General features: G+C 68.7%; 44 protein-coding genes and 1 pseudogene. 11 read left to right on the forward strand and 34 right to left on the reverse strand.

Annotation, left to right across the window (positions count from 1 at the left end):
* The 3 genes from QH276_RS16875 to menE all read left to right on the forward strand — a co-directional run.
* Positions 1-275: DUF2064 domain-containing protein (locus QH276_RS16875; RefSeq protein WP_280406805.1), on the forward strand; the 275-nt coding region annotated here is incomplete at its 5' end.
* Between the two features lie 119 nt (positions 276-394).
* Positions 395-778, forward strand: a complete 384-nt coding sequence (locus tag QH276_RS16880; RefSeq protein WP_280396912.1) for a VOC family protein — start codon at positions 395-397, stop codon at positions 776-778.
* A 321-nt stretch (positions 779-1,099) separates the two neighbouring features.
* Positions 1,100-2,236, forward strand: a complete 1,137-nt coding sequence (gene menE / locus QH276_RS16885) for an o-succinylbenzoate--CoA ligase (protein WP_280396947.1) — start codon at positions 1,100-1,102, stop codon at positions 2,234-2,236.
* A 120-nt stretch (positions 2,237-2,356) separates the two neighbouring features.
* Here menE and QH276_RS16890 read toward each other — a convergent pair whose 3' ends face one another.
* Complete coding sequence (locus tag QH276_RS16890; protein WP_280396913.1) at positions 2,357-2,644, reverse strand: hypothetical protein; 288 nt, start codon at positions 2,642-2,644, stop codon at positions 2,357-2,359.
* 178 nt (positions 2,645-2,822) lie between these two features.
* On the opposite strand from QH276_RS16890, the gene QH276_RS16895 reads away from it, so the two are divergent.
* The gene (locus QH276_RS16895; RefSeq protein WP_280396914.1) at positions 2,823-3,695 is read left to right on the forward strand and encodes a 1,4-dihydroxy-2-naphthoate polyprenyltransferase; all 873 of its coding nucleotides are present in this window, start codon (positions 2,823-2,825) and stop codon (positions 3,693-3,695) included.
* Positions 3,696-3,739: 44 nt separating this feature from the next.
* Here the strand turns inward: QH276_RS16895 and QH276_RS16900 are convergent, their stop codons facing one another.
* Genes QH276_RS16900 through QH276_RS16910 form a run of 3 tightly spaced genes read right to left on the reverse strand, consistent with a single transcriptional unit; the run spans position 3,740 to position 4,971 of the window.
* Positions 3,740-4,120, reverse strand: a complete 381-nt coding sequence (locus QH276_RS16900) for a phage holin family protein (RefSeq protein ID WP_280396915.1) — start codon at positions 4,118-4,120, stop codon at positions 3,740-3,742.
* Between the two features lie 59 nt (positions 4,121-4,179).
* Positions 4,180-4,749 (reverse strand): Clp protease N-terminal domain-containing protein, encoded by a 570-nt coding sequence (locus QH276_RS16905; protein ID WP_280396916.1) that lies wholly within the window; start codon positions 4,747-4,749, stop codon positions 4,180-4,182.
* On the reverse strand, positions 4,750-4,971 hold the full coding sequence (locus QH276_RS16910; RefSeq protein WP_280396917.1) for a helix-turn-helix domain-containing protein: 222 nt from the start codon (positions 4,969-4,971) through the stop codon (positions 4,750-4,752).
* A gap of 106 nt (positions 4,972-5,077) precedes the next feature.
* On the opposite strand from QH276_RS16910, the pseudogene QH276_RS16915 reads away from it, so the two are divergent.
* A pseudogene (locus tag QH276_RS16915) lies at positions 5,078-5,303 on the forward strand (ATP-binding cassette domain-containing protein); the annotation flags it as partial.
* 147 nt (positions 5,304-5,450) lie between these two features.
* Here QH276_RS16915 and QH276_RS16920 read toward each other — a convergent pair.
* Both QH276_RS16920 and QH276_RS16925 read right to left on the reverse strand, forming a co-directional pair.
* Positions 5,451-6,536: a PLP-dependent cysteine synthase family protein gene (locus QH276_RS16920; protein WP_280396918.1), complete on the reverse strand. Its 1,086-nt coding sequence runs from the start codon at positions 6,534-6,536 to the stop codon at positions 5,451-5,453.
* The gene (locus tag QH276_RS16925; protein WP_280396919.1) at positions 6,533-7,129 is read right to left on the reverse strand and encodes a DUF4229 domain-containing protein; all 597 of its coding nucleotides are present in this window, start codon (positions 7,127-7,129) and stop codon (positions 6,533-6,535) included. Before QH276_RS16925 ends, QH276_RS16920 begins: the two co-directional genes overlap by 4 nt.
* Positions 7,130-7,289: 160 nt before the next feature.
* Here QH276_RS16925 and QH276_RS16930 point away from each other — a divergent pair, with 160 nt between their 5' ends.
* Positions 7,290-7,505: a BldC family transcriptional regulator gene (locus QH276_RS16930; RefSeq protein ID WP_280396920.1), complete on the forward strand. Its 216-nt coding sequence runs from the start codon at positions 7,290-7,292 to the stop codon at positions 7,503-7,505.
* A gap of 141 nt (positions 7,506-7,646) precedes the next feature.
* On the forward strand, positions 7,647-7,847 hold the full coding sequence (locus tag QH276_RS16935) for a hypothetical protein (RefSeq protein ID WP_280396921.1): 201 nt from the start codon (positions 7,647-7,649) through the stop codon (positions 7,845-7,847).
* Between the two features lie 53 nt (positions 7,848-7,900).
* Here the strand turns inward: QH276_RS16935 and QH276_RS16940 are convergent, their stop codons facing one another.
* The 7 genes from QH276_RS16940 to hemL all read right to left on the reverse strand — a co-directional run bounded on the left by QH276_RS16940 (position 7,901) and on the right by hemL (position 14,889).
* A complete protein-coding gene (locus QH276_RS16940) occupies positions 7,901-8,125 on the reverse strand; it encodes a hypothetical protein (RefSeq protein ID WP_280396922.1) in 225 nt (74 codons plus the stop codon).
* 209 nt (positions 8,126-8,334) lie between these two features.
* The gene (gene ccsB, locus QH276_RS16945) at positions 8,335-9,303 is read right to left on the reverse strand and encodes a c-type cytochrome biogenesis protein CcsB (RefSeq protein WP_280396948.1); all 969 of its coding nucleotides are present in this window, start codon (positions 9,301-9,303) and stop codon (positions 8,335-8,337) included.
* Positions 9,303-10,934, reverse strand: coding sequence for a cytochrome c biogenesis protein ResB (gene resB, locus QH276_RS16950; RefSeq protein ID WP_280396923.1), 1,632 nt, complete (start codon positions 10,932-10,934; stop codon positions 9,303-9,305). The genes ccsB and resB overlap by 1 nt, the downstream gene beginning before the upstream one ends.
* Positions 10,931-11,803, reverse strand: a complete 873-nt coding sequence (locus QH276_RS16955) for a cytochrome c biogenesis CcdA family protein (RefSeq protein WP_280396924.1) — start codon at positions 11,801-11,803, stop codon at positions 10,931-10,933. The genes resB and QH276_RS16955 overlap by 4 nt, the downstream gene beginning before the upstream one ends.
* Before the next feature lie 244 nt (positions 11,804-12,047).
* The gene (locus QH276_RS16960; RefSeq protein WP_280396925.1) at positions 12,048-12,671 is read right to left on the reverse strand and encodes a TlpA family protein disulfide reductase; all 624 of its coding nucleotides are present in this window, start codon (positions 12,669-12,671) and stop codon (positions 12,048-12,050) included.
* A 71-nt stretch (positions 12,672-12,742) separates the two neighbouring features.
* Positions 12,743-13,414, reverse strand: coding sequence for a histidine phosphatase family protein (locus QH276_RS16965; RefSeq protein ID WP_432278551.1), 672 nt, complete (start codon positions 13,412-13,414; stop codon positions 12,743-12,745).
* 140 nt (positions 13,415-13,554) lie between these two features.
* On the reverse strand, positions 13,555-14,889 hold the full coding sequence (hemL, locus tag QH276_RS16970) for a glutamate-1-semialdehyde 2,1-aminomutase (RefSeq protein ID WP_432278795.1): 1,335 nt from the start codon (positions 14,887-14,889) through the stop codon (positions 13,555-13,557).
* Positions 14,890-15,073: 184 nt separating this feature from the next.
* Here hemL and QH276_RS16975 point away from each other — a divergent pair, with 184 nt between their 5' ends.
* Positions 15,074-15,469, forward strand: coding sequence for a hypothetical protein (locus QH276_RS16975; RefSeq protein ID WP_280396926.1), 396 nt, complete (start codon positions 15,074-15,076; stop codon positions 15,467-15,469).
* A gap of 64 nt (positions 15,470-15,533) precedes the next feature.
* On the opposite strand, the gene QH276_RS16980 is transcribed toward QH276_RS16975, so the two are convergent.
* The 9 genes from QH276_RS16980 to QH276_RS17020 all read right to left on the reverse strand — a co-directional run bounded on the left by QH276_RS16980 (position 15,534) and on the right by QH276_RS17020 (position 24,186).
* The gene (locus tag QH276_RS16980) at positions 15,534-15,776 is read right to left on the reverse strand and encodes a hypothetical protein (RefSeq protein ID WP_280396927.1); all 243 of its coding nucleotides are present in this window, start codon (positions 15,774-15,776) and stop codon (positions 15,534-15,536) included.
* A 170-nt stretch (positions 15,777-15,946) separates the two neighbouring features.
* Positions 15,947-16,444, reverse strand: a complete 498-nt coding sequence (locus QH276_RS16985; RefSeq protein WP_280396928.1) for a hypothetical protein — start codon at positions 16,442-16,444, stop codon at positions 15,947-15,949.
* A gap of 406 nt (positions 16,445-16,850) precedes the next feature.
* The gene (locus QH276_RS16990; protein WP_280396929.1) at positions 16,851-17,342 is read right to left on the reverse strand and encodes a hypothetical protein; all 492 of its coding nucleotides are present in this window, start codon (positions 17,340-17,342) and stop codon (positions 16,851-16,853) included.
* Positions 17,339-18,316 (reverse strand): porphobilinogen synthase, encoded by a 978-nt coding sequence (gene hemB / locus QH276_RS16995; RefSeq protein WP_280396930.1) that lies wholly within the window; start codon positions 18,314-18,316, stop codon positions 17,339-17,341. Before hemB ends, QH276_RS16990 begins: the two co-directional genes overlap by 4 nt.
* Positions 18,317-18,381: 65 nt before the next feature.
* The gene (locus QH276_RS17000; protein ID WP_280396931.1) at positions 18,382-19,944 is read right to left on the reverse strand and encodes a bifunctional uroporphyrinogen-III C-methyltransferase/uroporphyrinogen-III synthase; all 1,563 of its coding nucleotides are present in this window, start codon (positions 19,942-19,944) and stop codon (positions 18,382-18,384) included.
* Complete coding sequence (gene hemC / locus QH276_RS17005) at positions 19,941-21,098, reverse strand: hydroxymethylbilane synthase (RefSeq protein ID WP_280396932.1); 1,158 nt, start codon at positions 21,096-21,098, stop codon at positions 19,941-19,943. The genes QH276_RS17000 and hemC overlap by 4 nt, the downstream gene beginning before the upstream one ends.
* On the reverse strand, positions 21,095-22,516 hold the full coding sequence (locus QH276_RS17010; protein ID WP_280406806.1) for a glutamyl-tRNA reductase: 1,422 nt from the start codon (positions 22,514-22,516) through the stop codon (positions 21,095-21,097). Before QH276_RS17010 ends, hemC begins: the two co-directional genes overlap by 4 nt.
* A complete protein-coding gene (locus tag QH276_RS17015) occupies positions 22,513-23,622 on the reverse strand; it encodes a redox-sensing transcriptional repressor Rex (protein ID WP_432278796.1) in 1,110 nt (369 codons plus the stop codon). The genes QH276_RS17010 and QH276_RS17015 overlap by 4 nt, the downstream gene beginning before the upstream one ends.
* 300 nt (positions 23,623-23,922) lie before the next feature.
* Positions 23,923-24,186 (reverse strand): glutaredoxin family protein, encoded by a 264-nt coding sequence (locus QH276_RS17020; RefSeq protein ID WP_280396935.1) that lies wholly within the window; start codon positions 24,184-24,186, stop codon positions 23,923-23,925.
* A 106-nt stretch (positions 24,187-24,292) separates the two neighbouring features.
* Here QH276_RS17020 and QH276_RS17025 point away from each other — a divergent pair, with 106 nt between their 5' ends.
* Positions 24,293-25,315: an HAD family hydrolase gene (locus QH276_RS17025; protein WP_432278550.1), complete on the forward strand. Its 1,023-nt coding sequence runs from the start codon at positions 24,293-24,295 to the stop codon at positions 25,313-25,315.
* Between the two features lie 30 nt (positions 25,316-25,345).
* On the opposite strand, the gene QH276_RS17030 is transcribed toward QH276_RS17025, so the two are convergent.
* From QH276_RS17030 to QH276_RS17070, 9 genes are all read right to left on the reverse strand, one after another.
* A complete protein-coding gene (locus tag QH276_RS17030; protein WP_280396936.1) occupies positions 25,346-26,359 on the reverse strand; it encodes a lysophospholipid acyltransferase family protein in 1,014 nt (337 codons plus the stop codon).
* Positions 26,356-27,435, reverse strand: coding sequence for an NAD-dependent epimerase/dehydratase family protein (locus QH276_RS17035; protein WP_280396937.1), 1,080 nt, complete (start codon positions 27,433-27,435; stop codon positions 26,356-26,358). The genes QH276_RS17030 and QH276_RS17035 overlap by 4 nt, the downstream gene beginning before the upstream one ends.
* A gap of 183 nt (positions 27,436-27,618) precedes the next feature.
* Positions 27,619-27,720, reverse strand: a complete 102-nt coding sequence (locus QH276_RS17040; protein ID WP_003402602.1) for a 30S ribosomal protein bS22 — start codon at positions 27,718-27,720, stop codon at positions 27,619-27,621.
* Positions 27,721-27,923: 203 nt separating this feature from the next.
* Positions 27,924-28,154: a helix-turn-helix domain-containing protein gene (locus QH276_RS17045; RefSeq protein ID WP_086007797.1), complete on the reverse strand. Its 231-nt coding sequence runs from the start codon at positions 28,152-28,154 to the stop codon at positions 27,924-27,926.
* Positions 28,155-28,458: 304 nt separating this feature from the next.
* Complete coding sequence (proC, locus tag QH276_RS17050) at positions 28,459-29,286, reverse strand: pyrroline-5-carboxylate reductase (protein WP_280396938.1); 828 nt, start codon at positions 29,284-29,286, stop codon at positions 28,459-28,461.
* 82 nt (positions 29,287-29,368) lie between these two features.
* Positions 29,369-30,271: a thioesterase family protein gene (locus QH276_RS17055; protein ID WP_280396939.1), complete on the reverse strand. Its 903-nt coding sequence runs from the start codon at positions 30,269-30,271 to the stop codon at positions 29,369-29,371.
* Positions 30,272-30,433: 162 nt separating this feature from the next.
* Positions 30,434-31,321 (reverse strand): sugar phosphate isomerase/epimerase family protein, encoded by an 888-nt coding sequence (locus QH276_RS17060; RefSeq protein WP_280396940.1) that lies wholly within the window; start codon positions 31,319-31,321, stop codon positions 30,434-30,436.
* 11 nt (positions 31,322-31,332) lie between these two features.
* Positions 31,333-32,997, reverse strand: coding sequence for a hypothetical protein (locus QH276_RS17065; protein WP_280396941.1), 1,665 nt, complete (start codon positions 32,995-32,997; stop codon positions 31,333-31,335).
* Positions 32,994-34,022, reverse strand: coding sequence for a Ppx/GppA phosphatase family protein (locus QH276_RS17070; protein ID WP_280396942.1), 1,029 nt, complete (start codon positions 34,020-34,022; stop codon positions 32,994-32,996). Before QH276_RS17070 ends, QH276_RS17065 begins: the two co-directional genes overlap by 4 nt.
* Positions 34,023-34,150: 128 nt before the next feature.
* Between QH276_RS17070 and QH276_RS17075 the strand changes: the two genes are divergently transcribed.
* Positions 34,151-35,008, forward strand: a complete 858-nt coding sequence (locus QH276_RS17075; protein WP_280396952.1) for a hypothetical protein — start codon at positions 34,151-34,153, stop codon at positions 35,006-35,008.
* Between the two features lie 25 nt (positions 35,009-35,033).
* Positions 35,034-35,456, forward strand: a complete 423-nt coding sequence (locus QH276_RS17080) for a hypothetical protein (protein ID WP_280396943.1) — start codon at positions 35,034-35,036, stop codon at positions 35,454-35,456.
* A 259-nt stretch (positions 35,457-35,715) separates the two neighbouring features.
* On the opposite strand, the gene QH276_RS17085 is transcribed toward QH276_RS17080, so the two are convergent.
* The 3 genes from QH276_RS17085 to QH276_RS17095 form a co-directional block, all read right to left on the reverse strand.
* Positions 35,716-36,405: a response regulator transcription factor gene (locus QH276_RS17085; RefSeq protein WP_280396944.1), complete on the reverse strand. Its 690-nt coding sequence runs from the start codon at positions 36,403-36,405 to the stop codon at positions 35,716-35,718.
* Positions 36,402-37,637, reverse strand: coding sequence for a sensor histidine kinase (locus tag QH276_RS17090; RefSeq protein ID WP_280396945.1), 1,236 nt, complete (start codon positions 37,635-37,637; stop codon positions 36,402-36,404). The genes QH276_RS17085 and QH276_RS17090 overlap by 4 nt, the downstream gene beginning before the upstream one ends.
* Before the next feature lie 224 nt (positions 37,638-37,861).
* Positions 37,862-39,913 (reverse strand): CocE/NonD family hydrolase, encoded by a 2,052-nt coding sequence (locus QH276_RS17095; protein ID WP_280396946.1) that lies wholly within the window; start codon positions 39,911-39,913, stop codon positions 37,862-37,864.
* Positions 39,914-40,774: the final 861 nt, after the last annotated feature.

Raw genomic sequence — 40,774 nt, forward strand, 5'->3', positions numbered from 1 at the left:
GTCCCGGCGTGCTCACCGAGGCCGCCCGCTCGCTCGCCGCAGGTGCCGAGGCACTGCTCGGCCCGGCCGGTGACGGCGGCTGGTGGGCGCTGGGACTTTCCGATCCCCGGGCCGCCCGGCTGCTCACCGGCCGTGCCGACGATGCGTGGCTGGCGAACTGGTCACGCGCCGAGGCCGTGGCGTCCCATCCGATCGACCCGCTACGGCTCACCGAGATCGTGGTCGATCTGCTGAGCCGCCGTACCGCCGCCGCCCCCCCAGGCCACCGGTTCTGACCTGCTGCTGGGCCGCCTGGTAGCGCGCCCCGATCCGATTGCCCCCCAACCGCGGCGGCGGGGCGTCCGCGGACGCCGGTCCCACGCCTGCGGTCGCGGCGCCCCTACACTTGTTCAGGGTGGATATCCTCAGCAGCCGGATCATTCTGCGCCCGCGCGACTATGCGACCACGCTGGCGTTCTACCGCGATTCCCTGGGCTTGGCCGTAGCCCGGGAATACCCGGGCGGCACGGTGTTCTTCGCCGGGCAGGCACTGCTCGAGATCGCCGGGCACGGCGGGTCGGCGGACGATCCGGCCGGGTTCGCGGGAGCGATCTGGTTGCAGGTGCGCGATGTCGGAGCGGTCGCGGTCGAACTGGCCCTGCGCGGGGTGACGATCGACCGCGCGCCGGTGACCGAACCGTGGGGTCTGGTCGAAATGTGGCTGACCGATCCCGACGGTGTGCCGATCGTGCTGGTGGAAGTGCCGCAGGAGCATCCGCTCCGGCGGGACAACCGCTGATCGGGACCGGTCCGGTTTTCCGACGGGTTGCCAAGGACCGGCCCGCCGGGCGACGATACGATCGGATGGCCGCCCGATCACCGACGCCCGGTGCGACCGATTTCGTACCGTCCGACGAGTGAATCGCAGTCCCATGCCTGGCGAAGCCCCCTCCGACCATCCGGCTCCGGCGCCCTGTCCCAGCAGCGCCGACCCCTGCTGTCCGCGGTCCGGCGGACATGACACCATCGCAGCCGTGAGCGAGTACAGCGTGCGCACCATGGCTTTCCGGAACCCCGGGGACAAGGCGCGGCCGTGACGAAAACCCTGCGTACCCTGCCCATGCCCACCGGCAGCGGAGTCAGCGATGTCCTACCGCATCTGCGGCAGGTGCTCGACGGCAGCGGTTCGGCGGCCTGGCTGCCGGTGCCCACCAGCGATCGGCGCGAAGCCCGCCGGCTCGGTGACGCACTCGCGCCCGGTGAGCCGATCGACGACGATATCGCGCTGGTCGTCACCACCTCGGGTACCACCGGCGTGCCGAAGGGGGCCATGCTCACCGCGGCCGCGTTACGGGCCAGCGGCGACGCCACCCACGAACGGCTCGGCGGCCCGGGCAGCTGGCTGCTCGCACTGCCGACCCATCACATCGCCGGCCTGCAGGTCCTGATGCGCTCACTGCTGGCGGGCACGGAACCGACGGTGGTGGATGTCTCCGGCGGGTTCCTGCCCGAGGCGCTGGCCGGGGCGATCGCGGGTATGCGCGGGGAACGCCGCTACACCTCGCTGGTGCCGACCCAGTTGATCAAGGTGCTCGACTCCCCGGCCGCGACCGCGGCTCTCGCCGAACTGGACGCCGTACTCATCGGCGGCGCCGCGACCCCGCTACCGCTCTACGAGCGTGCCCGCGACGCCGGAATCAATGTCGTGCGCACCTACGGGATGAGCGAGACCTGCGGCGGTTGCGTGTACGACGGGGTGCCGCTGACCGGCGCCCTGGTGCGGATCGACAGCGGACGGATCCTGCTCGGCGGCGCCATGCTGGCCGCCGGGTACCGCAATATGCCCGACCATCCGGCTTTCGCCGAACCGGGCTGGTTCCGCACCGACGACGCGGGCGTCTTCGACAACGGCGTCCTCCGTGTTCAGGGCCGCCTCGACGAGGCGATCTCCACCGGCGGCCTGCTGGTGATCCCGCAGGTCGTGGAGGCGGTACTCGCAACACATCCCGCAGTCGCCGAATGTGTGGTGCTGGGCCTGCCCGACGACCGGCTCGGGCAGCGGGTCGCGGTCGCGGTGGTACCCGTCCCGGGCGCGACACCCACCCTCGACGAACTGCGCGCGCATGTCCTTGCCGAACTGGACGCCGTCGCGGCGCCGCGCGAACTCACCCTGGTCGACGAGATCCCGCTGCTGGGCCCGGGCAAACCGGACCGTGCCGAACTGCGCAAGCATCTGCTTGCCGGTTCGGCCTCGTGAACCACGCGCTCGCGGGTCGGGCGTAGGTGAGCCGCTGACCCGCGTTCACGCCCGGACCGGCGACGGCCGCGCCGGATACCGCACCACGGCCTCGGCTCGGAGGCGCCGCGCCGGTATGACTCAGGGCTCCTCGTCGGCGTAGGCACCGTCGTAGTCGTCGACCAGCGGTACCGGAATGGACTGTTCGGCCACATCGGCGGGGTCGGCGGCATGCCACCGGTCCGGGACGCCCGCGGCGGGCACGGTGTCCTCCGGAACCGGCATATCCTCCGGAACCGAACGCGGGTCGATATCGGTGTACGGGGCGTCGTCCGGGTAGGCCGGTGCGTCCTGTTCGGCACGGTCGGCCTCGGGCACCGCATCGAAGGCGCCGGGTTCGGCCGTCCGGGAAACCTTGTGCTGGGCCATGGTGGGCTCCTCTCCTCCGCATTGACCTCGCCGGGCGGATACCCGTCGAGAGGAAGATCAGTCCAACGAACTCGAGAATGCCCGCGCGAGCCCGATCGGGCAAGTACCGCCCGCCGTGCACCTGCCGGGTCCGGTCTGCGAATGGGCCCGCTCCGGCCGCGCGCACTAGGCTTCGGGAATGGCTACCGCAGCACAATGGCTCGAGGGCGCCCGGCCCCGCACCCTGCCGAACGCGATCGCCCCCGTTCTCGCCGGAACCGGCGCCGCGGCCGCCATCGACGGTGCCGTCTGGTGGAAAGCGCTGCTGGCGCTGGGGGTTTCGCTGGCTCTGATCATCGGCGTCAATTACGCCAACGACTACTCCGACGGTATCCGCGGTACCGACGACGAACGCGTCGGCCCGCTGCGCCTGGTCGGTTCCGGCCTCGCCACCCCTGCCGCGGTGCGCACCGCGGCCGTGGCGAGCCTCACCGTGGGAGCGGTGCTCGGCCTGGTGCTCGCCGCGCTCTCCGCCTGGTGGCTGGTGCTGATCGGCGCGGTATGCCTGGCCGGGGCGTGGTTCTACACCGGCGGGAGCAAACCCTACGGCTACCGCGGGTTCGGGGAGATCGCGGTTTTCGTGTTCTTCGGCCTGGTCGCGGTGCTCGGCACCCAGTTCGTGCAGGCCGGGCGGGTCGACTGGGCCGGGGTCGCGCTGGCCGTCGGGGTCGGCTCGTTCTCCAGTGCGGTGCTGGTGGCGAACAATCTGCGCGATATCCCCACCGATACCGAATCCGGGAAAACCACCTTGGCGGTGAAACTCGGTGACACCCGAACTCGCACGCTGCACATAGTGCTCCTGGCGGCCCCGTTCGTGATGAGCTCGATCCTCGTACTGCGCACCCCGTGGGTCCTCGTCGGCCTACTCGCCGCGCCGCTGGCCCTGCGCGCCAACGCGCCGGTCCGGGCCGGCAAGGGCGGGCTGGAACTGATCCCCGCGCTCCGCGATTCCGGCCTGGCCATGCTGGCCTGGTCCGCACTCACCGCCCTCGCCCTCGGCCTGGCCGCCTGAACCCCGCCGCCCTATCTCTGGGCGGCACGCTCCGCGCGCCGAACTCAGTCGTCGGGCAGGAGGATGCCGATCGCCCAGTTCACGACGGTGATGATGAGGGCGCCCAGTAACGCGGCCCAGAAGCCGTCGATCCGCAGGCCGTAATCGGTGGCCTCGGTGATCCACGCGGTCAGCCACAGCATCAACGCGTTGATCACCAGCAGGAACAAGCCGAGTGTCACGATCACCAAGGGCAGCGACAGCAACTTCACGATCGGCTTGACGAACGCGTTCACCAGGGTGAACACCACCGCCACCGCGAGCAGGACAACGATTTTCGCGCCGTTGCCCTGATCCGCCGGAGAAATGATCTCGATTTTGCCGACCCACAACGCGGCAAGCCAGATGGCGAACGCGGTGCCGATCAGCCGGAGCACAAGCTGCATACCCCATGCTAGGCACAGTGGTGTTTATTTGCGCGCCTTCGGCGCGCGGGTTTCGGCCCTCAGGCTGCTCGGTCCAGGTGGGTGTTGACCTGGTCTCGTAGTCCGGTGAGAACGTCGGGGCCGCCGAGGAGTTCGGTGGTGACCGGGTTGGGGGCGCGCAGGATGGCGAGCAGGATATGTCCCGACTCGATGGTTTTGTCTTTGCGCGCCAGCGCCTCTCGGAGCGCGAGTTCCACGATCTTCTTGGCGTCCCGGCTGAACGGGATATGCCCGAACCGCATACGGCCGCTCCGGGATTCTTCCGGCGGGACGGCACGATCCAGCGCGTCGGCACCGAAATTCGCTTCCAGGCTTTCACGGACCGCGTCGAGGTCGATTCCGATGGACCGCAGCGCCTCCGCGTCTTCCGCGCCCAGCGGTTCGTCACGCGCCGCGGCGCGGAGGCGGCGCAGCGCGGAGGCGAGGGTGATTCCGTTGCGTTCCAGCAGAGTGTGCAGTGCCGGTTCGGCCTCTTCCAGCAGACCGAGCAACAGATGCTCGACCCCGATCTCCGGTGACCGTAGTTCGCGCGCGGACTCCTGGGCCGCGACAACCGCCGACCGGGCGTTCCTGGTGAACCTCTCGAACATCTACCGACTCCTGACTTTCCGGTTGTATTTCTGATGAACCGCCTGCTTGCTGACCTCGAGCGCGTCCGCGATGGCCTGCCACGACCAGCCCTGGTCCCGGGCGTTGCCCACCTGGATGGCCTCCAGCCGGTCGAGTAGCCGGCGTAGCGCCAGCACCGCCCGCAGCCCCACGGCGGGGTCGGGACTGCCGGCCGCGGCAGCGAGTGTGGTTGCTTCTGTCATATGTCAATTTTGATTGACGACACCGTGGCTGTCAATAAAAATTGACGAAAGGTGCCGCAATCGCGGTGCAAGGGCCGTGCAAGACCGGCAGGGAACCGTGAGTGCCCTGACGAAACACGAATCAGCCGCATCGCTCGCCATCGAGGCGACCGGCCTGGTCAAGGTGTGTTCGGCACCTAGCGCGCCGTCGACGGAGTGAGCCCTGCGGTACCGCAGGGCTCCGTCTACGGCGTCCTCGGACCGAACGGCGCCGGGAAGACCACCACCATCCGCATGCTCGACACGCTGCTACGGCCCGACGGCGCAGCGCCCGCGTCTTCGGCCACGATGTACGGACCTGATCGGCACGCAGTGCGAGCCGATAGCCGCCCGGCCCGCTTCCAGCACGGGGAGACGGCCGCCCGAGCGGCCTGGATCGAGATCCATACCGGAGTCATCGAATGCGCCCGGTGGTATGGCGATCGTGTCGAATCCCGGTGTCAGCCGGACCAGCGGCCGGTCGCGAAGAACTCCTCGAGAACCGCCGTCGGCCCCGTGAGATCCCAGCCCTGTGCGGCGACCCAGTCGTCGTCGAAATAGGTGCCCGCATACCGTTCGCCACCGTCACACAGCAGCGTTACCACACTGCCACCCCGCCCGGCGGCCAGCAGCTCCGCGATCAGTGCGCAGGCACCCCAGAAATTCGTACCGGTCGACCCCCCGACCCGTCGGCCCAAACCGAGACCGGCGAACCGTGCCGCGGCGATCGAGGCGGCATCGGGTACATGGAGCATCCGGTCCACCACCTCCGGGACGAACGAGGGCTCCACCCGCGGCCGGCCGATGCCCTCGATCCGGGAGGGCATCCCGGTCGTGTAATCGCGGGCGCCGGTTTCGTAGGCGCCGTAGAAGGCGGAATTGTCGGGGTCCACCACCGCCAGCCGGGTCGCGTATCGGCGGTACCGCAGGTACCGGCCGATGGTGGCGCTGGTCCCGCCGGTTCCGGCGCCGACGACGATCCATTCCGGCACCGGGTTGGACTCCAGCCGCAACTGCTCGAAGATCGATTCGGCGATATTGTTGTTGCCCCGCCAGTCGGTGGCGCGTTCGGCGTTGGTGAACTGATCCAGATAGTGCCCGCCGCATTCGGCCGCCAGCCGCGCCGCCTCGGTGTACATATCCGGTGGCCGTTCCACATAGTGGCAGCGCCCGCCCTGCGCTTCGATCAGCGCGATCTTCTGCGGCGAGGTACGCGCCGGCACCACCGCGACGAACTCCAGCCCCAGCAATTTGGCGAAATACGCCTCACTGACCGCCGTCGACCCCGAGGACGCCTCCACAATCGTGGTGCCCTCGGTGATCCAGCCGTTGCACAGCCCGTACAGGAACAGCGATCGGGCCAGCCGATGCTTCAGGCTGCCGGTGATATGAGTCGATTCGTCCTTGAGATACAGCTGCACATTCCAGTCCGGCGGCAGCGGATAGCGCAGCAGATGGGTATCGGCGCTGCGTTGCGCGTCGGCGTCGATGAGCCGGACGGCGTTATCGGCCCAATCCCGCGGATTCCCGCGAGTACAGCTCCTCACGCGGTACCGCCGGAGCCGTCCGCCGGGCCCCGCCCCGGTTTCCCGGTACCGGAGTCGTTGCCGGCATCCGCCCCCTCTGCCTTGTCCCGGTCCGCACCGCCGGCCTCGGATCCGGCCGAACCGGTCCGCGAAGTCTCGGGCCGTTCCGCGCTCTCGGGCGCACTCCGGCGGCCGGGCTCGGATTCACCCGGCGAGCTCTCGGGCCGCCCCGACCGGCGTTTGCCCGATTCGTCCGCTCCCGTATCCGTGGGCTCGGCCGCCCCCGGCTCCCCGCGCAACCGGGCGCGCAACTCCGCCTTGTCCCGGCGGCGGCGTTCGTCGATCGCGGCGATATCGGAGTTCACCTGGGCCCGCAGCCCCTTGAACAGCGTGAGCGAGAGCGGCATGGCGATCACGATGGCGAACAGAATGGCCACGACCAGCGGTACCTGCACCGAGACCACCGCGGCACCGGCAACGATCACGACGGTGAGCAGCACGACGAGCACCAGCCGCGCCAGCGTGTAGAGCGCCAGGTTGCGGGCGAGCCGGCGGCCGGGCGAGGTAGCGGGCTGCGGGGCGGTCGATTCCTCGGAAGGGTTCGCGTCACTCACCTGACCAGCGTAAGCGAACCGTTAGCTGCCGCCACACGGGCACATCCGATTTGTCCATTACCTCCCCTTTACCAACAGTAGGTGGTTCGAGTACCCGGGGGTCGCGGTGCCACTATGTCGGAATCCGATGAGAAAACGTGACGAAACAGAAAGGTTTGCCATGACCGCGATTGCCGTCGGGGCCCAGGAGAACCTGCTGACCCCCGGCCAGGTTGCCGCCCTGTTCCACGTAGACCCCAAAACCGTCACCCGCTGGGCACATGCGGGGCGGCTCGGCTCCCTGCGCACCCCGGGCGGACATCGCCGGTTCCGCGAATCGGAGGTGCTGCGCCTGCTCGAATCGCTCACCACCGAAGCGACCGTGCGCGGCGCCTGATATTCGGCTCCGCACCAGGGCACCTCGGCCGCACAGCAGTTGCGGCCGAGCACGACCCGCGGCGGTGATCCACCCTCTCGGGGCCGGTGCTCTTACCGACCGGCACTCCGGGAGTTAACCTCGATAGAGGAGGTGAGCCACGTGATGTACGTGTTGGCACTCATCGTGATCGTGGTGCTCGCGGTGCTGTGCTGGAAAGCGTTCGGGCCCGGACGCCCCACATCCGCGCCGGGACCGGCCCGTAAGCGGGTGCTCGGACCGGATGATGATCCCGAATTCCTCTGGCGTATCTCGCACCCGCGCCACCGCACCGACGGTGATCCGGAATCCACCGAGCCCTGACCACCGAACCGGTACGGCGGGTGCATATCGCCGCGCCACCGGGCGCCGCGTATCTAGTCCGCGGTGCTGTCGAGTTGCGGCAGCCCTTCCACCGCACGCAATTTATCCGCGACGCCGGCCAGCCGGTCCAGCGCCTCGGCGGGTAATCCCACGGCGGTACGGACCAATCGCACGAGAGAATCGGGCTCGAGCCCACAGATGATCGCGGAGTTCGCGGTCTCGGGCGGACAACAATCCGAGCCGGCGCCGTTATCCGAACTGAAATTCTCCGAATCCACTGCCGCTCTCCTCACTGTTCGACGCGGCTTTATCCGCGTGGTGGAGGGGAAATGACCGGTCACGCCCGTTTACTCGAGAACCACCGGGCTGTATGCAGTTCAGCTGTTACCGACGGAACAATAGCAACTGCGCATTGCGGCGGAGTAACGATCATTACCGCGCCGGAAACACCGTGTCGAAATCGGAATGTGACAATTTTCGGCGCGAATCAGGTGAGCCCGGAGTAGCTGTGCAAACCCGAAACGACGAGATTGATGATGAAGAGGTTGAACAGCATGGCGACGAATCCGGCGATATTGATCCATGCCGCTTTCGTATCCCGCCAGCCCGAGGTCGCCCGGGCGTGCAGATACGCGGCGTAGAGCACCCACGCGATGAACGAGCACGTTTCCTTCGGATCCCAGCCCCAGAACCGGCCCCAGGCCGCTTCGGCCCAGATGGCGCCGAGGATGACGCCCGCGCCGAAGAGCGGGAAGCCGATGATCGTCGTGCGGTAGGCCAGCCGGTCCAGCGTGCGGGCATCGGGCAGACGGCGCGCGACGGCCCCGAGGATATTGCCCGATTCCGCGCCTTCGGGCTGGCGCAGCCGGTACAGGAACAGCAGGCTGGCGATACCGGAAACCAGGAAGACACCACTGCCGATACTCACGATCGTGACGTGCAGCGGCAGCCAGAACGACCGCAGCGCCGGCACCACGGGCGCGGCATCGGAGTAGAGCACGGTGCCCGCGAGGAACATCAGGATCAGCACCGGCACCAGCAGGAACGCCCACATTCCGCGGTAGCGGGGATCGCGCATGAAGACGAGTCCCACCACCGCCGCGGCCGCGGTCGCCATGGAAACGAACTCGTACATATTGCCCAGCGGGAAACGGCCGGTCGCGAAACCGCGCACAACGATCGAGGCGATATGCAGGCCGACCGCCACGAAGAGCACCGAGAAGGCGATATTGCCCAGCCGGTCGGACAGCGGCACCCGGGGGGCCTCGCTGATCTTGCCCGGCGTATCGCTCCCGGCGCTGACCCCACCGGCCGCGACCAATTCCCTTTCCCCGGCCTGCCGGGCGCGCGCGGAGGCGTACTGCACGATCAGCAGGACCAGCACCAGCGCGTACACGACGATCGACGTTTTGTAGGCGAGGTCGCTGTAGCCGGCGAGAGTCTCGTCGATCGGCATCATTGTTCTCCCGTGTCGGTCCCAGAAGCGTCCAGCAGACGGTGCCGTAGGCGCTCGAACTCCCCGCCCCAGCCGGCCTGATCGGTGCGGGCCAGCCCGCCCATTTCTACTACGACGCGTCGTTGGTCCACGGTACCCTCCGGGGTCACCCGCAACCACACCCGCCTCCGGGAAATGAGCAGCGAGACCAGCAACCCGCCCATCATCACCAGCGCGCTCACCAGCACCCACTGCTGTGCCGGATCGTGGGAGACCTGCAGGTTCACGAATTCCTCGGCACCGTCGAAGCGGATCTCGGTGCCGTTGGGCAGGGTGGTCGATTCACCCGGCCGCAGGTTCACCCGCGCTTCTTTGGCCAGCCGGCCCTGCCGCACCATTTCCTGATCCAGCGCGAAGATCGACTGCGGCCGGCCGGTGTCCAGGCCCGTATCCCCGCGATAGATATCCACCGCCACGGCGGGATCGGTCATCTCCGGGTACACCGAGGTGAGCAGCGAACCGTGGAAACTGGCGGTCGGCGCGAACAGGCCCTCGATCGCGATCTGGTTCTGCCGCCGCTCGGTATCGGTGGTGTACATACCGCCGGGCGGATCGATCCGCAGCACGCCGCTGGACAGGAAGGTCTGCATATCGTTGGGCTGCCACTGCACCGTCTCGGTACGGGTTTCGCCGTTGGGGAAGGTGACAGTGAACGTGGGCGCGTACCCGTGCCCCTGCAGATAGACGCGGTCCCCGCCGACCCGCAGCGGATGGTTCACCTTGATGGTCGTATCCCGCCAGGTGTTCGTCTCCAGGTCCGTACCCGACTGATACGCGATATCGGAGGTGAACATCTCGGCTTGACCGTTGTCGAGATAGTCGGCCCGGAAATTCTTCACCTGCACACACAACGGGGTCATCCCGGTGCCGTCGTTGACGTTCCCGGCGCGGAAGGAATCGAAAACCGCCGGTGAGGTGGTACAGAAGCCGGGCCCGCCGTTGGCGATCACGATCACATTGCCCTCGTAACTGAACAACCGTCCCACCGCGATGGCCACCAGCAGCCCGACCAGCGCGAGGTGGAAAACCAGATTGCCCAGTTCGCGTGTGTAGCCCTTCTCCGCCGACAGCGTCACCTCACCGTCGCGTTCGCCCGCCCGGACTTCGGTGCGCCAGCCGCGCAACCGCGTCCGCGCCTGTTCGGCGATCTCGGCCGCGGACCCGTCGACCACCGCACGGTGGTGGTGCGGTAGCCGGGCCAGATTGCGCGGCACCCGCACCGGCGGGGTGCGCAGCGCGCGGTAGTGGTCCACGGTGCGCGGCAGGATGCAGCCCACCAGCGAGATGAACAGCAGCACGTACACCGCGGTGAACCAGAAGCTGGAGAACACGTCGAACAGCTCGAACCGGTCCATCCACTCGCCGAGCATCGGACGGTCGGCGATGTACTCCGCGACCTTCTGCTCGTTCAGGTTCCGCTGCGGCAGCAGCGCACCCGGAATCGCGGCCAAGGCCAGCAGGAACAGCAGCACCAGCGCGGTACGCATACTGGTGAGCCCACGCCAGCCGTTGCGGATCAGCGCCCGGGCACGGCCCAGCGGGGACTGCCGGGGCGGACGTGCGGGCGCCTCGGGGTGGTCGGTCACGGTCATATCGGCAACGTCACCCCGGAGACGAAACCGTCGCGCACCCAGCCGATGAACACTTCCCATGCCCCGGTCACCAGCGCCACGCCGACAGCTATGAGCAGGATGCCGCCGAGCATTTGAATGCTTCGGGAGTTGCGTCGCAGCCAGCCCACCCCGCGCAGCGCGCTCGCCGACCCGAAGGCCAGCACCACGAAAGGCAACCCGAGGCCGAGACAGTACGCCACGATCAGCGCGACCCCGCGCGCGGCGGTGGTGCCCTCGGTCCCTGCGGCCACCGCCATCACACCCGACAGGGTGGGCCCGAGACACGGCGTCCAGCCGAGCGCGAACACCGCACCGAGCAGCGGCGCCCCGGCGACACCGGCCAGTCGGCGCGGCGCCATCCGGGTATCGCGCTGCAACGCCGGGATCAACCCGAGAAAAGCCAGGCCCATCACGATGGTGACGACGCCGCCCAGCCGCTGTAGCAACTCACGGTTCACGTTGAGGGTCTGAATGAGCCCGAAAACGGTCGCGGTGGCCAGCACGAAAACCACGGTGAAGCCCGCGACGAACAATCCGGCCGCACCGGCGACCCGCAACCGCCCGCTCTCCGCGGGCGGGGCCGTTTTCCGGTCGGGGCCGGTCAGTACCGCCGTCGCGCCCGGCCCGGCCGCCGTACGCCCGCGCCGGGCCTCCTCGACCGTCACCGGTGGTGTCTGCGCACCCACCAGACCGGCCAGATACGACAGATACCCCGGCACCAGCGGCACCACGCACGGCGAGGCGAACGACACCAGACCGGCCAGCAGGCAGGCGCCGAGGGCCAGCAGCAGCGGCCCCGTGGCCGCCGTCTGCTGGAATGACTCCCCCACTCCTGCCAGAACCGTCAACGCGAACTACGCTCCGCTTCCGGTTCGGAATTGCTCGTACGGCGGTCTTCACCCCGGCCGCCCGGCGCGGTCGAACCGCGCGCCCCGGACGGCCGCGAGTTCGACACCCTCCGGTCGCTACCGGCGGTGGCCGCCGGCTGTAGCTCCCAGGAACCGAGCGACGATTTCACCAGTACCTCGGCGCGTACCCCCCGCGGGGGGCGGGTGGCGCCGTACCGGCGGACACCTCGGGACCGAAGACTTCTCATGATGCTCCCTCCGCGGCGATGCGCTGCACCACCGGCATTAGATCCTCAGCGAGTAAGGCGCGCAGAAACACCGCCGCCACCCGGTGATCCCGATCCAGCACCACCGTGCTGGGAATGACACTGGTCGGAATGCCACCGAGCGCCAGCAATGTGCGCATGGGCGGGTCGAAAATCGACGGATAACCGACGTGGTTATCGATAACGAAATCGCGTGCTTTGTCCTGCTGATCCTTGACATTGATCCCGAGGAAAGCGACCCCGAGATCCTTTGTCTGTTCGTAGACCTGTTCGAGCGCGGGCGCTTCGCCGCGGCACGGACCGCACCACTGCGCCCACAGATTGATGACGACGACCTGGCCCGGGAAATCGTCCACCGAGACGGTTTCACCGTCATCGGACATCAGATCCGGACCGGAAAGCTCCCCGATGGTCCCGCGAGTGGACGGGGGATCGTAGAAAATATCGGTCTGTCCACCGGGCGATACGAATTCGAACGTACCGCCGCCCGTGGCGACCGCGTCGGTACCGGTCGAACACCCGGCGACCGCGGCCAGGCACAGCAGCGCCGCGAGCACCGGCACCAGCCGGCCCCGAACCGCCGAGGCGAACCCCTTACCCATGCTGTATCCATCGCGCATGAGCGGGGGCCCTGCGTGGGGACGCTCCGCTACCGCCTCCGGGCCTGACCCGCTCATGCGCCGTGCACCGTCGGATCCGATCCGCCCGCGGGCTCGGAGTAGACGATATCGACCAAGGTGTCACCCCGGTAGACGAGCGAGGTCAGCGACGCCAGACCGCACTGGCGGCTGCGCGGATCGTGCCACAGGCGCTGGCCCTGCAGGAACCGGCGCAGCGTCCAGACAGGCAGCTGATGTGACACCAGCACCGCTTCGCGGCCGGTGGCCTCCACCCGCGCCTTGTTCACGGCGGCGAGCATCCGGTGCGCGATCTGCAGGTACGGTTCGCCCCACGACGGGGTGAACGGATCGCGCAGTTTCCACCAGTGCCGGGGTTTGCGCAGGGCCCCGTCGCCGACCGATACCCGTAGGCCCTCGAAGGTGTTACCGGCCTCGATGAGGTTCTCGTCGGTGCGCACGGCGAGGCCGTGCCGGCCCGCGATCGGTTCCGCCGTCTCCTGCGCCCGCTGCAGCGGAGAGGCGATCACCACGGCGATATCGTGATCGGCCAGTGCCCGCGCGACGGCGCCCGCCTGCGCGCGCCCGGCGACGGACAATCCGAAACCCGGCAGCCGCCCGTACAGGATGCCGCGCGGATTGTGCACCTCGCCGTGGCGCAGTACATGCACGATGGTTTCCACCGATTCGGGGTCGGCGGCACCGGGTGAGGGCGGTTCGGCGGCGATACTGCCCGCGGTACCGGCCGTAGCGGCGAGGTCGTCGGCGTCCCCGTGTCCGGCGGGACTGTGCTCGGGAGCGGTACCCGCCGTGGCACTCCCGGTTTCGGTGCCGACCGTGGGGGCGTCGTTGTCCGGGTCGGGGCGGCTCACGGCTGGCTTCCTTCTGGTGGCGCGCCGGCCGCCGCGGCCGCGGCGGCGGGTAGCGCGGCGGCTATCCGCTCGAACGCGTCGTCGTCGAGCGCCGCGGAGACGAACCAGGCCTCGAAGGCGCTGGGCGGGGCGTATACCCCGCCGTCGAGCAGCCCGTGGAAGAAGGCCGGATAACGCCAGGTCTGGCTCGCCTTGGCGGCGGCGTAGTCGAGTACCGGGGATTCGGCGAAGAACACGCTCACCATATTGCCCGCGAACTGCACCTGGTGCGCGACCCCCGCGCCGGTGAGCGCTTCGGTGAGCAGAATGCCCAGCCGTTCACTGTTCCGGTTCAGGGCTGCGTACACCTGTTTGTCGGCGGCGCGCAGCGTGGCCAGGCCCGCCGCCACCGCCACCGGATTCCCGGACAAGGTGCCGGCCTGGTAGACGGGGCCGAGCGGGGCGAGCCGGTCCATCACATCGGCCCGGCCGCCGAACGCCGCCGCGGGCAGTCCGCCGCTCATCACCTTCCCGTAGGTGTAGAGATCGGCGGCCACCGATTCGATTCCGTACCAGCCGGCGCTGCTCACCCGGAACCCGGTCATCACCTCGTCCATGATGAGCAGCGCGCCGTGGTCGGAGGTGATCCGGCGCAGCCCGGCGTTGAAATCGGGCAGCGGCGCCACCGCACCCATGTTCCCGGCGGCGGCCTCGGTGATCACGGCCGCGATCTCGTCCGGATGCTGTTCGAAGGCCGCGCGGACGGCGTCCAGGTCGTTGTACGGGAGAACGATCGTATCGGCGGCCTGCGCACCGGTGACCCCGGGCGAAGTAGGTAGCCCGAACGTTGCGACCCCGGAGCCCGCGTCCGCCAGCAGCGCATCGACATGGCCGTGATAGCAGCCCGCGAATTTGATGATCTTGGTGCGACCGGTGTAGCCGCGCGCCAGGCGCACCGCGCTCATGGTCGCCTCGGTACCGGAATTGACCAGCCGCACCTTCTGCACCGGCGCGACCCGCTCCACGATCAACTCGGCGAGTTCCACCTCGGCGGCTGTCGGCGCGCCGAACGAGAGCCCGTCCCCGGCGACCTTGCGTACCGCCTCGACCACCGCGGGATGCGCGTGCCCGAGGATCATCGGTCCCCAGGAGCACACCAGATCGACGTAGTCGTTACCGTCCGCGTCGACCAGATGGCAGCCCCGGGCCGAGGAGATGAACCGCGGCGTACCCCCCACCGAGCCGAAGGCCCGCACGGGGGAATTGACCCCACCGGGAACTACCGCTTCGGCTCGCTGGAAAAGCTGACTGGAGGCCGGCACCGCCGTACCGGCCACGCGCAGAGAACTCACGGCCTCCAGTTTGGCAGCCTGCCCGCACGGCGTCGACGACAGGGTGCGGCATCGGTGACGCACACCGCCACCGCGGCAAATCACACAGCACTTGCCGTGCCAAATACACCAGGCGTTCGCCGTGAGTGCGTACTGTTCTGTTCCGTCGTAACAATTGCCCGAATCACCGGCCGGGGAGGTCGTTTTGCGAATTGGCATCAGTGGTGCGGCGCTGGCAGTGGCCTCGGTCGCGTGCGGCGTCCTGGCGAGCAGCCTCGGCGCGGGTACGGCCGCGGCCGCCGAACCGGTCGTGGACACCGAGAACGCCCGCGCTGGGCTGCGGCTGAACCAGGCCGAAACCGCGGCACTGGCCGCGGGCCCGGTCCCGGCGCTCGTCGACCAGATCGTTCCGGCATCCCGGATCGGCGCGGGCCTCGACAGCGATACCCGCCTCTACCGCGACGAGAACGGTGGCGTGCACGCCTCACTGCGCCAGGTGATGCTGGAATCGGTCGACAACAACGGTTCGGTCATCGTGTTCGTGCACGTTCCGGGCGCCCCGCACGGCCGCGTGTTCGATATCTACCAGCAGTGGGGCTGACCCGGGCCGATCTGCCGAGGTGACGGCCGGCAGGTATCACCGGCACGCCGCCCCGCCCGGCCCCTCATGCCCTCCTGCGGCGCAGCAGCCGGGCGGCCGCATCGGTGAGAGCCAGCCCGGCGCCGGTGACCAGCAACATCGCCAGGAACAACCATGGGGCGACGTAGCGGGTCGCGGTGTAAGCCGGATAGTCCCCGGTCGCCGGGAGATCGGTGGTCTGCACGCCCAGCGCCCAGCACAGGGCTGCCAGTCCGGCCGCGACAACCGCCACCGCGATATCGACGGATACGACGAGCGAACGGTTCACAGGTCTCCTCATCTCTGCGGCGGCCGGAGCGGCGATCCCGGCGGGCATTCGGTCAGCGGGAAATTTTCGCCTGCACACGATGCTGCCCGCGCGGAATCGGATTGGCAATCAGCCTTGACGAGCCGTGTCGCCGAAACACGAACCACGGCACACCCTGGTGACCGGCTCGCTCATGCTGTCCCGCCCGTGCCACCGGACCGTGCGATCGCCTCGGTCAGCGCAGCCCGCAAGGCGCGATGATCCTTCGCCCAGGTACGCACCAGCTCGCCGTCGGTACGCCGGAGGCCGATGGCGGTACGCCGCCGCGGAACCCCGGTCAGCTCGCCGAGCGCGCGGCCGTCCTCCCAGGGGTCGTCCGCATCGGCCGGAAGGACGGCGGCGATGGACCGGACCGGGGTGGTCTCCGCACCGTTGCGCAGGAAATCCGCGGTGAGTTCCACGCTCACATGCGTCCGTGCCGCATACACCTGGAGTACACCGAAACCGGTGATCAGCGCCGCGCAGAACAGCAGGGCGAACCAGTGCGGGGTGACGCCGGCGGCGAGTTCGGCGGCCAGTAGCAGCAGACAGATCAGCGGGCCGTACGCCACCGCCCGCCAGCGCGCGCCGGGCTCGGCGAACAGCACCTCTGCGGAATCGACGGCGGTGGTGTCGGACCGATCAGGCATACGCGCGGGTACCGGAAGCGGAAACCACCTCGGCTCAGCCGACGATGCTGGGGATCAGCAGAACCGCGACCGTGAGCACACCGAACAGGATCAACAGACTCAAAACGAGCATATCCCGCCGGATACTCTGTGGCTGCTGGATAACCACTCGCATCGTTGCCTCCGATCCCCGGAAAACCGGCCCCGGGATTTCGCCCTACTGGAGGGTTACCCGTGGCCACCGGTTCGCATGTCCTCTGTGACAGCCCTCACCATACATGCCGGAATACGCGGAACAAACTCAACGTTCGTCCTGAGGATGCGCGGCCGACGGCGAGTCGGTATCAACGCGCAGGTCAGAACTCGGGACAGCGAAATCGGCGCCGTAGCGGAGTGCGATCCGGCCGGGCCGCGCGACGGCAGATCCTCACGGCTTTCCCGGCCCGCGGGGCGCGAACCACTGCGCGGCCTCCGGCCGCAGGCACAGATAGACAGCCCCACCCGCGAGCACCGCCTGCACGATGGAAATCCCGCCGGACACCACGGTGCCGGCGCCTTCCACGGCACCGATGGAGAACAGTGCGGCCACGCCCATGATCACCAGCCAGATCCCGGCGAAGGTCAGCAGCGTACGCGCCCACACCTTGCCCTTGCCGAGCTGATGGACCACCAGTACGCCCAGCGCGGCGATCAGCGAGCCGAAAACCGCCCCGAGCACCGCGCCCACCAGCACCAGCAGATCGATCGTCGCCGGAGCGAGCTGCGGATCGGCGGCCTGCATCCGCTCCCGGAACTCGGCGCCGAACCGCTCCCGGTTCAGCAGCGTATCGGCCAGCGAGACGAACAGCCGGACAACTCCCAGGGCGATGACGCCCCACCACAATTGCCGCGCGGTGACGATATCCGCGGGCGGCTTCACCGTAACCAGTGTGCCGCCTCCGTCGCCCAATAGGTGAGCACGATATCCGCGCCGGCGCGGCGGATACCGGTCAGCGATTCCAGTACGGCGGCTTCCCGGTCGATCCAGCCGCGTTCGGCGGCCGCGGTGATCATCGAATACTCCCCGGAGATCTGGTAGGCGGCGACCGGCACCGGCGACCGGTCGGCCACCTCGCGCAGGATGTCGAGATAGGCCATGGCCGGTTTGACCATCACGATATCCGCGCCCTGTTCCAGATCCAGGTCCAGCTCGTACAGGGACTCCCGCCGGTTCGCGGCGTCTTGCTGATAGGTCCGCCGATCGCCCTGCAGGGACGAGGCCACCGCCTCCCGGAACGGGCCGTAGAACGCCGACGCGTACTTCGCCGCATAGGCCAGGATGGCGGTATCGGTTCTGCCGGCCTCGTCCAGCGCCGCGCGGATCGCCCCGACCTGGCCGTCCATCATCCCGCTCGTCCCGAGCAGATCGGCCCCGGCCTCGGCCTGTGCCAGCGCCATGTCCACATAGCGCAGCAGGGTGGCGTCGTTGTCCACCGCGCCCGCGGCGTCGAGCACCCCGCAATGCCCGTGATCGGTGAATTCGTCCAGGCAGGTATCGGCCATCACCACGGTCGCATCGCCGACCTCCGCGGCCAGCGCCCGCAGCCCCCGGTTGAGAATGCCCTCGGGATCGGCCGCCTGGCTACCCTCCGGGTCCTTGTCCTCGGGTTTGGGCACCCCGAACAACATCAACCCGCCGACCCCTGCCGCCACCGCCTCGGCCGCGGCCTTACGCAGCGAATCCAGCGAATGCTGGAAAACACCCGGCATGGAACCGATCTCGCGCGGTTCGGACAGCCCGTCCGCCACGAACATCGGCAACACCAGATGCCGCGGCTCCAGACTGGTCTCGGCCACCAGCCGCCGCAACGCCGGCGTACGCCGCAACCGCCGCGGACGCTCGATCCCACTCATACGGTCGAGTCTAGGTGCGCGACGCCACCGGCGAACCCGCGGGTGCTCCCGACCTCCCGCCGAACTCAGCGGCTGCGGCGGCTCTTCTTGCGGGGCGGGGGCAGGAGGCCTTCGGCGCGGAGGCGGGCGGCGTGTTCGGCCAGGGCTTCCACGAGGGGGCCGACCTGGGCGACCTCCGGCTGGACGTCGACGCGCAGGCCGAATTCCACGGCGGTTTCCGCGGTTTTCGGGCCGATGCAGGCCACGATCGTGCGGGCGTGCGGTTTGCCGGCGATACCCACCAGGTTGCGGACCGTGGAGCTGGAGGTGAACAGGACCGCGTCGAAACCACCGGTCTTGATCATCTCGCGGGTCTCCGCGGGCGGCGGGGAGGCGCGCACCGTGCGGTAGGCCGTGACATCGTCGATTTCCCAGCCGCGTTCGCGCAGACCCTCCGCGAGCGTTTCGGTCGCGATATCGGCGCGCGGCAACAGCACCCGGTTCACCGGGTCGAAAACATCGTCGTAGGGCGGGAAATCGGCGAGCAGGCCGAGCGAGGACTGTTCCCCACTGGGCAGCAGTTCGGGGTTGATACCGAAGGAGCGCACCTTCTCGGCGGTGGCCTCACCGACGCAGGCGATCTTGACCCCGGAGAAGGCCCGGGCGTCCAAACCGAATTCGGCGAATTTCTCCCACACCGCGCGTACGGCGTTGGTGGAGGTGAACACCACCCACTGGTAGCGGCCGTCCACCAGGCCCTTGACCGCGCGTTCCATCTGCGCGGGGCTGCGCGGCGGCTCGACCGCGATGGTGGGGACTTCCTTCGGGATGGCGCCGTGGGTGACGAGGCGTTCGCTCATCTCGCCGGCCTGATCCTTGGTGCGCGGGACCAGTACGGTCCAGCCGTAGAGTGCCCGCGATTCCCACCACGACATCTTCGACCGCTGCGCGACCGCCTTGCCGATGGTTACGACCAGTGGTCCGACCAGTTCGGAGGCGGTGCTGTTCAGCGTGGCCAGGGTGGCCTCGATCGTGCGCTGCTGGCGGGTGGTGCCGCGCACGGTCACCGCGACCGGGGTCTGCGGAGCCATCCCGTGCTCCACCAGCGCGCTCGCGGTTTCGGCCAGATGGCCGGAGGTCGCGTGCAGGACCAGCGGGCCGGGCGCCGCGGCCAGCGCCGGCCAGTCGACCTCACCGCGCACATCGGCCTCGGTATGCCCGGAGCCGAGCGCGATCCCCGCGTAACTGGGCACCGCCGACCCGGACGGCAGCCCCGGCAGCACCTCGAACACGATATGTGAGCGGGTGACCGTGGTGACCTCGGCGATCACCGCGTCGGTGGTGAGCGGGTCACCGGAGACCACCCGCACCACATCGTGGCCGGCTTTCGCCTCGGCGATCAAGGTTTTGGCGACCTCGGCCGGATCGCCGAGGGCGGGCCGCACGTCCACGGGGCGCTCCCCGTCGGGGTCGGCTTCGACCTCGGTGCCGATCAGGGCGAGTACTCCGGCGTCCACATCGGGGTCGGTGAACGCGAGGGTGGCCCGGCACAGCACTTCGCGGGATCGGGTGGTCAGCAATGCCGGGTCCCCCGGGCCCGACCCTACGAACAGGATCCGCCCCGGATGCTTCTTGCTGGCTCGACTCATCGGTTGTTCTCCATTGGACTGGGTTCGGTGAAGTCCGTGGCGGTGCTCGTTCCCGCTGCGGCGGTGCCGCTCGACTGCGCTGCGGCAGTGCCGCTCGAATCCGCTGCGGCGGTGCTCGTTCCCACCTGGGTGGTGTTGTCCCCGGGTGGCGCGGTGGATGCGCCCGCGGTGCCGGGTTCGGCGGCGAGAAGCTCGCGCACGCCCAAGTCCAGCAGTTCGCGGGCCAGTGCGCGGCCGAGTTCCGCGGCCTGCGCCGGTGCTCCCACCGTCGAGGCCCGTATCACATCGGAACCGTCTATCGCGGCGGCGCAGCCCCGCAACGACAGTTCCTCGACGATGCGTCCGTCGTCATCCAACGATTCGACGATTTCGGCGATCGCTCCGACGGGCGCCGTGCAGCCCGCCTCGAGTTCGGCGAGCAGGGCCCGTTCGGCGGTCACGGCGGTTCGGGTGCCGTGGTCGTCGAGCGCGGCCAGCAGCTCGATCAGTTCGGTATCGCCGGCCCGGCATTCGACGGCCAGCGCGCCCTGGGCGGGTGCGGGCAGCATCTGCACCGGTTCCAGCGCTTCGGTGACGGCGTCGAGCCAGCCGATGCGGGCGAGCCCCGCGCGGGCGACCACCACCGCATCCAGTTCTTTGTCGGCGACCTTGCGCAGTCTGGTGTCCAGGTTGCCGCGTAGCGGCTGGATATCGAGCCCGAGCCCGAGCGCGCGCAACTGCGCGATCCGGCGCGGCGCCGATGTCCCGACCACCGCGCCCGGCGGTAGTTCGCCCAGCACCATGCCGTCGCGCGCGACCAGCGCGTCGCGCGGGTCCTGGCGCGCGGGGACCGCGGCGAGAACGAAACGCTCGTCGGCGGCGGTGGGCAGATCCTTGTACGAATGCACCGCGATATCGATACCGCCGGCGGCCAGTTCGGCGCGTAACGCACTGGTGAAGACACCCACACCGATATCCTCGACCGGTCCGGTGGACAGATCGCCGGGTGTTTCGATCAGGACGAGTTCCGCCGGATGCCCGGCCGCGATGAGCGCATCGCGCACATGTCCGGCCTGGGTGCGGGCGAGCAGACTGCCGCGGGTGCCGATCCGCCACGCCGCCCGGCCACCGGCCTGGGCCGCCCGGGCAGCGCCTTCGCCGTGCAGGACTGTCATGTCGACTGCTCCTGTTCGTCGGGGCCGGCGGGAGTGAAATCGTCGGCCAGCGCCACCTCGCCGTCCAGGCTCATCCAGCCGGCGCCGTTGTGCTCGGCGCGGCTGATCTCCATGGGCGCCGCCACCGCCTGGGCCGCACCGGGCTTGAGCTCGAACAGTTCACGCAGGGCTTCGGCGTAGCTGTCGCCGCCCGGGGTGGTGGCCAGCTGTTTGACCCGCACTGTCGGTGCGTGCAGCAGTTTGTCCACCACCCGGCGCACCGTGCGGGCCACCTCGTCGCGGGCCGGATCGTCGAGTCCGGGGAGGCGGGAGTCCAGCCGCAGCAATTCGGCCTCGACCACTTCCGCGGCGCGCTGCCGCAGCGCGGCGACGGTCGGCGTGACCTCCGCCATCCGCTGCCCGGCGAGGTATTTGGCGAGTTCGTCGGCGACGATCGCACGGGCCGCGGCGGTATCGTCGGCCGCGGCGCCGGCAGCGGGATCGCGCTGCAGGGTTTCGATATCGATCACGGTGACACCGGGCAGCCCGGCCACGGCGTGATCCACATCGCGCGGCAGCCCGAGATCGCAGAACACCAATGGGCGGCCACCGCCACGCTGCGGGTGTGAGAGCGCGTTGTGCGCGTCGGCCAGGGTGACCACCGAGCCCACCGCACCCGTGCAGGTGACCACCACATCGGCGGCCACCAGCGCCTCGGCCAGCCGGGAAAGTTCGTAGGCCTGTGCCTCGACACCGTGCGATTCTGCCGTCGCGGCCAGCCGCTCGGCCCGCTCGATGGTGCGGTTGACCACCAGGATCCGCTCGATACCGGCCCGGGACAGATGCGCCACCGACAACCCGCCCTTGGCGCCCGCACCGACCACCGCCGCCGGCCGGCCCGCCGCCCCGTGCCCGGGGCCCGCCGGCCCCCGCGCCACCGACACCACCGAGGCACCGGCCCGGTCGATCCCGGTCTCCGAATGCACCCGTTTACCGACGCGCAGCGCCTGCTGCGACAGCTCGTGCAGGGTGCGCCCGATGGCCTGCTGAGCATCGGCGGTGGTGTAGGCGCTGCGGATCTGGCTGAGCACCTGCTGTTCGCCGACGACCATCGAATCCAGCCCGCTGGCGACCGCGAACAGATGCTCGGCGGCGGCCTCGCTGTAGCGGACGTAGGCGTGCCGGGTGAGTTCGGGCATCGGCAACCCGGAATGCGCCGTCAGCAGTTCGCCGACATCGGCGAGGCCGCCGTGGAACGCGTCGACCACCGCGTAGATCTCCACCCGGTTGCAGGTCGAGACGATCATCGCTTCGGAGATATGGCTCGAGGCCAGCATGCGGTCGATCAGTTTGGGCCGATCGGCATCGGTGATCGCCACCTTCTCCAGCATCGCAACGGGCGCGCTGCGATGGGAGATCCCGACGAGAAGAACGCTCATGGTGTGACCACCGATCCCTTGCTGGTTGGCTCCGTTGCCGTATGCGAGGTCGTCTGGGCGGCCTGCGCCGCACAATGGGACAGGCTGTGCCTATTGGGCACGAGCGTGGGCCCTGCGTGGTCACGCTCCGCTACCGCCTCCGGGCCTGACACGCTCCTGCCGGGCCTATTGGGCACGAGCGTGGGCCCTGCGTGGTCACGCTCCGCTACCGCCTCCGGGCCTGACACGCTCCTGCCGGCGGGGCCCGGCGTCGGGTGCGCGGGCACCCGGCGGGCGATCCGGCCGGAACCGGTCAAGGGGTGGGCGGCCGATACGGCACTACCCGTTACAACGCCGGCGGGACCGGTTTCATTCGCCGCGGCGGACGCGGTCTCGGCCACATCCGCGGTGGCCGGGGCGTCGGCGGGCTCGTCGGTCTCGGCATTGCGGACCCGCTCGAAGGAGAGCATCTGCATCTCCACCGCCAGGTCCACCCGCCGCAACTCGACACCGGGCGGCGCGGTCAGCGGGCACAGCGCGAAACTCAGGATGGACTGCATACCCGCCGCCACCAGTTCGTCGCACACCTGCTGGGCGCTGTCGTCGGGTACCGCGATCACCGCGATGGTGGGCCGCAGCATTTCGATCCCGGCGGCCAGCTCCGCGGCATCGCGCACCCGCAGGCCCTCGACCTCGCGGCCGATCACCTCGGGATCGTTGTCGAAGATCGCCACCACCGCGAACCCGCGGCGCCGGAAACCGCGGTAACCGACCAGCGCGCGACCCAGATTGCCCGCACCGACCAGCACTACCCGGTGCCCGCCGGACAGGCCGAGCACATCTTCGATCCGGGCCCGCAACCTGGCCACGTCGTAACCGACCCCCCGGACCCCGTTGGGGCCGAGGAAGGACAGATCCTTGCGGAGTTTCGCCGAATTGACACCCGCCGCGACAGCCAGTTCCTCACTGGATACGATGGCCACACCGTCATCGGTCAGCAGGGCCAGTACCCGGAGATAGGTGGCGAGGCGCGCCACCGTAGCCTGGGGGATGTCCTTCTGCGGTGGTCGAGTGGTGACATTGGGAGCATCGCCGGAGACGTCGCGCGCCTCATGCTGCTCTGTCACGTCCTCGGCTCCTCGTCCGGACCGCCAGACGGCCCGGGTGGTCGGCGACCCTGGCGCACGAAACTTGTGCGGGGTCGGATATCGGGTTGATTCACCTGCTACCGGCGGCCGGATACTCGCCCCGGCCTGCGGTTCGCGTGCCACCACCGTAACCGCTTGTGAACCCATGCACAAAGTCGGTGAAATTCGCCTCATTTTGTGTCGCGGCCCGGCCTTGTACGATCTGCCGCCACAATTCCACCGGGCGGGCCGGGCCCGGCGGATACGCGACCACGCGGGCACCACCCACCCGGAATGGATTCAGCGCACCAGATCGCCGCGCAAGCGCGGCTCGTCCACGTCGAAATAGCTGTGTTCGCGGCCGTCGAGCAGGACGACCGGGAGCCGGTCACCGTATTCCGCGCGTAGTCCGGGGTCGGTGGCGGCGGCCACGTCCACGTCCACGACACCGGGCGTCAGCCCGAATTCCGCGCATATCGCGCGCAGCTGTTCCAGTGCCCGATCGCACAGCGCACAGCCCGCGCGGGTCAGCAGAGTCACTTCATGGGTCGTCGGGTCGGTCATAACGGCTATTCAACCCGCCACCGAGTCGTACCCGCCGGTGCGGTGCGTCCCGGAGCGTAGGTCCGGTTAGTGTGGACGTGATTCGCGCGAACAGGCGGAGGTGCTGGTGCCGGAACGATCGAAGGTGGGGAAATCCGGGTTCATCGCGGGCCGGTTCGGGGAACTTCCGGTCCGCTGGAATCTGGGGCCGCTCGGACAGGGCCTTACCGAGCAGCTGGCGCGTATTTCGCGCAGCCCGTTCGGGCCCAGCGAGGAGGAGGTCCGCGCCAACGTCGCCGGTGAGGCCAGCGCCGATGCCGCGCTGGCGTTGCAGGATGCCGAACGCGCCGGTGCGGGTGATACCGGCGTGCCCGAGGTCCCGCGCGACCTCACCGCCGCCGCGTTCTTCGATGTGGACAACACGATGGTGCAGGGCGCCTCGATCGTGCATTTCGCGCGCGGTCTGGCGGCCCGCAAATATTTCCGCAGCGCCGATCTGATGGATATCGCGTGGAAGCAGGTGAAGTTCCGGGTCACCGGTAAAGAGAGCAGCACCGATATGGCCACCGGTAAAGAAAAAGCGCTCGAATTCATCGCCGGGCGCTCCACCGCCGAACTGGCCGCGCTGGGTGAGGAAATCTACGACGAGATCATCGCCGACAAGATCTGGCCCGGCACTCGCGCCTTGGCGCAGATGCATCTCGACGCGGGACAGCAGGTTTGGCTGGTCACCGCGACCCCGGTCGAGCTCGCCCAGGTGATCGCCAAACGCCTCGGTTTGACGGGCGCGCTCGGTACGGTCGCCGAAAGCGTCGACGGCAAATTCACCGGCCGCCTGGTCGGCGATATTCTGCACGGCCTCGGTAAAGCACATGCCGTCCGCGCGCTCGCCATCCGTGAGGGCCTCAACCTGAAACGTTGCACCGCCTACTCCGACAGCCACAACGATGTACCGATGCTCTCGCTCACCGGTACCGCGGTGGCAATCAACCCCGATTCGGACCTGCGTGAGGTCGCCAAAGCCCGCGGCTGGGAGATCCGCGATTTCCGCACCGGCCGCAAGGCCGCCAAGATCGGCGTGCCCACCGCTCTCGCACTCGGCGCCGCCGGCGGCGCCGTAGCCGCCGCCGTCACCCGCCGGAAGAAGTAGCTCCGATCTGCGCGCCGACGTCCGGGTGCCTTACCCCATGAAGGTGTTGCGGCGTTTGATGAGGAGTTTGTAGAGGGTCTGCTGGATGGTTTCACGGACCTGGTCGGTGACCTCGAACATGAGCATCGGGTCGTCGGCGTCCTCGGTCTCGTAGTCGGCGGTGCTGATCGGCGTACCGAATTCGATGTACCACTTGGAGGGCAGCGGAACGGCACCCAGCGGGCCCAGATGCGGGAATGTGGGGGTCACCGGGAAGTACGGCAGGCCGAGCAGGCGGGCCAGCGGCTTGAGATCGGCGAGTTTGGGATAGATCTCCTCGGACCCGACGATGGAGCAGGGAATGATCGGCACACCCGTGCGCACCGCGGCGGCGACGAATCCGCCGCGACCGAAGCGCTGCAGTTTGTAGCGATCGGCGTACTGCTTGCCGACACCTTTGAAACCTTCCGGGAAGACACCGGTGATCTCGCCGGACCGCAGCAGGCGTTCGGCGTCGGGGCGGCAGGCCAGCGTATGGCCCGCTTTACGGGCGAGCGAACCCACCACTGGCATTTCGAAGACCAGATCGGCCGCCAGCAGCCGCAAGGCCCGCTGTTTGGGGTGATGGTCGTGCACCGCGAGCTGCAGCATGAGCCCGTCCAGCGGGATCGTGCCGGCGTGGTTGGCCACGATCAGCGCACCACCGGCCTCCGGAATGTTCTCCATTCCGTTCACCTGCACCCGGAACCAGTTCTCGGCGAGCGGCCGCAATGCGGGCAGCAGCACCGATTCCAGCAGATGCTCGTCGAAACCGAATTCGTCGACCTGGTAATCGCCGGTGAGCCGGCGGCGGGCGAATTCGGCGGTACGCCCGATCTGCCTGCCGACGGCGTCGCGCACCAGATCGATCGGTGACCGCGGCGCCGGTGGTGCGGGCGGGGTCAGCCGGTCGGTCAGGGAAGTCACCGACCGGACCGCGGAACCGGTCCAGTCCCGGCCACCGGGACGTGGCCGCGGCACGGTGGAAAGATCTTGCAGCCGGATAACTTTGGCGACGTCGTTCATGTATGTGCTCCCGTACCGGCCCGCAACAGGCCGAGCAGTTTGTTTTCTGCGGCGTCGATCCATGCCGGATCGACTACGGGCCGCAACGCTGCGCCCCCGGTGAAGTCGTCGAACGCCTGTACCGTCGTCCAGCGCGGCTCGAACCCGAGTTCGGCGCGCATACGCGTCGTGTCCAGACCACAACCGAAAAGGAAATAATCGAGCTGCTCGGAACTGAAATCACGCATCACCGGACCCATCAGGGTCCGGCCGACGGTGCGGAACACAGACCACGGTACCGGCATCGCGACCCGCCCCGCACGGCGTACCGCCTGAGAAAGTGCCAAGGCTCCGTCACCGGCCACGTTGTAGGTGCCACCGGGCCCGGCCTGGGTGGCGTGGACGAGGGCGGCAACGGCGTCCTCCTCGTGCAGGAACTGCAGCCGCGCGTCGCGGCCGAGCACGGTGGGCGTGATCGGCGACCGCAGCAGCTGGGCGGCCCGCCCGCCGAGGCCGGGCCCGACGATCGGGGCCAGGCGCAAGGTGATGGCGGTGATATCGGGACGGCGCCGGGCCAGGCCGCGGACGAATCCTTCGACCTCGATCATGTCTCGCGCGAACCAGCCGCCGGGCGGGGTGCGCGCGCTCATTTCCTCGGTGAATTTGGCGGGGTCCTTGGCACTGCCGCCGTATACCCCGGAACTCGAGCGCAACACCACCCGGCGCACGGTCGGCGATTTCTGGCAGACCGCGAACAACTGCATCGCGCCGAGCACATTCATATCCTTCATCGCCGCCCGGCCGCCCCCCGACGGCGGTTGCGACAAAATAGCGGTATGTACCACGGTATCGACACGATGCCGTTCGATAACTTTGCGGATCAGTGGGTTGCGAATATCGGCGCGCACGAATTCGGCGCGGCCCATTCGGCGCCGCAACGGCGGATTGGGGGTCAATACATCGACTGCGACAACCCGTTCGATATCGGGATCGGCGACCAGCCGGCACACCACATTACCGCCGAAGTAGCGGCTGGCACCGGTCACCAGCACCACCTTCGGCTTGTAGCCGCCGTTGTTGTCAGTGTCCACCTGCACCGGACCGTCCCACCTCGAGCATCGGACCCCCGCTCACTGTTCCCTGTACCAGAGTAACGGCGACCACTGTGGCCGCCGCCGTCCTTTACAGGGATCTAACCCCAACTTCAGTTGAACGAAACGCAACGAAAAACCCGCCACCGAATGGTAGCGGGTTTTCGCTCTTCCGATGCGCGCTCGCGCTTACTTGCCGAGTTTGCGCCGCTGCACGCGGGTGCGACGAAGCAGCTTGCGGTGCTTCTTCTTCGACATGCGCTTGCGGCGCTTCTTGATCACAGAACCCATAGGGTGTCCTCGCGTTCTCTCCTCGGCGCGTCACGCGCTCGCTTACGTCAACTATCCGGCCGTACGCCCGGTTGCTCGCGGCTGAAGCCTCAGCCCTGGAGGCGGCGGCCGAGTACGGCCACCCGAAGGCAGGCCGACGGCCACCGATCCAACACAGCGAGGGTTGATGTTACCGGCCCGGTTGACCGGGCCGGTAACCGCCTTCATCCGGCGTCGAAGTAGGACGTCTCCAGATACTCGTGCACCGCCTTGGCGTGCACGCGGAACGATCTGCCGACGCGGACCGCCGGTAACTCGCCCGAATGCACCAGCCGGTACACCGTCATCTTCGATACTCGCATCAGATCTGCCACCTCGGCGACGGTGAGAAACTGCGTCCCACCACCGAGTATTGATTGTCCTGGCGACGAACCACCGCCGCCACCAGCGGACATCTTGTTAGAAGACATCATCGCACCACTGACCTCCGGCACGTCCGCGCCGCCGGCTTCCCCACCGGCGGAACAGACACGCACGTGCTCCTTGAAGCTTAGCGGGACCAGTGGGATTACTGCGACGGGAGTGAGAAAACAGGTTCATACGCTGGGAATCCTCCGTTCATTCCCGGCATGAGCGAGTCAGGCCCGGAGGCGGTAGCGCAGCGTCACCACGCAGGGCCCTCGCTCATGCCCCATCAACACAGCATGAGCGAGTCAGGCCCGGAGGCGGTAGCGCAGCGTCACCACGCAGGGCCCTCGCTCATGCCCCATCAACGCTGGACGCGCCCTGTTCCGCGGAACGCTGTTTGGCCGCGTGCAGCGCCTCCAGGAAAGCCGACCGCAACCCCGACCGCTCGAGCTCGCGCAGTGCCGCCGCGGTCGTCCCGGCGGGTGAGGTGACCGCCGCCCGCAGATCCACCGCGCTCTGCCCCGATTCGGCCAGCATGGCCGCCGAGCCGAGCATGGTCTGGTTGACCAGCTGGGTGGCGATATCGCGGGTGAGCCCCAGCCCCACCCCCGCCTCGATCATGGCCTCCACGACGAGGAAGAAATAGGCGGGCCCGGAGCCGGATACCGCGGTCACCGCGTCCATCTGCCCTTCGGGCACCACGCACACCTGACCCACCGTGCTCAGCAGTTCGGTCACCAGGTCGAGTTGCTCGCGCTTGGCGTACCGGCCCGCGGCGAGCACACTCATTCCCTCGCCGACCAGCATCGGGGTATTCGGCATCACTCGCACCACCGGGAATCCGGCGGGGAGTTTGTTTTCCAGCCGGGTGGTCGGCACTCCCGCGGCCAGCGATACCAGGATCTGGTCCCGCTCGCCCCCGAGGTCGGCCTTGCCGAGCTCGGTGAGCACCGCGTCCACATCCATCGGCTTGACCGCGACCACCAGCAGATCGGCACCCACCGCGGCGTCGGAGATCGTATCGGTGACCCGCACCCCGAACCGCCCCGAAATCAGTTCCGCCCGATCGGCGTGGGTTTCGACGACGACCAGATCTTTGACGGCGCGCCCCGCCTCCAGGAGGCCGGCGATCAAGGCCTCACCGATCCGGCCGCCACCGATAACCGCAATACGTGTCATGGGTTCATTGTCTACGCCCCCGCCCCCGGCGACGCGGTACGGGGTTGGCTCACGAAGCTCCCCGCAGGAAACACGCTGCTTCTCAGCGTTTGGGTGAGGGCAGGAGGGCGAGCTGGCGGCTCTGGGCGACCAGCGCGCCGGTGGAGTCGACGACTATCTGGTCGGAGTCGAACATACCGCCGCCCACTTCGTGGGTGGTGGCAATGATCCGCAGCCAGCCCGGAGCCGGGCGGCGGCGCAGGTAGGTTGTCATCTGGACCGTGGGCGACCAGCCGAAGTAGCCCAGGTTCGTGGGCACCGGCGGGCACATATCGGCGGCCATCATCGCGATATAGGACGCCGTCTCCGGGTCGGCCTGATCCTGGGGGCGCGGCCGCAGCCACATCCGCAGGCGGGGTTCACCGTGCTCGTTATCGATGAAACGGGCCCATTCACGGTCCAGGAACGCATCCATACCGCGGGCCACGTGCACGACCCGGCCCATCGACGAACCCGGTTCGTAGCCGATGGCATCCGCGGCCGGTTCGACGGGCAGATCGGTGAGCGCGGGCGCGTACAGCGGTTCCCGGTCCGGGCCGTCGAGGTGCCCGAACGTGAACGCGGTCCGCACCAGCGGCCGGCCGCGCTGGATCAGGGTCACGTCCACCAGGCAGATCTGCCGGCCCACTTTGCGGATGGACACCTCATAGGTGACCTCGCCCGGCTCCGGGGCACCCAGGAAGTCGGTGCTCCCGGACAGCGGCGCCATGCCGGACCGATCCGGTTCCACCGTGCGCAGCCAGCGTGTCGCGGCCGCGGCGGACCCCGCGACCATCGTGCCACCGTGCACCTTCGGCCCGATGGTCCAGATCTCGTCGATGATGCCGCGATAACGCCCGGCGCCCGGTTCGTCGGCGGCGAGTTCGGTCAGCGCACAGACCCGGCTGAACGGCGCCTCCGCACGCACCGCGTCTAGCTCGGTGGCGGGCTCCGTCTCCGTCGTCATCACTACTCCTGTGCTTTCCGGCGCACCGCCAGCGAGCGGGCAACGCCACTTTCCTGGGGGACCAGCCTACGGGTGACCGCCCCGGGTGTGTGAACGCAGGACCGGCCCTGTCCCATTTCGCGGTGCCGCCCACACCTGTCTTGCCCAGCGCCGGCGCACCGATCAACAGAGCTTGAGGTGGGTGCGGGCGAATTCCAGGGTGCGGGTGAGCATGGCGGCGCGGGCCGCGGTGGTGCGGGCTTCCTGGGTGTTGATCTCGGCGACCGCGTGGCCGGTGAAGCCGTTGCCGACGAGTGCGGCGCATACCTCGGCGCACGGCTGGGTGCCCTCGCCGGGGATCAAATGCTCGTCGTGGGCGGCGCCGCGGCCGTCGGCGAGGTGCAGGTGCACCAGGCCCGCACCCATCCGGTCGGCCAGTGCCAGGGCGTCGGTGCCGGCGGTGGCAGTATGGGAGAGGTCGAGTGTGTAGTGCCGGAATCCGGTGTCGGTGGGGTCGTAGGTGGGGCTGAAGGCCGTCAGGGCCCACCCCGGGCCGCCGCGGCGTTCCAGGCGCCGGATATCGCCGGAGCGGCGGCCGAACAACTTGTCGGCGCGCATCGGGAACATGTTCTCCACGGCCACCGCCACCGAGCTCCGCTGTTCCAGTTCCGCGACCTGTTCGGCGAACCCCTCGGCGTAGCGCCGCTGCCAGCGGAACGGCGGATGCACGACAACGGTGTCCGCGCCGAGTGTTTCCGCGCTGCGCACACTGCGGGCGAGTTTGGCGACCGGATCGGCCCCCCAGACCCGTTGCGAGATCAGCAGGCACGGCGCGTGCACCGCGAGGACCGGTACCGAGTATTTCCGGGCGTAACGGCGCACCGTATCGATGTTCTGGCTGGCCGGTTCGGCCCACACCATCAATTCGACCCCGTCGTAACCCAGTTCGGCCGCGTACCGGAAGGCTGCCTCGGTGTTCTGCGGGTAGACCGAGGCGGTGGAGAGACCGACCTTGATCCCCTGGCTGCGCCCACCGCCGGACGACCCGGCCGTGGGAGAGTTGCCTGTCATCGCCGCCTCGTTCAGCCCGCACTGAGTAGGAATGCCAGCGGCCCCAATGTGACGAACACACCGACGACCACGGCGATCACGGTACTGAGAATATCGTCGGTGCGCCGCAGTATCCGCACCAGCGCCACGAGCCCGAGGATCACCACCACGGCGAGCGCGAGCGCGGCCAGCGGTTGCAGCGCCCACAGCTGTTCGAAACCTTTGAACGCCAGCATGCCGGCGAGGGCGGCACCTAGACTCTGGGCGCCCAGCATGATCCACTGTTTACGCGGATCCGCCACCTCTTCGCTGTCCCGTTTCCGGGATCCGGCGGCCCGGGACCGGAGGGCGGTGAACTTCTCGGTCGCCGCGCCGAGCCGACCGGTGAGCGCCGAATGGGCACGGCTGCTGCGGGGTTCGGCGTCGAGATCGTCGTCCTCCGGGACGGCGTAGATATCGGAATCCGGTTCGAATTCCCCCGTGTCGCTACCGTGTTCACGCCGCATGGGACCGGGCGCCGGCGGCATGGGACCGTGTACGTCTGTGGCGTACATATCGGTGTTGCGGAAACCGTCGTCCGGTATCTGCTCGGCCGGCGGCTCGGGGTAACCCGGTTCCGGCTTCCCGGCCGGGTGAGCGTTGCGGCCCCCGCGGGCCCCGCCGCGGTCGCTGTGGTCGAGCGGTGGGGCGTCGAGGTCGGGTGTGCCGGGCCCGAATCCCTTGCTCTGTTCCGCCAGGGACCACACAAAAGTGGCCTGGTCGGCGTTCGCTTGCCCGACGGCCGGTTCCGGCCAGGGCGCGGGATCGGGGAGCGGGCGCGACCCGCGCCGCCGGCGTTCCAGTGCGGGGCGCGGTTCACTGGCGGGCGCCGGAGCCGGCCACGCCTCGGTCGCGGGTGCCGGGGCCTGCCATGCCTCGGTCGCGGGTAGCGGTGGCCCCAGCCGCGGCGGCCCGCTTTCCGGGCCGGCCCGCTGCGGGCCCGGCTCCGGCCGCCCGAACTCCGGTCCTCCGAACTCGGGCGCCCCGGGCGGTGCCGGCGCGGGGAATGAGGCCGGGAAAGCGCCCGAACCGGCGGACCGCGGAGGCAATTCGTAGCCCGGGTGCGCTTCCGCCACCGGTTCCGCTGTCTCGGCGGCGGCCGCGGCTTCGGCGGCTTCGGCCGCACGCCGGCGCGCGGCCCGGCCACCACTGGGCAGCGGCGGGCCGGTTTCCCAGGGTTGGCTCGCCGGATCGGCAGCGGGGTACACCTCGGCGTCGTCGTCCGGATCGGCGCGGCGGCGCCGGCCACGCCGCGGCGCGCTGTCCTCGGCCGGGAACGATGCCGGTGCGTAGGGGTCCGGTGGGGCCGGACGGGCGGGGAAATCGTCCTGGGACGTATCGCCCGGGTACGGGGCCAGCGGGTTGTACACCGTGATCGGCCCGGACATCGGCGAGTGACTCGGCTCGGCCGAATAGTCTTGTTCCGCATAGCTTTGCGGGGCATAACCGGTATCCGCGGGAGCGTCGGCCGGCTCCTCTGCCGCATCGGGCGCCGCATGCGCCGAACCGCCCTCGACGGCCGGTAGATCACCGGTCAGTTCGGTGACCGAAACCCCGCGCCCACCGCGCCGCCTGCGCCCGCCGCCGCCGGATGTCGGCTGCGCCCCGTTGCGGGCCAGTAGTTCGGCCACCGACAGCTGATTGGAGTTCCTGCTCATGAAGGCACCGTTTCGACCGGGCCCGCCGACGCAGCGCTACCGGCCGCCACACCGTTACCGGTCGCCGCGTTCGGAGCGTTCGTTGTCAGTGGTCCACCATCCATATCGGTATCCAGTTTGCGCAGGATCAGCCCTTCGCGCAGCGCCCATGGACAAATTTCCAGCGTATCGAGGGAAAGCGCACGCATCGCGGCCTCGGCCACCAGCGCCCCGGCCACCAATTGCTGCGACCGGTCGGCGCTGACCCCTTCGAGTTCCGCGCGGTCGGCGGCGGTCATCCGGGAGATGAACTGGATCAGCTGCCGCAGGCCCGAACTCGTCAGTGTCCGCCGCACCCGCGGCCCCGCTCCCGAGGGGGCGGCACCGGTCAACCGGGCGAGCGACCGGAACGTTTTGGAGGTACCCACCGCCAGATCGGGTTTCCCGGCCTCGGTGAGCTGTTTGGCCGGGTCGACCAGTTCCGCGGTCAGCCAATCGCGCAGGATGCCGATGCGGCGCTTGCTCGGCGGATCCTCGGGCAGCCATTTGCGGGTCAACCGGCCGGCACCCAGCTGCAGCGACAAGGCGACATCGGGTTCCTCGTCGACACCGCTGCTCACCTCGAGCGAACCGCCGCCGATATCGAGATTGATGATCCGGCCGGCGCTCCAGCCGTACCAGCGGCGCACGGCGAGGAAGGTCAGCCGGGCCTCGTCGACTCCGGACAGCACCCGCAGATCCACACCGGTTTCCGCGCGTACCCGCGCCAGCACCTCGTCGGAATTGGTCGCCTCGCGCACCGCCGAGGTGGCGAACGCCATGAGTTCCGCGCAGCCCGAGGCCGCGGCCAGATTAGCCAGATCGGCCACCGTATCGACGAGTTTCTGGGCCCCCTCGGCCGTGATCCGGCCGGCATCGTCCATGCTCTCGGAGAGCCGCAACGACTCTTTCGTGGAGCTCATCGGCATCGGATGACCGCCCCTGTGTGCGTCCACCACCAGTAGGTGAACGGTGTTGCTGCCGACATCGAGGACACCTAGACGCACACGAACACGGTACTTGGTCCACCTGAACAGCAATCGACCTGGTCGTGGTGTTAGCGTTAGGGGTTGTGACGTCTGGCGCAGCCACGAACGACTCCGCACCCGCTCCGACCGATCTTCCGATGCCGAAGATGCGGCCGAGCCAGGAAGTGCCGCTCGACTTCCCCCGGGAGTGGCTCGAGTTCGTGGATCCGGCCGACGACGAACATCTGATCGCGGCCGACCTCACCTGGTTGCTCTCCCATTGGACCTGCGTTTTCGGCACCCCCGCCTGTCAGGGCATCCTCGCCGAACAGCCGGATGCCGGCTGCTGCACCCACGGCGCGTTCCTCTCCGACGACGACGATCGCAAACGCCTGCGCAAGGCAGTGAAATTGCTGACCGCCGAGGACTGGCAGCTGATGGACGTGGCGCGCGACGACAAGGGCAAGATCAGTCGTAAGACGTATCTGGAAACCGATGATCTCGACGACGAGCCCGCCGAACGCACCCGCCGCTACAACGATGCCTGCATCTTCCTGAACCGGCCGGATTTCCCGGGCGGCGCCGGTTGCGCCCTGCACATCATGGCGATGCGCCGCGGCTTGGAGCCGCATACGGTCAAACCCGACGTCTGCTGGCAGCTCCCGATCCGCCGCACCCAGGAATACGTGACCCGGCCCGACGGCGTGGAGATCCTGCGCACGGTGATCACCGAATACGATCGGCGCGGCTGGGGACCGGGCGGTATCGACCTCGACTGGTACTGCTCGGGTTCGCCCGACGCGCATATCGGCGAGCGCCCGGTATGGCAGGCCTATCGCGCCGAGCTCATCGAATTGCTCGGCGAGCCCGCCTACCGGGAACTGGAACGGCAGCTGCGCCGCCGCGAAGGCACGCAAATCGCCGCGGAGCATCCCGCGACCACCAAGGCTCGTCGCAAAGCCCGGGCGCGTCAGAACGGGTTTCCGGCCGAACCGGATAAAATTCTGGGACTCGAGCTGCGATAGATCCCACCTCACCGGAGGCCGCGCCATGCGACTGCGCAGGACTCGCCGCACTCCCCGGCACCACCGGATCATCCCGCCCGCGATACCGCCGGTCCGCACCGGATCCCGGGCCCCGCATCCCCGCGCCGCCGGTGCCGGCGCCGTCCTCGCCGCGCTCCTGATCACCGCGGCGGCGCCGTGGGCGAACGCGCAACCGGCCGCCGACCCGCACCAGTTCTCCGACCACACCGCCGACTTCGTACCGCTCGGGGCACCGAACGCACTCGCCGCCCGCGATTCCGGTAAAGAGCTCGTGCTCAGCCCGCACGGCACCCGGCGCAGTATCGTCTGCCGCGGCAACGGAACCACCGTGCCGCGCTACGACTGCAGCCAGGAGGACGGCCTCGGCTGGGCGCCCCTGCACCGCACCGATACCCCCGTCGGCGAGGTCTGGATCTACTTCCCCTGAGGCACCGCTGCAGTACCTACCGGCCTGGCGCAGGACGACCCTGTTCATCCCGCGCGAACGCGGGCCCTACGTGGTAAACGCTGCGCTACCGCGTCCGAGCCCGACGCGCTCAGGCAGTGCCCGACGAGCCCGAGCGCGGGCCCTACGTGGTGACGCTGCGCTACCGCCTCCGGGCCTGACGCGCTCAGGCAGTGCCCAATGAGCCCGAGCGCGGGCCCCACGTGGTCACGCTGCGCTACCGCCTCCGGGCCCGACGCGCTCAGGCTTCGAGTTTGTATCCCAGGCCGCGGACGGTGACCAGGTGCTCGGGGCGGGCGGGGTCGGCCTCGATCTTCGAGCGCAAGCGTTTGACGTGCACATCGAGGGTTTTGGTATCGCCGACGTAGTCGGCACCCCAGACCCGGTCGATCAACTGGCCGCGGGTGAGTACGCGACCGGAGTTGCGCAGCAGGTACTCGAGCAGATCGAATTCCTTCAGCGGCAGCGTCACCGGGTTGCCGTTCACCAGGACGGTGTGCCGGTCCACGTCCATACGCACCGGTCCCGCCTCGAGAACGCCGTTCTCACTGCTGGAGTCCAGTTCGTCGCCGGCGCCGCGGCGCAGCACCGCCCGGATCCGGGCGATCAGTTCCCGGGCCGAATACGGTTTGGTGACGTAGTCGTCGGCGCCCAGTTCCAGCCCGACCACCTTGTCGATCTCGCTGTCGCGCGCCGTGACCATGATCACCGGGACCCCGCTGCGGGTACGCAGTTGTTTACAGACGTCGGTACCGCTCATCCCGGGCAGCATGAGGTCCAGCAGCACGATATCGGCCCCGGAGCGGTCGAACTCGGCGAGCGCCGAGGGGCCGTCCCCCACGACCGTGACCTCGAAACCTTCCTTGCGCAGCAAGAAGGCGAGCGGATCGGCCAGCGACTCTTCATCCTCGACGATCAACACACTCGTCATCTGCGTGCCTCCACACCATTCGATCGGCCCGCACCGTTCGGCCGCGGGCTGGGTTCTCTCTTCGTCAACGCGGGCAGGCCGGCGGCGCCGTTACCGTCGGCCTCCTGGTGCGCGGGTATGCGCAGGGTGAATGTCGAGCCGGTGCCCAATTTGCTCCACAGGGTTATTTCACCGTTGTGGTTGGCGGCCACATGTTTCACGATAGCCAGGCCGAGCCCGGTTCCGCCGGTGGCGCGGGAGCGCGCCTTGTCGGACCGGAAGAACCGTTCGAAAACCCGTTCCTGATCTTCTTTGGCGATACCGATGCCCCGGTCGGTGACGGCCATCGCGACATAGTTACCGCGGATCGAGCGGCTCACCGAGACATGCGATCCCCGCGGCGAGTAGGCGATGGCGTTCTCCACCAGATTCGACAGCGCGGTGATCAACAGGGTTTCGTCGCCGCGTACCTCGAGTCCGCTCGGCCGGTCGGTACTGACCGTGATCCCGGCGGCTTCGGCGGCGGTGCGCGACCGGTCCACGGCCTGGTTGACCACGGTATCGACGTCCACGACCTCGAGTTCGGGCAGCTTCTCCGCACCCTGCAGCCGGGACAGCGCGATCAGCTCGGTGACCATCTTCCCGAGGCGGTTCGATTCGGCCAGCACCCGCTCACCGAAATGCCGCACCGCCTCCGGATCCTCGACGGATTCCAGCAGCGCCTCCGCCAGCAGGCTCATCGCGCCGACGGGGGTCTTGAGTTCATGGCTGACGTTGGCGACGAAATCGCGGCGGGTCGCTTCCATCCGGGCCTGCTCGGAATCGTCGTCGGCGAACAGGACCGTGAAACTGGTCTCCTCGGGCGAGAGCGGCCGGGCCAGCCCGCGCACGGCGATACGGCCCCGGCCGGGTGTGGGCTTTTCCGCGGTGAGATCGAACTCGGCCGATTCGCCGGTGGCCAGGACCTTCTCCACCGCTTCCCAGGCACGCTCGTCGAGCAGCCGGTTACGCACCAGGCCCAATTCCTCGGCGCGGGGATTCACCAGCACGACATCGCGGTATTCGTCCACCACGGCGATACCGCTCTCCGAGGCGAGCACGATCAGGTCGAGAACCTGGGACATGGTCAGGCCGGAATCGGCCTGCCGCCGCTGGGCCGTCCTGGCGTTCACATATGGGATCACCAGTCCGCCGACGGCCAGTCCGACGACAGCCGCCAGGACTGCCAGCAGTACGGCCTGGGGAACGCTCACATCAAGAATCGTACGGTCGACGACGCGTAAACAAACCCGGGGTCGGTGAAGTTTCATGCAGGTCACGGGCGATTCCGGCGGTGTTTGCCCGTCGTTTACGCATTGTTCGGCGGTGGCCGGGTTTCGGATCGACCCGGGCGTGTCCGATGCCCCGAAGACGCCGAAACCCCGTTGCGTCTGGGACACAACGGGGTTCACGACGGCCGCCCGCTCGGGGCGGGTGTTCACCAACCGGGGTTTCCGCGTACCGGGACGTTCACGAAACTCGGCCGGTTCGGGTCGAGCTGCACATGCTGCGGCTTCAGTCCGGTGTCGACGAGCATCGGCAGCGGCGGCACGCCCTTGGGCGGATTGCCGGCGTAGACATCCACCCGCAACCGGTGCCCCGGCTCGAGTCGCGCCTCGATCGCGGGCACCGCGATATCGAGCGTGGTCATCTCGCCGGGCACGGTGAGCCGCCGGTGCTCGATCGCGACATAGGGCCGGGGATCGGTGTAGTCGCCGTTGGCCGACCGGCTGCTGCGCGATTCGTCGATCTCCCGCAGCGAGGCCATCAGCTGCCCCGAGGACAACACCCGCGACTGCCCGTCCGGTGCCACATCGTTCACCGTCACCGACCAGTACCCGTCGGCCGCGTCCTGCACGGTCTCCAGATGCACCGCGATCGGCCCGGAGATATCGACGGCCTCCGCGACCGGCGAGCTGGTGAAGGTGAGTCCGTTCAACTCCTGGATCCGGGAATCGGCACCGCAGGCATTGACGATCGCGATAACGCCCGCGGTGGCCTGGCCGGCGTCGTTGGAACACAGTCCGGTGAGTCCCGGCGCGACCGTCAGCCGGGCGGAACTGTCGGCGACGGTGGTCAGCGATCCGTCGTGCACGCTGTGGCCGCCGGTCCCGCTGGGCGCCGCGGACAGATACATCCGCCGGTGCTCGGCCTGCTGGTCCACCGGCGCGCTCTCCCCGAAACCGTCCCGGGTCACCCAGCCGCCGCCCTGCTGGCGCAGGGTCACCGGGCCGTATCGATCGATACCGTTGTCGATACCCTTGAGCCATTTGTCGAACCAGGCGCGTTGCAGCACGTCCAGGCGCGGCGGCAGCCCCGGTTTACCGGATTCGCTGCCCGAGTTGATGTGATACGTATCGCCCATGAGCAGCTGTTTCTGCCCGGGCGCCAGCGGCATCTGGTTGTAGATCTGCGATTCGGAGTAGGTGAACAGATCGTGCCAGCCGCCGGTGACGAAGGTCGGCACATCGATCTGCGACGGGTCGCCCAGCCAGGCCTGCCGGTCCGGACTGTCCGCGCGGATCATCTCCTGTAGCCGCGGGTCCAGATCTTCGACACGCGGCGTGGTGTAGGCGTTCAGGAAGACGTCGAGATAGGTGAACGGCGAGGAGAGCCGGTCGTGCAGCCACACCGGATCGAAGGTGCCGTTGACCATGGATTCCACGTTCGGCATCCATTTGGTCGCATTGATCAGCGTCATCCACAGCGGGATGAAATTGAACCCGAAACCGCCACCCGGCATGAGCACGTCCTGCGCGAGATCGCTCCCCGGCACCACCGGGAACAGCGCCTTCAGCGCGGGCGGATGTTTTTCGGCGGCCTGCAGCTGGTTGATCCCCGAATACGACATCCCGGTCATGCCGACCTGCCCGTCGGACCAGGGTTGCCGCGCGGCCCAGTCGATCACCTCGACGGTGTCCGCCTGTTCGCGCTGCCGCAACATATCCCAGACGCCCTGGGAGAACCCGGTACCCCGGACATCCACCACGACCTGGACGTAGCCGCTCTTCACCAGCTGCCGGTCGACGGAGAAGTTGCGCATCGCGCCGCCACCCAGCGCCTTGGTGAGATCGGTGAGGCCGGACAGCGGGGTTCCGGTCATATCGATATCCCGGGCCAGCTGCATCATGGCGTCGGATATCCCCGGCACCGAATTCATATGGTCCATGAGATTGGTCGCCAGCTTGGTGTAGGGCGTCATATTCACCAAGACGGGCGTGCGGGTGTCGATCGGGTGGGAGGCGGCATCGGCGGGCCGGTACACGTTGGCCTTCAGCACGGTGCCGTCGCTCATGGTGATGGGCACATCCCAGGTGATGTGGATGTTCGGGTACTGCTGCGGCCCATCGTGGGTCGCCGCCCACTGCGCACCGGCGGCGCCCCCGTCCGGACCGGTAGCCACCGGTGCGGCTGCCGCCCCACCCCCCAGCAGCGGCGCCAGCAGTACTGCGGCCGCCAACGCCACAGTGGCACGTAACACGATCTTCATTGGCCGTGATCCACCTCTCGAACTGGTCGGACGATCGAGAGCATACACAGCGTTACCGGCGGGTAACGACAATTCCCCGACCAGATTTCGGCCATTCCCCACCACCCCACCCCACGCCCGTATTCCACACAAAAAAGGCCGGCCACCACAGTGGCCATCCACAAACACCGCACCCCAGGAAAGAGGACCCCCAAATCCCTACACCCGGATGGTTTACGGGCGGGGCCCGCCCCTCGTCTGCAGCGACAGAGCGGGGGAGCGAAGCGGAGGAGCGGCGGAGTGAAGACGAGGGGTTAATAGGGCCCCGCCCTCGAGGCGCGGAGCGCCTCCAAAATTACAGCCCGCCCCCTTGACGGATGGCCGACCCACGCCCACACAGCCGAAACTCCAACTTCCGAGGCATGGGCCCACCTCCAACCACAGCCCCGCCCCTTCGCGGAACATCGACCCCGGCAGCAAAGCTGAATACCGGCCCCGCCAAGCTCCCCGGAGGCAGCACCGCAACCCATCAGAAGCTATAGCTCCGAATTCGAGGCAGAGCGTCCCCGACATCACCGCCATAAACCTCGGACGGAGGTCTACCCCGTGCGCAAGTTCCGTCATTCTCGCGGTGAACGGTGACAAGATCGCCGCTCCGACGTCGCCGATCCGGATCGCGGCCGACCTCACAACACGCAGCCGGCACCGATAACAAAGCGCCCCCCGACATTTGGGAAGGGGCGCGGGCGCCCGGTTTTTCGTACGGGCCCCCCCGGGCCGCCCGTACCCAAACCCCGCGCCGCCCCCCCCCCCCCCAACGCCGGGCGGCGCTTTGTTATCGGTGCCGGCTGCGTGTTGTGAGGTCGGCCGCGATCCGGATCG

This window comes from Nocardia carnea (genome assembly GCF_029869215.1).
Taxonomy (GTDB): Bacteria; Actinomycetota; Actinomycetes; order Mycobacteriales; family Mycobacteriaceae; genus Nocardia; species Nocardia carnea_B.

What these genes read in the sequence shown, in the direction of transcription:
- menE (WP_280396947.1), top strand. Translation starts at nt 1,100, where the DNA reads ATGCCCACCGGCAGCGGAGTCAGCGATGTCCTACCGCATCTGCGGCAG.
- QH276_RS16890 (WP_280396913.1), bottom strand. Translation starts at nt 2,644, where the DNA reads ATGGCCCAGCACAAGGTTTCCCGGACGGCCGAACCCGGCGCCTTCGAT.
- QH276_RS16895 (WP_280396914.1), top strand. Translation starts at nt 2,823, where the DNA reads ATGGCTACCGCAGCACAATGGCTCGAGGGCGCCCGGCCCCGCACCCTG.
- QH276_RS16900 (WP_280396915.1), bottom strand. Translation starts at nt 4,120, where the DNA reads ATGCAGCTTGTGCTCCGGCTGATCGGCACCGCGTTCGCCATCTGGCTT.
- QH276_RS16905 (WP_280396916.1), bottom strand. Translation starts at nt 4,749, where the DNA reads ATGTTCGAGAGGTTCACCAGGAACGCCCGGTCGGCGGTTGTCGCGGCC.
- QH276_RS16910 (WP_280396917.1), bottom strand. Translation starts at nt 4,971, where the DNA reads ATGACAGAAGCAACCACACTCGCTGCCGCGGCCGGCAGTCCCGACCCC.
- QH276_RS16930 (WP_280396920.1), top strand. Translation starts at nt 7,290, where the DNA reads ATGACCGCGATTGCCGTCGGGGCCCAGGAGAACCTGCTGACCCCCGGC.
- ccsB (WP_280396948.1), bottom strand. Translation starts at nt 9,303, where the DNA reads ATGCCGATCGACGAGACTCTCGCCGGCTACAGCGACCTCGCCTACAAA.
- resB (WP_280396923.1), bottom strand. Translation starts at nt 10,934, where the DNA reads ATGACCGTGACCGACCACCCCGAGGCGCCCGCACGTCCGCCCCGGCAG.
- QH276_RS16960 (WP_280396925.1), bottom strand. Translation starts at nt 12,671, where the DNA reads ATGGGTAAGGGGTTCGCCTCGGCGGTTCGGGGCCGGCTGGTGCCGGTG.
- QH276_RS16985 (WP_280396928.1), bottom strand. Translation starts at nt 16,444, where the DNA reads ATGCCTGATCGGTCCGACACCACCGCCGTCGATTCCGCAGAGGTGCTG.
- hemB (WP_280396930.1), bottom strand. Translation starts at nt 18,316, where the DNA reads ATGAGTGGGATCGAGCGTCCGCGGCGGTTGCGGCGTACGCCGGCGTTG.
- QH276_RS17000 (WP_280396931.1), bottom strand. Translation starts at nt 19,944, where the DNA reads ATGAGTCGAGCCAGCAAGAAGCATCCGGGGCGGATCCTGTTCGTAGGG.
- hemC (WP_280396932.1), bottom strand. Translation starts at nt 21,098, where the DNA reads ATGACAGTCCTGCACGGCGAAGGCGCTGCCCGGGCGGCCCAGGCCGGT.
- QH276_RS17010 (WP_280406806.1), bottom strand. Translation starts at nt 22,516, where the DNA reads ATGAGCGTTCTTCTCGTCGGGATCTCCCATCGCAGCGCGCCCGTTGCG.
- QH276_RS17020 (WP_280396935.1), bottom strand. Translation starts at nt 24,186, where the DNA reads ATGACCGACCCGACGACCCATGAAGTGACTCTGCTGACCCGCGCGGGC.
- QH276_RS17030 (WP_280396936.1), bottom strand. Translation starts at nt 26,359, where the DNA reads ATGAACGACGTCGCCAAAGTTATCCGGCTGCAAGATCTTTCCACCGTG.
- QH276_RS17040 (WP_003402602.1), bottom strand. Translation starts at nt 27,720, where the DNA reads ATGGGTTCTGTGATCAAGAAGCGCCGCAAGCGCATGTCGAAGAAGAAG.
- QH276_RS17045 (WP_086007797.1), bottom strand. Translation starts at nt 28,154, where the DNA reads ATGTCCGCTGGTGGCGGCGGTGGTTCGTCGCCAGGACAATCAATACTC.
- proC (WP_280396938.1), bottom strand. Translation starts at nt 29,286, where the DNA reads ATGACACGTATTGCGGTTATCGGTGGCGGCCGGATCGGTGAGGCCTTG.
- QH276_RS17055 (WP_280396939.1), bottom strand. Translation starts at nt 30,271, where the DNA reads ATGACGACGGAGACGGAGCCCGCCACCGAGCTAGACGCGGTGCGTGCG.
- QH276_RS17060 (WP_280396940.1), bottom strand. Translation starts at nt 31,321, where the DNA reads ATGACAGGCAACTCTCCCACGGCCGGGTCGTCCGGCGGTGGGCGCAGC.
- QH276_RS17065 (WP_280396941.1), bottom strand. Translation starts at nt 32,997, where the DNA reads ATGAGCAGGAACTCCAATCAGCTGTCGGTGGCCGAACTACTGGCCCGC.
- QH276_RS17075 (WP_280396952.1), top strand. Translation starts at nt 34,151, where the DNA reads ATGCGGCCGAGCCAGGAAGTGCCGCTCGACTTCCCCCGGGAGTGGCTC.
- QH276_RS17080 (WP_280396943.1), top strand. Translation starts at nt 35,034, where the DNA reads ATGCGACTGCGCAGGACTCGCCGCACTCCCCGGCACCACCGGATCATC.
- QH276_RS17085 (WP_280396944.1), bottom strand. Translation starts at nt 36,405, where the DNA reads ATGACGAGTGTGTTGATCGTCGAGGATGAAGAGTCGCTGGCCGATCCG.
- QH276_RS17095 (WP_280396946.1), bottom strand. Translation starts at nt 39,913, where the DNA reads ATGAAGATCGTGTTACGTGCCACTGTGGCGTTGGCGGCCGCAGTACTG.